Source organism: Dactylosporangium sp. NPDC049742, assembly GCF_040674675.1.
GTDB lineage: Bacteria > Actinomycetota > Actinomycetes > Mycobacteriales > Micromonosporaceae > Dactylosporangium > Dactylosporangium maewongense.
In genome coordinates this window covers 1-57,671 of the sequence record NZ_JBFANF010000025.1, presented here as the reverse complement: position 1 = coordinate 57,671, position 57,671 = coordinate 1, and the positions used below count along the sequence as shown (strand labels likewise).

At 72.9% G+C, this 57,671-nt stretch carries 44 protein-coding genes (1 of these 44 running past the window's edge); 23 read left to right on the top strand and 21 right to left on the bottom strand.

What is annotated here, in order from left to right:
- From AB0J72_RS28125 to AB0J72_RS28115, 3 genes are all read right to left on the bottom strand, one after another.
- On the bottom strand, positions 1-958 hold the 5' portion of the coding sequence (locus AB0J72_RS28125) for a CoA transferase (RefSeq protein ID WP_363403665.1). The gene continues 254 nt to the left of window position 1, outside the view; only the first 958 of its 1,212 coding nucleotides appear in the window; the start codon lies at positions 956-958; its stop codon lies beyond the left edge, outside the window.
- Positions 955-1,962: an LLM class flavin-dependent oxidoreductase gene (locus AB0J72_RS28120; RefSeq protein WP_363403663.1), complete on the bottom strand. Its 1,008-nt coding sequence runs from the start codon at positions 1,960-1,962 to the stop codon at positions 955-957. Before AB0J72_RS28120 ends, AB0J72_RS28125 begins: the two co-directional genes overlap by 4 nt.
- 73 nt (positions 1,963-2,035) lie before the next feature.
- Complete coding sequence (locus AB0J72_RS28115) at positions 2,036-2,539, bottom strand: MaoC family dehydratase (RefSeq protein ID WP_344498614.1); 504 nt, start codon at positions 2,537-2,539, stop codon at positions 2,036-2,038.
- 77 nt (positions 2,540-2,616) lie between these two features.
- Here AB0J72_RS28115 and AB0J72_RS28110 point away from each other — a divergent pair, with 77 nt between their 5' ends.
- Positions 2,617-3,306 carry a hypothetical protein gene (locus tag AB0J72_RS28110; protein WP_363403661.1) on the top strand — a complete coding sequence of 230 codons (690 nt, stop codon included), beginning with the start codon at positions 2,617-2,619 and terminating at the stop codon, positions 3,304-3,306.
- Between the two features lie 23 nt (positions 3,307-3,329).
- Here the strand turns inward: AB0J72_RS28110 and AB0J72_RS28105 are convergent, their stop codons facing one another.
- Positions 3,330-4,142 (bottom strand): IclR family transcriptional regulator, encoded by an 813-nt coding sequence (locus tag AB0J72_RS28105; RefSeq protein ID WP_363403659.1) that lies wholly within the window; start codon positions 4,140-4,142, stop codon positions 3,330-3,332.
- 136 nt (positions 4,143-4,278) lie between these two features.
- Here AB0J72_RS28105 and AB0J72_RS28100 point away from each other — a divergent pair, with 136 nt between their 5' ends.
- From AB0J72_RS28100 to AB0J72_RS28070, 7 genes are all read left to right on the top strand, one after another.
- On the top strand, positions 4,279-5,523 hold the full coding sequence (locus AB0J72_RS28100; protein ID WP_363403657.1) for a flavin reductase: 1,245 nt from the start codon (positions 4,279-4,281) through the stop codon (positions 5,521-5,523).
- A gap of 16 nt (positions 5,524-5,539) precedes the next feature.
- Positions 5,540-6,838: an acyl-CoA dehydrogenase family protein gene (locus AB0J72_RS28095; RefSeq protein ID WP_363403655.1), complete on the top strand. Its 1,299-nt coding sequence runs from the start codon at positions 5,540-5,542 to the stop codon at positions 6,836-6,838.
- 1 nt (position 6,839) lies between these two features.
- Positions 6,840-8,258: an aldehyde dehydrogenase gene (locus AB0J72_RS28090; RefSeq protein ID WP_363403653.1), complete on the top strand. Its 1,419-nt coding sequence runs from the start codon at positions 6,840-6,842 to the stop codon at positions 8,256-8,258.
- A complete protein-coding gene (locus AB0J72_RS28085; RefSeq protein ID WP_363403651.1) occupies positions 8,255-9,109 on the top strand; it encodes an isocitrate lyase/PEP mutase family protein in 855 nt (284 codons plus the stop codon). Before AB0J72_RS28090 ends, AB0J72_RS28085 begins: the two co-directional genes overlap by 4 nt.
- Complete coding sequence (locus AB0J72_RS28080; protein ID WP_363403649.1) at positions 9,106-10,230, top strand: NAD(P)/FAD-dependent oxidoreductase; 1,125 nt, start codon at positions 9,106-9,108, stop codon at positions 10,228-10,230. Before AB0J72_RS28085 ends, AB0J72_RS28080 begins: the two co-directional genes overlap by 4 nt.
- A complete protein-coding gene (locus AB0J72_RS28075; protein ID WP_363403647.1) occupies positions 10,227-11,678 on the top strand; it encodes an aldehyde dehydrogenase family protein in 1,452 nt (483 codons plus the stop codon). Before AB0J72_RS28080 ends, AB0J72_RS28075 begins: the two co-directional genes overlap by 4 nt.
- A 69-nt stretch (positions 11,679-11,747) precedes the next feature.
- Positions 11,748-13,457 carry a cellulose binding domain-containing protein gene (locus AB0J72_RS28070; protein WP_363403645.1) on the top strand — a complete coding sequence of 570 codons (1,710 nt, stop codon included), beginning with the start codon at positions 11,748-11,750 and terminating at the stop codon, positions 13,455-13,457.
- Between the two features lie 105 nt (positions 13,458-13,562).
- Here the strand turns inward: AB0J72_RS28070 and AB0J72_RS28065 are convergent, their stop codons facing one another.
- Positions 13,563-14,921, bottom strand: coding sequence for an MFS transporter (locus AB0J72_RS28065; protein WP_363403644.1), 1,359 nt, complete (start codon positions 14,919-14,921; stop codon positions 13,563-13,565).
- A 74-nt stretch (positions 14,922-14,995) separates the two neighbouring features.
- Positions 14,996-15,271 (bottom strand): Dabb family protein, encoded by a 276-nt coding sequence (locus tag AB0J72_RS28060; protein WP_363403642.1) that lies wholly within the window; start codon positions 15,269-15,271, stop codon positions 14,996-14,998.
- Between the two features lie 83 nt (positions 15,272-15,354).
- On the opposite strand from AB0J72_RS28060, the gene AB0J72_RS28055 reads away from it, so the two are divergent.
- From AB0J72_RS28055 to AB0J72_RS28010, 10 genes are all read left to right on the top strand, one after another.
- A complete protein-coding gene (locus AB0J72_RS28055) occupies positions 15,355-16,962 on the top strand; it encodes a nitrilase-related carbon-nitrogen hydrolase (RefSeq protein ID WP_363403641.1) in 1,608 nt (535 codons plus the stop codon).
- 60 nt (positions 16,963-17,022) lie between these two features.
- Complete coding sequence (locus AB0J72_RS28050) at positions 17,023-17,823, top strand: oxidoreductase (RefSeq protein ID WP_363403639.1); 801 nt, start codon at positions 17,023-17,025, stop codon at positions 17,821-17,823.
- Positions 17,820-18,785, top strand: a complete 966-nt coding sequence (locus AB0J72_RS28045) for a dienelactone hydrolase family protein (protein WP_363403637.1) — start codon at positions 17,820-17,822, stop codon at positions 18,783-18,785. Before AB0J72_RS28050 ends, AB0J72_RS28045 begins: the two co-directional genes overlap by 4 nt.
- A 9-nt stretch (positions 18,786-18,794) precedes the next feature.
- Positions 18,795-19,985, top strand: coding sequence for an aromatic ring-hydroxylating dioxygenase subunit alpha (locus AB0J72_RS28040; RefSeq protein ID WP_363403636.1), 1,191 nt, complete (start codon positions 18,795-18,797; stop codon positions 19,983-19,985).
- Positions 19,985-20,710 carry a hypothetical protein gene (locus AB0J72_RS28035; protein ID WP_363403634.1) on the top strand — a complete coding sequence of 242 codons (726 nt, stop codon included), beginning with the start codon at positions 19,985-19,987 and terminating at the stop codon, positions 20,708-20,710. Before AB0J72_RS28040 ends, AB0J72_RS28035 begins: the two co-directional genes overlap by 1 nt.
- Positions 20,707-21,639 carry a hypothetical protein gene (locus AB0J72_RS28030; protein WP_363403632.1) on the top strand — a complete coding sequence of 311 codons (933 nt, stop codon included), beginning with the start codon at positions 20,707-20,709 and terminating at the stop codon, positions 21,637-21,639. Before AB0J72_RS28035 ends, AB0J72_RS28030 begins: the two co-directional genes overlap by 4 nt.
- A complete protein-coding gene (locus AB0J72_RS28025) occupies positions 21,636-22,397 on the top strand; it encodes an SDR family oxidoreductase (protein WP_363403630.1) in 762 nt (253 codons plus the stop codon). The genes AB0J72_RS28030 and AB0J72_RS28025 overlap by 4 nt, the downstream gene beginning before the upstream one ends.
- Before the next feature lie 85 nt (positions 22,398-22,482).
- Positions 22,483-23,100, top strand: coding sequence for a hypothetical protein (locus AB0J72_RS28020; RefSeq protein ID WP_363403628.1), 618 nt, complete (start codon positions 22,483-22,485; stop codon positions 23,098-23,100).
- Positions 23,097-23,840 (top strand): arylmalonate decarboxylase, encoded by a 744-nt coding sequence (locus AB0J72_RS28015; protein WP_363403626.1) that lies wholly within the window; start codon positions 23,097-23,099, stop codon positions 23,838-23,840. Before AB0J72_RS28020 ends, AB0J72_RS28015 begins: the two co-directional genes overlap by 4 nt.
- A 57-nt stretch (positions 23,841-23,897) precedes the next feature.
- Positions 23,898-25,157 (top strand): MFS transporter, encoded by a 1,260-nt coding sequence (locus tag AB0J72_RS28010; RefSeq protein WP_363403842.1) that lies wholly within the window; start codon positions 23,898-23,900, stop codon positions 25,155-25,157.
- A 304-nt stretch (positions 25,158-25,461) separates the two neighbouring features.
- On the opposite strand, the gene AB0J72_RS28005 is transcribed toward AB0J72_RS28010, so the two are convergent.
- The gene (locus AB0J72_RS28005) at positions 25,462-25,665 is read right to left on the bottom strand and encodes a ferredoxin (protein ID WP_363403624.1); all 204 of its coding nucleotides are present in this window, start codon (positions 25,663-25,665) and stop codon (positions 25,462-25,464) included.
- Positions 25,662-26,918, bottom strand: a complete 1,257-nt coding sequence (locus AB0J72_RS28000; RefSeq protein WP_363403622.1) for a cytochrome P450 — start codon at positions 26,916-26,918, stop codon at positions 25,662-25,664. Before AB0J72_RS28000 ends, AB0J72_RS28005 begins: the two co-directional genes overlap by 4 nt.
- A gap of 135 nt (positions 26,919-27,053) precedes the next feature.
- Here AB0J72_RS28000 and AB0J72_RS27995 point away from each other — a divergent pair, with 135 nt between their 5' ends.
- Together AB0J72_RS27995 and AB0J72_RS27990 are read left to right on the top strand one after the other, a co-directional pair.
- Positions 27,054-27,353 (top strand): hypothetical protein, encoded by a 300-nt coding sequence (locus AB0J72_RS27995; protein ID WP_363403620.1) that lies wholly within the window; start codon positions 27,054-27,056, stop codon positions 27,351-27,353.
- Complete coding sequence (locus AB0J72_RS27990) at positions 27,343-27,936, top strand: hypothetical protein (RefSeq protein WP_363403618.1); 594 nt, start codon at positions 27,343-27,345, stop codon at positions 27,934-27,936. The genes AB0J72_RS27995 and AB0J72_RS27990 overlap by 11 nt, the downstream gene beginning before the upstream one ends.
- Here AB0J72_RS27990 and AB0J72_RS27985 read toward each other — a convergent pair.
- The gene (locus AB0J72_RS27985; protein WP_363403616.1) at positions 27,926-29,104 is read right to left on the bottom strand and encodes a glycosyltransferase; all 1,179 of its coding nucleotides are present in this window, start codon (positions 29,102-29,104) and stop codon (positions 27,926-27,928) included. The genes AB0J72_RS27990 and AB0J72_RS27985 overlap by 11 nt on opposite strands.
- Before the next feature lie 179 nt (positions 29,105-29,283).
- Here AB0J72_RS27985 and AB0J72_RS27980 point away from each other — a divergent pair, with 179 nt between their 5' ends.
- Both AB0J72_RS27980 and AB0J72_RS27975 read left to right on the top strand, forming a co-directional pair.
- A complete protein-coding gene (locus AB0J72_RS27980; protein ID WP_363403614.1) occupies positions 29,284-30,312 on the top strand; it encodes an AI-2E family transporter in 1,029 nt (342 codons plus the stop codon).
- Between the two features lie 89 nt (positions 30,313-30,401).
- Positions 30,402-30,920, top strand: a complete 519-nt coding sequence (locus AB0J72_RS27975; protein WP_363403612.1) for a hypothetical protein — start codon at positions 30,402-30,404, stop codon at positions 30,918-30,920.
- Between the two features lie 3 nt (positions 30,921-30,923).
- On the opposite strand, the gene AB0J72_RS27970 is transcribed toward AB0J72_RS27975, so the two are convergent.
- The 12 genes from AB0J72_RS27970 to AB0J72_RS27915 form a co-directional block, all read right to left on the bottom strand.
- Positions 30,924-33,524: an AAA family ATPase gene (locus AB0J72_RS27970; RefSeq protein ID WP_363403610.1), complete on the bottom strand. Its 2,601-nt coding sequence runs from the start codon at positions 33,522-33,524 to the stop codon at positions 30,924-30,926.
- 61 nt (positions 33,525-33,585) lie between these two features.
- The gene (locus tag AB0J72_RS27965; protein ID WP_360561880.1) at positions 33,586-33,864 is read right to left on the bottom strand and encodes a DUF4242 domain-containing protein; all 279 of its coding nucleotides are present in this window, start codon (positions 33,862-33,864) and stop codon (positions 33,586-33,588) included.
- Between the two features lie 91 nt (positions 33,865-33,955).
- The gene (locus tag AB0J72_RS27960) at positions 33,956-35,272 is read right to left on the bottom strand and encodes a hypothetical protein (protein WP_363403608.1); all 1,317 of its coding nucleotides are present in this window, start codon (positions 35,270-35,272) and stop codon (positions 33,956-33,958) included.
- A 5-nt stretch (positions 35,273-35,277) separates the two neighbouring features.
- On the bottom strand, positions 35,278-35,895 hold the full coding sequence (locus tag AB0J72_RS27955; protein ID WP_363403606.1) for a neocarzinostatin apoprotein domain-containing protein: 618 nt from the start codon (positions 35,893-35,895) through the stop codon (positions 35,278-35,280).
- Between the two features lie 11 nt (positions 35,896-35,906).
- Entirely contained in the window at positions 35,907-38,666 is a 2,760-nt protein-coding gene (locus tag AB0J72_RS27950; RefSeq protein ID WP_363403604.1) for an ATP-binding cassette domain-containing protein, read from the bottom strand.
- Complete coding sequence (locus AB0J72_RS27945) at positions 38,663-39,394, bottom strand: ABC transporter ATP-binding protein (protein ID WP_363403602.1); 732 nt, start codon at positions 39,392-39,394, stop codon at positions 38,663-38,665. The genes AB0J72_RS27950 and AB0J72_RS27945 overlap by 4 nt, the downstream gene beginning before the upstream one ends.
- Positions 39,381-40,748 (bottom strand): hypothetical protein, encoded by a 1,368-nt coding sequence (locus AB0J72_RS27940; protein ID WP_363403600.1) that lies wholly within the window; start codon positions 40,746-40,748, stop codon positions 39,381-39,383. The genes AB0J72_RS27945 and AB0J72_RS27940 overlap by 14 nt, the downstream gene beginning before the upstream one ends.
- Entirely contained in the window at positions 40,735-42,108 is a 1,374-nt protein-coding gene (locus AB0J72_RS27935; protein ID WP_363403598.1) for a hypothetical protein, read from the bottom strand. The genes AB0J72_RS27940 and AB0J72_RS27935 overlap by 14 nt, the downstream gene beginning before the upstream one ends.
- Complete coding sequence (locus AB0J72_RS27930; RefSeq protein WP_363403840.1) at positions 42,105-43,070, bottom strand: DUF916 domain-containing protein; 966 nt, start codon at positions 43,068-43,070, stop codon at positions 42,105-42,107. Before AB0J72_RS27930 ends, AB0J72_RS27935 begins: the two co-directional genes overlap by 4 nt.
- 71 nt (positions 43,071-43,141) lie before the next feature.
- Positions 43,142-44,791, bottom strand: coding sequence for a hypothetical protein (locus tag AB0J72_RS27925; protein ID WP_363403596.1), 1,650 nt, complete (start codon positions 44,789-44,791; stop codon positions 43,142-43,144).
- A gap of 364 nt (positions 44,792-45,155) precedes the next feature.
- Positions 45,156-45,647 (bottom strand): hypothetical protein, encoded by a 492-nt coding sequence (locus AB0J72_RS27920; RefSeq protein ID WP_363403594.1) that lies wholly within the window; start codon positions 45,645-45,647, stop codon positions 45,156-45,158.
- 59 nt (positions 45,648-45,706) lie between these two features.
- Positions 45,707-52,771 carry a polymorphic toxin-type HINT domain-containing protein gene (locus AB0J72_RS27915; protein WP_363403592.1) on the bottom strand — a complete coding sequence of 2,355 codons (7,065 nt, stop codon included), beginning with the start codon at positions 52,769-52,771 and terminating at the stop codon, positions 45,707-45,709.
- A gap of 571 nt (positions 52,772-53,342) precedes the next feature.
- On the opposite strand from AB0J72_RS27915, the gene AB0J72_RS27910 reads away from it, so the two are divergent.
- Complete coding sequence (locus AB0J72_RS27910) at positions 53,343-57,449, top strand: ricin-type beta-trefoil lectin domain protein (protein ID WP_363403590.1); 4,107 nt, start codon at positions 53,343-53,345, stop codon at positions 57,447-57,449.
- Positions 57,450-57,671: the final 222 nt, after the last annotated feature.

Below are 57,671 nucleotides of genomic sequence, written 5' to 3'. Positions count from 1 at the left end.
CGGGGCCGCACGGGATGCCGGCGGGCTGGAGATCGGCGAGCCACGCCGCCACCGTCCGCGTCGCGAACGCGTCCTCGAGCAGCGCGAGCAGGATCGTCGCGTGGCGGTGCCGGTCGCCGAACGTCGCGAACCGCGGGTCGGCGGCGAGCGCGGTGCCGGCGACCTCGTCGAGCAGGGCGGCGAGCCGCCGCCAGAACTTCTCCTTCGCGCAGCCGACGACCAGCCAGCCGTCCTGGGCCTCGAACACCTGGAACGGCACCAGCGACGGGTGCGCCGAGTGGTGCGTCCGGGTGGGCTGGAAGCCGCCGTTGAGGTGCCACACGGCGGGGTACGTGAGCATGCCGACGGCCGTGTCGTACAGGCTGAGGTCGCAGTCCATGCCGACGCCGTCGCGGCGGGCCGCGTGCACCCCGGCGAGGAGCGCGATCGCGGCGACCAGACCGCCGCTGTAGTCCACCAGGGACAGTCCGCTCTTCGTCGGCGGGCCGCCGGGCTCGCCGGTCAGCTCCATCCAGCCGGCGAGCCCCTGCAGGACGTAGTCGTAGCCGGGCTGGGTGGCGCGCGGGCCGGTCATGCCGAAGCCGGTCAGGGAGCAGCAGACGATCGCGGGGTTGATCCCGGCGAGGTCCTCGTAGCGGATGCCGAGCTTCGCCGGCACGTCGCCGCGCAGGTTGGAGTAGACGGCGTGGCTGGCCCGCACCAGGTCCTCGAACACGGCCCGCCCGGCCGGCGCGGTGACGTCGAGGGAGATGGAGCGCTTGTTGCGGTTGAACGTCTCGAAGAACAGCGAGTCCTCGCCGTCGGCGAACGGCGGCACGTACCGGCCGACGTCGCCGCCGGTCCGCGGGTCCTCGACCTTGATGATCTCGGCGCCGAGGTCGGCGAGGTGCACGGACCCGAACGGTCCCGCGCCGTACTGCTCCAGCGAGACGATCCGGACGTCTTCGAGCGGTCTCACCGGTACACCTCCTCAATGAGACGCAGGATCCGCTCCTGCAGCTCGCGCGTCCTTTCGGCGGGCAGCCCGTGCGTGGGAGGGCTCAGCTTCACGGCTCCGGCCGGCCCCGAGTAGGCGGCGATCCGCGACGCGACCTCGTCCGGGGTGCCGGTGAGGGTGAGCCGGTCGACCATCGCGGGTGCGACGGCGCCGGCGAGCCCGTCGGCGGGCAGCCCGCCGCGGAACGCGTCGATGACCCGCTGCTGCTCGTCGGCGAGGCCGTGGAAGGCGAACAGGTCGCCGTAGGTGCGCACCGAGGCGTAGAACCCGACGACCCCCGCGGCGTCGGCGCGGGCCCGCACCGGGTCGTCGTCGATGGCGCAGCAGGCGGACACGACGACCTCGAACCCGGGCCGGGGTCGCAGGCGGGGCAGGACGTGCGACGACAGGTAGGACGGCGAGCACAGCTCGTGCGAGATCCACCCGTCGCCGATCTCGCCGGCGAGGGCGGTCATGGCGGGACCGACGCCCGCGAGATAGACCGGGATCTGTTCCCGTACCGGTGGGTACGGGCGGCGGTAGCCACGCACGCGCAGCTGGACGACGTCGCCCTCAAACTCGATCGGGTCACCGGTGTGCGCGCCCGCGACGACCGCCCGGACGGCGAGCACGGTCTCGCGGAGGCGCTGGACCGGGCGGGACCAGGTGACGCCGTGCCAGTCCTCGTTGAGCCGCTGCACGCCGGTGCCGAGGCCGAGGCGCAGCCGCCCGCCGGACAGCTCGTCGAGGTCGAGCGCGGACAGCGCGGTGAGGAACGGGCTACGTGCGAAGGCCAGGGCGATCCCCGTACCGACGCCCACGGACGAGGTGCGGGCGGCGAGGGCGGCGGCGGTGACGGGCGCGCTGCGGTGCAGCTCCGGCGCCCAGACGACGGCCGCCCCGGCCGCCTCCGCCCGGCGGGCCGCGTCGAGCTGCTCCTGGAGCGTCTCGCCCCAGGGCTGAAAGTGCAGCGCCGGCATCGTCATACCGCCGCCTTCGGCGTCGGCATGACTGAATCCTGCCATCCTGATGAGCGGGCCGAGTCGCTCCGCTGCCCGCTCATACGGTCAGCGGCCCGGTCTTCGCGACGGGGAAGTGCGACTTGTCGTGGGGAGCGTCGCGGCGGTACACCATGACGCTGCGCCGCCAGGACATCACCTCGTCGCCGTCCTGGTTGAGTCCGCGGGTGCGGCAGGTGACGATGCCGGCGTAGGGCCGGGACGCCGACGGGCGGGTCTCCAGGACGATCGACTCGGCGTAGAGGGTGTCGCCGACGAACACCGGCGCGGTGAGGCGGATCTCCTCCCAGCCGAGGTTCATGATCGCGTGCTGGCTCATGTCGGAGACGGACAGCCCGAGGACGACCGCGACGCTCAGCCCGGAGTTGACGATGAGCCGCCCGTACGGCGCGGAGGCGGCGAAGTGGGCGTTGAAGTGGTTCTGGTTGGTGTTCATGGTGAGCAACGTGAACCACGTGTTGTCGGCCTCGCTGATCGTGCGCCCCAGCGGATGCTGATAGACCGCGCCGACGGTGAAGTCCTCGAGGTAGTTGCCCAGCGTCATGCTCGTGACGCTAGGCAGCGCGCCACGCCAGAGTCAAGCACTTGTTTCCCACAGCGGATCAGTGTTTCCATTGTGCGATGGGCTGGTGGATCCTGCTGCACATCGTGCTGTTCGTGTTCTGGCTGGGCGGGGACCTCGGCGTCTTCTACTCCAGCCGCTTCGTCCTGCGGCCCGACCTGCCGCCCGTCGCGCGCAACACCGCGCTGAAGATCATGGGCGGGCTCGACCTGGGGCCGAAGATCTGCCTGGTGCTCTTCCTGCCCAGCGGCGTCACCCTGATGGCCCTGGACTCGCACGGCGCGCGCCTGGGCGGCTTCGAGCTGTTCCAGTGGTGGACGGTGCTGCCGGTGTGGCTCTTCGCCTTCGGCTGGCTGTTCCTGACGGTCAAGGACCACCACGCGCCGGGGAAGCACCCCGTGGTGCGACGGGCGGACTGGGGCATCCGGATCGGTCTGATCGGGGTGTTGTACGCCCTGGCGGGGTACACGGTCATCGCCGCCGAGCCGTTCGGCGTGACGACGAACCCGAAGTGGCTCGGCGCGAAGGTCGCGCTCTACGCCACGGCGATCGCGTGCGGCCTCGGCATCCGGCTCACGCTGCGCGGCTTCGCCGCCCCCTACGGCGCGCTCATGACGACCGGCTCGACCCCGGAGGTGGAGCGCGGCCTGCGGCGGGCGGTGGACGGCTGCCTGCCGTACGTGTGGGGCATCTGGCTGTCCGTCCTCGCCGCCGCCGCCTTCGGTGTCCTGAAGCCCTGGATGCACTGAGGCGCCCGGAAGCCCTCGTCGAACTACGGCGCGTGGTAGCCGAAGTGGCCGGAGACCCGGGCGGCCGCGACGAGAAGCCGCTCGGCGCACTCCGACATCCGCGGCTTGAAGCGCGACAGCGGCCCGGCCACCGACAGCACCGCGATGACGTGCCCGTCGTGGTCGAAGACCGGCGCGGCCACCGACGCCGCGCCGACCTGCCGCTCCCCCAGCGAGGTCGCGTAGCCGCGGCGCTGGATGGCGGCCAGCTCGAGGCGCAGCGCAGCGTCGTCGATGATGGTCTTCTCCGTCAGCGCGCCGAGGGTGTGCTTGGCCAGGTACACCTCGATCTCGTCCTCGCCCAGGAACGCCAGGAACGCCTTCGACGAGGCGCCCGCGTGCAGCGGGTAGGGCGTGCCGAGCTGCACCTCCAGGCGCAGCTCCTGCTCCGGCACCACCTGGTCGGCGTAGAGGCGCATGTCGCCGCGGCGGATGGACAGGGTGGAGGTCTCGCCGGTCTCCTCCGACAGCCGGCGCAGCTCCGGCGCCGCGATCGCGCGCAGGTCGGTGCGGGCCAGGTAGGCGCGGCCGAGCGCGACCGCCGCGTGGCCGAGCGCATACCGGCGGGTCGTCGGGTCGACCGTGACCAGGTCGCGGTTGCGCAGCGCGGTGAGGATGCGGTGCACCGCCGCCTTGGTCAGGCCGAGCTCGGCGGCGATCTCGGTCACGCCCAGGTCGGGGCGCCCGACCCGGCCGAAGAGGAGCAGGACGTCCATGGCCCGCTCGACCGCCGCGATGGAGCGGCTCGCGGAGCCGTCGGTGTTGTCGGCGGAAGCCGCCGTGGTGGTGGTCGACACCCCAGAAGTCTAAGCACAGATTTCCCTAGGGGAAACGGCGTCGCACATCGTTGACATCGCTTGACCACCGTCGTTACCTTGACGGTGACAGCGTTTCGCCAAGTGGAACAGTTCGGCAGACAGAAGGTGAGCGCGGGTGACGATCGACCCCGACACGTTCCGCTCGGTGCTCGCACAGTGGCCGAGCGGCGTCAGCGTCGTGACCACGGTCGCGGGCGACGGCTGGCACGGCATGACCGCGAGCTCGTTCTCCAGCGTGAGCATGGACCCGCCGCTGATCCTCGTCTGCCTCAACCGGCGGATCACCACGCACGCGCTCATCGAGGCCAGCAGCGTCTTCGCCGTGAGCGTCCTGGCGAAGGACCAGACGATGGTCGGCCGCCGCTTCGCCGGCCAGGAAGGCGTCGCGGACCGGTTCGCCGGCGGCGCCTGGGAGACCCGGGTCACCGGCGCGCCGGTGCTCACCGACGCCGTCGGCTGGCTCGACTGCCGGGTCGTGCACGCGTACGCCGGCGGCGACCACACCATCTTCGTCGGCGCGGTCCTCGGCGCGTCGACCGAGCGGGTCGTCGCGCCGCTGCTGTTCCACTCCCGGGCCTGGGGCCAGCTCGCCGACGTGCTGCCCGACCGGGTCAGCGTCGCCGACACCGGGCTGCTGTCCGCGCTGCGCACCCACGCCGTGCCCGCCACCGCCGCCGGCGCCCTCGCCACCGCGCTGCGCGCCGCCGGGGTCCGGGTGCGCGTGCGGGACCCGTACGGCTGCCTCGTCTCGACCGGTGACCGGCGCACCGCGACCGCGCTCGTCGCGACCGCCGACGAGGTCGCCGACGCGGCCCTGTCCGGCGCCGGGGTGATCGAGCTGCCCGCCGGGGACCCCGTCGTCACGAAACACATCCTCGACGAGGCCGACCGCTACGACATGACGGCGGCCTGCTGGCTGCCGGACGCGTTCGCGCCCGCCCGCGCCGCCGACGTGCTCGCCGCCGTCGACACGCTCGCCGCGCTCGGCTGCGCCGAGATCGGCCTCGACGAGGGTGCCGAGGCCGCCTCGCCCCGCCAGGTCCGGGAGCTGCTGCAGGACGCGACCGTCCGGGCTGCCATGAGGCCCATGCCCGTGTCCTTACGGGTCCGCCTGCGCGACCGGCACGGCCTCGGCCTCGTCAACGCGCTGACCGCGATGAAGAGCGGCGTCCGGCACTTCGACACCACCCTCGGCGGCATCGACGGGGTCCTGGCCTGCGAGGACGTGCAGTTCCTCGCCGACCGGCTCGGCGTCGCCTGCGACAGCCCCCGCGCCGCCCTGGTCGCCGCCGCCGCCGACCTCGAACGACACCTCGGCGGGGCGCTGCCCGGCCGCACGTACCGCGTTTCCACCTCCTGAAGGGACCCCGACCGTCATGGCACAGCTCACCGCCGACCGTCTGCTGGACGGCCTGTCCGACGCCGAGCGTGGCCGGGCCGCACGGGTCGAGGCCGTCCTGCCCGCGCTGCGGGACGCCGCGGCGGGCGCCGACGCCGGAGGCCGCTTCCCAGTCGAGCACGTCGCCCGGATGCGCGACGCGGGGCTCCTCGGGCTCGTCGTGCCGGAGGAGTACGGCGGGCTCGGCGGCACCCTGCGCGACCTCGCCGCCGCCACGTTCGCGATGGGCACCGCGTGCGGGTCGACGGCGCTGGCGTACTTCTTCCACAACACCAGCGCGTCGCGCGGCCTGCTGCCGCTGGAGGCGATCAGGGCCGGCCTGTTCGAGGCCGACGAGGTCCCGGTCGTGCGGGCGTTCGCCGAGAAGGTCCTGACCCGCATGGCCGGCGGCGTGTGGCTGGCCAACTTCGCGTCCGAGTCGGTGAAGAGCGCCGGCGCGAACATCTCCATCAGCACCACGGCGACGAAGGTCGACGGCGGCTGGCTGCTCAACGGCGAGAAGTCCTTCGGCTGCGCCACCGGCGTCGCCGACTACTACCTGACCACCGCCCGGCTGGACGGCACCGACACCGCCGCCGGGCTCGCCACGTTCTTCGTCCCGCGCGACGCCGCCGGCGTCGGTGAGCGCCCCACCTGGGACGCGCTCGGCATGCGCGCCACCGCCAACCAGGGCATCACCCTCAAGGACGTGTTCATCGCCGACGACGAGGCGCTGACCCTGCCGGGCGCGTTCGTGCGGATGCTGCAGGTCAGCCGCGGCTCGTTCGTCGGCAACCAGCTCGCCATCTCCGCCGTCTACCTCGGCTCGGCGCAGTCGGCGTACGACGCGGCCCTCGCCGCGACGACCGGCAAGACGTTCGCCGACACCGGGCGGCCCGTCGCCAGCAGCCCCATGCACCAGGTCCTGTTCGGCGACATGACCGAGCGCCTGGAGACCGCGTACCTGTGGATCCGCCGCCAGCTGGAGCTGGAGACCTCCGAGCCGCCGCTGCGCGGCAAGGACGACGTGTTCCGCCAGTGGCGGATGGCGAAGGGCTCCATCACCGAGGCGTGCTTCGACGTGGCCGTCGGCGCGCTCAAGTGCACCGGCACGTCCGGCACCGCCAACTCCGGCGTCATCGCCCGCGCCGTCCGCGACACCGCGATGTCCCTGGTGATGACGTTCCCCGCCGAGCGCGGCCGCCTGGAGGCCGCGAACCTGGTCACCACCGGCGCGGAGAACGCCCTGTTCGCCAACGTCGCGTCGACCACGACGACGACAGGGAAGGATCACTGACATGACGGCCCGCTCTCTCGTCGACGGTGGCTGGAAGCCCGCCACCCGGACGCTGCCCGGCACCCTGGAGGACCCGGCGACCGGCGCGGTGCTCGGCCCGCAGCTCGGCAGCTCCCGCGAGGACGTCGAGACCGCCCTCGCCGCCGCCGACCGGGCCGCCGGGCCGTGGGCGGCCGTCCCGCCGGCCGAGCGCGCCGACCTGCTCGACGCCTGCGCCGACGCCCTCGAGGCGGCCGTCGCCGGGATCGTCGCCGTGGAGAGCGCGAGCACGGGCGTGCCGATCCGGCAGGCGACCCCGCTCGGGTTCATCGTCACCGGCTCGTTCCGGCTCGCCGCCGCGCAGCTGCGCGAGGGCTGGCTGACCCGGACCGTCACCCGCGACGACGGCCGGCCCGTCACCGTCGAGCTGCTGCCATGGGGTCCGGCGCTGTGCCTCGTGCCGTGGAACGCGCCCGCGCCGATGGCCGCGCACAAGGCCGCCAACGCCCTCGCCGCCGGCTGCCCCACGATCCTGAAGCCCAGCGAGTACGCCCCCGCCGGCACCCAGCTGCTCGTCGAGACGATCGCGGACGTCCTGCCGCCCGGCGTGCTGCAGCTGCTGCACGGCGGCGCCGAGGTCGGCGGGGCGCTCGCCGGCGACCCGCGGGTGCGGGCCGTGTCGTTCACCGGCGGCGTCCCCGGCGGCCGCGCCGTCGCCGGGCTGTGCGCGGCCGGGCTGAAACCGGCGCAGCTGGAGCTCGGCGGCAACAACCCGCTGCTCGTCATGCCCGACGCCGACGTCGGCGCCGCCGCCCGCGCCGCCGTCGACCTGCTCACCACCCTCAACGGCCAGTGGTGCCGGGCGCTGGGCCGGCTCATCGCCCCGCACGACCTGCTCCCGTCGCTGCTCGCCGCGATCGGTGAGCGCCTGGCCGCGCTGCGCGCCGGCGACCCCGCCGACCCCGCCACCGAGCTCGGCCCGCTCATCCACAGCGGGCACCGGGCGCTCGTCGCGGCCCGGCTCCTGGACCTCGGCGGCAAGGCGCACATGTTCACCGATGTGCCCGCCGGCGGGAACTTCTTCGCGCCCGCGCTCGTCACCGGCGCCGCCGAGGAGCCCGCCCGGCACGAGATCTTCGGGCCGGTGGCCACCGTCCACGGCTACGGCACCGTCGACGAGGCCGTCGCGCTCGCCAACGACACCGCGTACGGCCTGGAAGGCTACGTGTTCGGCACCGACGAGGAGGCCGCGCTCGCCGCCGCCCGCCGCATCCGGGCCGGCGAGGTGAAGGTCAACGGCTCGTCGGTGATGAGCCTGCACCTGTTCACGCCGCGCCCCGCGTGGGGCGTCTCCGGCCTCGGCGAGGAAGGCACCGCGGAGACCCTGCGGTTCTTCACCAACCCGCGGGTCACCGGCGTCGAGAACGGCTTCGCGCTGTGAGGTCGCTGCTGCACGCCCCGGGCGTGACCCACCTGCCCGGCGTGTACGACCCGCTGACCGCCGCGCTCGCGGCCCGGGCCGGGTTCTCGGCCGTGCACCTGTCTGGGGCGGCGGTCGCGGCGCTCGCGCTCGGCCTGCCCGACCTGGGCTACGTGCACGGCACCCACATCGCCGACCGCGCCGCCGCGCTCACGCCCGCGCTCGGCGGAGTGCCGCTGCTCGCCGACGCCGACACCGGCTACGGCAACGCGCTGCACGCGGTGTGGACGGCCCGCCGGTACGCCGCCGCCGGCGTCGCCGGGCTGCACCTGGAGGACCAGGTCAGCCCGAAGCGCTGCGGGCACCTCGCCGGCAAGGACCTCGTCGACGTGCGGGTGGCCGCCGCGAAGATCCGGGCGGTCGCCGAGGCCGCGACCGGTCTGGTGCTCGTCGCCCGCACCGACGCCTACACCGTCACCGGTCTCGACGACGCGATCGGCCGGTGCCTGGCCTACGTCGACGCCGGCGCCGACGCGGTCTTCGTCGAGGGGGTCACCGGCGCGGCGGAGCTGGCCGCCGTGCACGCCGCGCTGCCCGGCGTCCCCCTGGTCGTCAACCGCTCCGAGGCGGCCGGCGCCGACGTCTTCCTGAAGGACGCGGACCTCACGGCGGTGGGCGTCCGGCTCGTGCTGCACCCGGTCGCGCCGCTGCTCGCCGCGCTGCAGGCGGCCCGGGCCGCGTACGCCGCGATCGCCGCGCACGGCACCGCCGCCGGCGTCACCCGGCTGCCGTGGGACGCGTTCACCGGCCTCGTCGGCCAGGGCTCGGCCCTCGCCCTCGACGCCCAGTACGCAGTGGAGGTGCCCGCATGAAGGTCATCGTCGCCGGCGCCGGGCCGGTCGGGCTCACCGCCGCGCTCACCCTGCACCGGCTCGGCGCCGACGTCACCGTCCTGGAAGCGGGCGACGCCCTCGCCACGGAGTCCCGGGCGTCGACGTTCCACCCGCCGTCCCTGGAGATGCTCGCCGGGCTCGGCGTCCTGCCCACGCTCCTGGAGCAGGGCCTGGTGTCGCCGCGGTTCCAGTACCGCGAACGCGGCGGCGGCATCATCGCCGAGCTCGACATGGGGCTGCTCGCCGGCGACACCCCCTACCCGTTCCGGGTGCAGTGCGAGCAGAGCAAGCTGACCCGGCTGCTGCTGCCGCTGCTGCCGCCCGGCACCGTCCACTTCGGACAGCGCGTCGAGCGCGTCGCGCAGGACCGCACCGGGGTGACGGTCAACGACCGTTTCCGCGGCGACTGGCTCATCGGCGCCGACGGGGCCAACTCGGCGGTGCGCCGGTCCCTGTTCGGCGACGCGTTCGAAGGCATCACCTACCCGGACCGGTTCCTGGTCGGCTCCACCGACGAGGACCTCGCCGCGCTGCTGCCCGGCATCGCCGACGTCAACTACCTGTTCGACCCGGTCGAGTGGCTGGTCCTGCTGCGGACCCCGGACCACTGGCGGGTGCTGCTGCCGACCCCGCCGGACACCCCCGACGACCTGGAGAAGGCGAGGCTGCCGGAGCGGCTCCTCGGCGTCGCCGACCCCGGGCGGCCGTGGCGGGTCGCGCACACCACGCTGTACCGGGTCCATCAGCGGGTCGCGGAGTCCTTCCGGGTGGGCAGGGTGCTCCTCGCGGGGGACGCCGCGCACATCAACAACCCGCTGGGCGGGATGGGCATGAACTCCGGCATCCACGACGCGGTCCTCCTCGCCAAGGCCGTCATGACCGGCGACGACGACGTCATCACCGGCACCGCGGACGCCAGGCGCGCCGTCGCCCGCGACTACGTGCAGAAGACCACCCACGGCAACTGGGAGAAGCTGCGCTCCGGCGGCGCCTCCGCCTACGCCGACGAGCTGCGCGCCCTCGCCGCCGACCCGGTCGCCGCCCGCGCCTACCTGCTCCGGTCCTCGATGATCGCGTCACTGCGGGAGGTATCGGCATGAGCGCACGGGCGGTCATCCGGCGGGAGAACCCGGCGCGGCGCACCGAGATCGTCGGGCGGGTCTTCCCGGTCGGCCACAATGCCCCCGACCGGGTCGACGACGCCGTCCGCGCCGCGCACGCCGCGTTCCGCGGCTGGTCGGCGACCCCGATCGACCGGCGGCTCGCCGCGCTGAGCGAGGTCGCCGAGGCGATCGACGGCGAGCGGGAGGAGCTGGCCGTCCTGCTCGCCCGGGAGATCGGCAAGCCCCTGCCCGACTGCCGCGGCGAGATTGGGTTCGCCGTCCAGCACCTGCGGTGGGTGATCGAGCACGCGCCGGCCGCGTACGCCGACCGGGAGCTCGACGACGCGCAGGGCCGGCTGCTGACCGTCCGGAAGCCCTACGGGGTCGTCGTCGCGATCACCCCGTGGAACGCGCCGGTCATCCTCGCGATGCTCAAGCTCGCCGCGGCCCTCGCCGCCGGCAACACCGTCATCGTCAAGCCCTCCCCGCTCGGCCCGCTCACCGTCGACCGCCTGGTCCGGCTGTTCCAGGCGCACCTGCCCGACGCCGCCGTCCAGGTCATGCACGGTTACGCGCATCTCGTCACGGCGCTCGTCACGCACCGCCTGGTCCGCAAGGTCGCGTTCACCGGCGGCGAGGACGCGGGCCGGGCGATCGCCGCGGCCGCCGCGGACCGGATCATCCCGACGGTGCTGGAGCTCGGCGGCAACGACCCGGCGGTGTTCCTGTCCGACGCGCCGTTCGACGACGCGAGCATGGAGCGCCTGGTGATGGCGAGCTTCGCGACCGCCGGGCAGGTGTGCATGGCGGCGAAGCGGCTGTACGTGCCCCGGGACCGCACCGGCGAGTTCGTGGACGCGTACGTGGCCGCCGCGGCCCGGGTCCTCGTCGTCGGCGACCCGCTCACCGAGGGCGTCACGATGGGGCCGCTGATCAGCGCCGAGGCCCTGACTCGCGCGTTCGACCTGGCCATGGCCGCCAACGGCGAGATCGTCGAGCTGGGCCGCGAGGCCGACGGCCACGACGAGCAGGCGGGCTACTTCCTGCACCCGATGCTCCTCGTCGACCCGAGGCCGGACTCCGCCCTGATCCGCGAGGAGCAGTTCGCGCCGGTCGTGCCGCTGGTCCCGTACGACTCCGAGGACCAGGTCCTGGCCATGGCCAACGACGACGACCTCGGCCTCGGCGCGTCGGTGTGGAGCGCCGACGAGGAGCGGGCGTTCGCCTTCGCCCGGCGCCTGGAGGCGGGGTTCGCGTTCGTCAACACCCACAACCGCACCGGCATGTCGCTGCGGGCGCCGTTCGGCGGGGTGAAGCGCTCCGGCTGGGGCCGCGAGTACGCCGAGGAGGGCCTCGCCGAGTACGCGCAGACGTGCGTGGTCCACGCGCCGGCCGCGTTCCGCGCGGGCGGGGCCGGCCTGTCCCCCACCGCCTACCCGTCGTAGAAAAGTGTTATCCGGATCGTCCGGCATGCATCTCTCAAGGGACGCACACCCCCGTCAGAGAGGTCCGACATGTCAACGGCACGAACAACACTGCTGCTCGCCGCGGCGGGCGGGCTCGTCGTGGCCGCGCTGGTCGCCACCGGTCCCGCGGCGAACGCGGCCGCGGTGCCCGCGTTCCCGGGCGCGGCCGGCCCGGCCGCGTACGCCACCGGCGGCCGGGGCGGGGACGTCTACCACGTCACCAACCTCAGCGACAGCGCCACCACCCCGCAGCCCGGGTCCCTGCGGTACGGCATCGCCAACGCGCCCGGCACCGGCCGGACGATCGTGTTCGACGTCGCCGGCACCATCAAGCTGTCCCCGGCGGGTCGGCAGGGCTGGCTCGCGATCGGCAAGAGCAACCTGACGATCGCCGGGCAGACCGCGCCCGCGCCCGGCATCACGATCATGGGGCAGGCGACCAAGGTCACCGGCGACAACGTCGTCCTCCGGCACCTCAAGTTCCGGCCCGGGCAGGACCAGGCCAACCCCGGCACGGCGACGAACGACGGGATCTGGATCACCGGCGACCGGGTGATCGTCGACCACGTGTCGGTCAGCTGGGCCGACGACGAGGGCATCAGCGCCAGCGACGGGGCCGGGCAGGTGTCGGTCCAGTACGCGATCGTGTCCGAGGGGCTGAACTACAACGGGCACAGCTACGGCGCGCTCGTCGGCAGCGACGTGACCGGCTCGAACATCGCCTACCACCACAACCTGTTCGCCCACAACCTCAGCCGGCTGCCCCGGCTGGGCAACGAGACCGGCGCGGTGAACGCGGTCGACTGGAGCAACAACGTCGTCTTCGAGGGCAAGGGCTACAGCGGCGACAACCAGAACGCGAACGCCAACTTCGTGGGCAACACGTACCTGCGCCACAACTCGAGCAGTCCCGCGGTCTTCACCGGGGCCACCGGCACCAGCCTCTACCAGTCGGGCAACCGGGTCGACTACGACGGGGACCCGAACCTGACCAACGGGCGCGACGCCACGTGGACCGAGTACGCCTCGGTCCCGACGCACCGGTCGGCCCGCCTCGATGTGCCGAACATGACCTACGAGACGGCCGCCGCGGCGCTGCCCAAGGTCCTCGACCGCGCCGGCGCGTTCTGGTGGGCCCGCGACGCCGTCGACACCAGGATCGTCGCCGAGACCCGCACGACCAGCGGCGGCCTGATCAACGCCCCGAACGCGGGCGAGTGGAGCGCCCTGTGGAACGCCGCCCAGGTGGGCCGGCCCGGCGGCTGGGACACCGACCGCGACGGCATGCCCGACGCCTGGGAGTCCGCCAGCGGCCTCGACCCGAAGGTGGACGACCACAACGGCGACGCGGACGGCGACGGCTACCGCGACATCGAGGAGTACCTGGAGCACGCCGCCCAGGGCGGCCAGGTGAACCCGACCCCGCCGGTCACCACCCCGCCGGTCACGACCCCGCCGGCTGCGGGTGGGTGCACGGCGGCCTACCGGACCACCAACGGCTGGTCCGGCGGCTTCCAGGGCGAGGTGACGGTGACCGCCGGCGGCACGCCGATCACCGGCTGGTCGGTGCGCTGGACGCTCGGCAGCGGCCAGAGCATCGGCCAGATCTGGAGCGGCCGCCTCGCCACGAGCGGCGCGGCCGTCACCGTGACCAACGAGTCCTACAACGGCGCCCTCGCCGCCGGCGCCTCGACCACCTTCGGCTTCATCGCGACGGGCACGGCGACGACGCCGGCCCTGACCTGCGCCCGAAGCTGACCCACGCCCCGGCGCCGGCTTCCTGCCGGGCCCTGTTCAGGGCCCGGCGGGTGCGGCTGATGCAGGAGGAAGCCGGCGCCGGCCCCCACCGGACCCCTGAGGGGTTCAGTGGGGGCGGTGGGCGAGGAGCACGTCGGTCACCGCGGCGGCGAGGGCCAGGGCGATGAAGCCGATCGCGACCGCGAGGGCCATCTCGATCGCCGCGGTCCAGTCGCCGTGCGTGCCGGCGAGGCGGGCGAAGAACACCGCACCGATCGCCGCGATGCCGAACGCCGCGCTGACGCGCTGGGCGGTCTGCACGACGCCGGCGGCGCTGCCGGCGCGGTCGACCGGCACGTCGGCGAGGGTGAGGGTCTGGTTGGGCGTGATGACCAGGCCGCTGCCGAGGCCGGCGACCAGCAGCGGCACGGTCAGGGCCCACGGCGAGGCCACGAGGTGCAGCACCACGGCCGTGCCCACGAGGCCGGTGAGGACCGTGACCAGCCCGGCCACGACCAGCGACCGGCCGAACTGGTTGACGACCCGGCCGCCCGCGAACGCCGCCAGGGCCGAGCCGAGCGCGAACGGGGTGATCGCCAGCCCCGCCTGCAGCGCCGTGAAGTGCTGGCCGCGCTGGAGGTACAGGGTGAGGATGAAGAAGTTCGCGGTGAACCCGGCGAAGTAGAGCAGCATGACGACCGTGCCGAGCGCGTAGGAGCGGCGCCGGAACAGGTGCAGGTCCGCCAGCGGCACCCGCGCGTAGCGCAGCTCCCACCACACGAACCCGCCGAGCGTGAGCACACCCGTGCCCAGCAGGTACCACTGCCGCTGCTCGATCAGGGGCAGCAGGATCTGCACGACGGCGCCGCCGAGCAGCAGCACGCCGACCGGGTCCAGGCTCTCCCGGCGTCTGCGGTCCTGGGGGCGCCGCGGAATCATCCGCCAGCCGAGCGCCGCGGCGGCGAGCCCGACGGGCACGTTGATGTAGAACACCCAGCGCCAGCCGTCGGCCGTCCCGGCGAACTGGATGATCACCCCGCCGAGCAGCGGCCCCACCGCGGTGGCGATGCCGATCGTGGCGCCGAGCAGGCCGAACGGCCGGGCCCGCTCGGGCGGCGGGTACAGGCGCTGGATGAGGCCGGTCACCTGCGGGTTCACCACGCCGGCGAAGGCGCCCTGGATGAGCCGGGCGACGACCAGCCACGCCTCGCTCTGGGCCGCCCCGGCCGCGGCGCTTGCCGCCGTGAACCCGAGGATCCCGGCAACGAACACCGGCCGGATCCCGCGCGCGTCGCCGACCCGCCCGGCGGGCACCAGCAGCAGCCCGAACGTCAGCGCGTAACCGGACAGGACCCACTGCAGCCCGCTGGCGCTCATGTGCAGGCTGGCCTGCATGGAGGGGATGGCGACGTTGACGATGCTGACGTCGAGCAGCGTCATGAACGCCGCCACGAGGGCGATCGCGAGCGCCCGTCCCCTCCACATCGCCGCCGGACCTACCCGCCCGGCGGCCTTTCATGCCGCCGGGTGGCCGGCACGGGGGGGGGTGCGCGGCAGGCTCAGAAGTCCACCACGGTGCGCGACGCCAGGCGGGGGCGCAGCCAGGCGCCGACCTCCTGGTGCGCCTCGTGCGACTGGTAGCCGCGCAGGCCGTCGACGTCGTCGTGGGTGGTGATCAGGCACAGGTCGGCGGAGACGTCGCTGCGCACGGTGTCCAGGCCGACGACCATCGAGCGGATCTGCGGCACCACGCCCACGAGGCCCTGCAGGAGCTCCTTGGCCCTCGGCGCGTCGGCGGGATCCAGGAACTTCATGACGACGACATGGGTCAGCACCAGAATCGACCTCTCTTTCAGTGGACGCGCGGCGAGTGTATGTTCGGGAAACACTGTTCCGCTAGAGGAACCAGGAGGCCCTCGTGAGGGTTGCCGCTGTCCAGTTCGCCGTCGGTCAGGACGTGTCCGCGAACCTCGCGAACTGCCTGCGGATGATCGACCAGGCCGTCGCCGAGGGCGCGGATCTGGTGGTCCTGCCGGAATTCTGCAACCACCTGTCGTGGTACGACGACCGCGACCACGCCCGCCGCATGGCCTGCCGCCTCGGCGACCCGTTCCTGACCGCCGTCGCGGACAGGGCCGCGCGCCACCGCGTCCACGTGAAGATCAACGTTACGCTCGCCCGCGACGACGGCCGGACCACGGGCACGAACCTGCTCTTCGGTCCCGGCGGCGAGCTGCTCGGGCAGAGCGACAAGCAGACCCTGATGGGCAGCGAGAACGACCACCTGCACCGGGGCAGCGAGAACGGCCCGATCGTCGCCACCGCCTTCGGTACCGTCGGAATGTATGCCTGCATGGAGGGCGTCGCACCCGAGGTGGCCCGCGGTCTCGCGCTGCGCGGGGCGGAGGTGCTGCTCAACAGCCTCAACTCGTTCGCCACCGACGAGGCGAGCCTGCACATCCCGGTGCGGGCGGCGGAGAACCGGGTCTGGGTCGTGGCGGCCAACAAGGTCGGCCCGCTGCTGCCGGCCGACAAGCTGGGCGCCATCAGCGCCGGGCTCAAGGTGCCGCCGGAGTGGCTGCACGGCGCCGGCGAGAGCCAGATCGTGGCTCCGGACGGCACCGTCGTGGCCAAGGGCCCGCGGACCGGCGAGGCGGTCGTGGTCGCCGCCATCGACCCAACCCTTGCCAGGGACAAGCGCCGCCCCGACGGCACCGACCGCTTCACCGCGCGCCGCGGCCCGGTCTACGCCCCGATCGGCCGCCCGCCGCACGACCCCGCCGCGCCGCGGGCCGCCGAGTCGCTGCACGCGGCGGTGGTGCGGTCGGCGGACCCCGCCTGCACCGAGGGCCGTGAAGCCCTGTCCGCCGGCGCCCGGTTCCTGGTGCTGCCCGAGCTGCAGGACCCCTCGGTCGTGCCGGCGCTGCGGGAGCTCCTCCAGGGCACGGAGGCGGTCGCGGTGACCAGCGTCCTGGAGGACGGCGCCCACGTCGGCGTCGTGGTCTCCGGCGAGGGGGTCATCGGCCGGCAGCCGCAGCTGCACCCGGTCGCGAGGCTGGCCGGGCAGGTCAGCCGGCACGGCGACGGCGTGGCCACCTTCGACCTGCCGTGGGGGCGCCTCGCCGTCGTCGTCGGCGACGACGCCATCTACCCCGAGGTGTTCCGCCTGGCCGCGATCGCCGGCGCGGACGTGGTGGCAGTGCCGTTCACCCCGGCCGAGGACTGGGAGCTGGCGCTCGGCCTGCCGGAGCGGGCGGCGGAGAACCGGCTCAACATCGTCGCCGCGGCACCCCTGGGCTCGCCGTCTGCGTTCTTCGCGCTCAGCCCCGACTTCACGCTGTGGACCGCGTGGGAGGGGCCGTTCACGGGGAGGATCAGCCACCCGCTCGTCACCCACGTGGAGGCCGGCACGCCGGTCGCCACGGCGGTCCTCGCGCCCGCGCAGAGCCGCAACAAGCTCGTCTCGCGCGGCACCAACCTCCTCGACGGGCGGCCCTGGCAGCTCGTCGACGCACTGACCCGTTGACATCCGTTACCCGTAGCGAAACACTGTTTCCATTACGGACCAACGTTGGAGAGTGAGCGCGTGGAGGAAACCGTCCAGCACGTCGAAGAGATGCTCGACGCGTCGCCCGTGATCGACGTCCACGACACCTTCGCACAGTTCCAGCAGCTCCTGGCGGATCTCAAGGCCAAGATCGACGCAAGGTTCGCGACGACGCGCGACCCGTCGACGGACATTCTTGAGCAGTACGGGACGTATCCGGAGGGTCCGGGCGGCCGGGTGGCCGCCTACAGCGGGCCGGAGGTCGACTGGATGGTGCACTCGTGGCTGGGCGACCCGTCGCGCAGCTTCGTGAACCTGCACCTCACCTGCTGGCTCGGCCCGCAGGTCCGGGTGCCGCACCTCGGCATCGCGCTGCTGTGCTGGCCCGGCGGCTGGTTCTACACCGACTACATCCCGCGGACCGACATCGTCGTCGACGGCGACTACTTCGACCGCTACTACGCGGGCCCCAACGACGCGTGGCTGGAGCACCGGGCGGACGACCAGTTCGCCTGGTTCACCAGCCGGGCCGGCTTCATCCGCGCCTCGCTGTCACCGAACGCGTACGTGTACTCCTTCGAGCGCACCGCACGGAACCTGCAGGTGGTCAGCGACGTGCTGCACGCCCGGGTCGACCAGTGGCTCACCTGGGTCGACGAGGCTCCCCCGGTGCCGGAGGAGGAGCGCGCCGCGCTGCGCGAGCGGGACCTCGCGACCCGGCGCAACATCGCCGACCGCGACCCGGCCAACGTGATGGGCGTGCGGTACTTCGGCGAGGAGACCACCCAGCGCCTCGTGCGTGCCCTGTGGGGCGGCGACCGCGAACTGCCACGCCCGTGACGACCATCCGCTCCCTGTGGTCCGCGGCGACGATCCCCGGCGCGCCCGAACCCTTCGCGACCGCGCACCTGAAGGTGTACTACCCGGCGCTGGTCACCGGGTCGGACGCCGAGCGGCTCAGCGGCGTCTTCCAGGCCGACCCGGCCGGCGGGCCCTACCCGGTGGTGCTCGTGCTCAGCGGCGTCAACGTCGGCCAGGACGCCTACCGCTGGCTGGCCGCCGAGCTCGCCGCGCAGGGCTTCGCCGCCGTCACCTACGACTGGGTCGGCCCGCTGTTCGCCGGCCAGGTCGGCATCACGCCCGGCGTCGACCTCGCCCTGGCCCGGCCCGGCACCTACGGCGACGGCCCCACCTGCCAGGCGATCGCGCCGCTGCTGGAGCGGCTGGCCGCGCTCAACGCCGAGGAGGGTCCGTTGCACGGCGCCCTCGACCTGGACCGGGTCGCGCTGTTCGGGCACTCCGCCGGCGGCACCGTCGCGCTGCAGTCCGGGCGCTTCTTCCCGCAGGTGCGGGCGGTCGCCACGTACGGCGCGCACACCATGGTCTCCACGATGCTCGGCTGGCCCGCCGGCACGATCGCCGAGGCGCTCGTCGAATCGCCGGTCATGCTGCTCGCCGGCACCGAGGACGGCGTCATCGCCGCCTCCTCCGACCGGTACGGCGCCGCCGCGGACAAGCCGCACGACCCGGTGAGCCGCACGTTCGACGAGGCGCTCAAGGACCGCGAGGGCGCCCACGTCCTCGCGACCGTGCACGGCGCCAACCACTTCAGCGTCGTCGAGCCGGCCGACCCCACCTCGGCCCGGTCGTTCCTCGACCGTCCGTCCACCGTCGGCGGCGCCACCGCCCGCGGCGCGATCGCGGGGCTGCTCGCGGCGTTCCTCCGCACCCACCTGCGCGACGGCGACCCGGCCGCGCTCGACACGTTCCCCCAGGACCTGGTGTCCGTCCGGCGCCGCTAGGAGCCCCGCATGTTGAAGAACTTCTGGTATGCGGTCGAGTTCGCCGACCGCGTCACCACCAAACCGATGCGCGCCACCTGCCTCGGGCAGGAGCTGGTGCTGTACCGCACGCCGAAGGGCCGCCCGGTCGCGCTGTCGGACCTGTGCGTGCACCGCGGCGCCGCGCTGTCCGGCGGCTGGGTGAAGAACGACTCGATCGTCTGCCCGTACCACGGCTGGGAGTACGAGCCCAGCGGCGCGTGCGTGAAGATCCCGGCGAACCAGCCGGGCCGCGGCATCCCGAAGAAGGCCCGGGTCGACTCGTACCCGGTGGAGGAGCGCTACGGCTTCGTCTGGGTGTTCCTCGGCGACCTCCCCGCCGAGGAGCGGCCGCCGATCCCGGTCTGGCCCGAGTTCGACGACCTGGTCACCAACGGCGGGCGCTACAAGGCGGTCACCGGCGAGTACCTGTGGAAGTCCAACTACGAGCGGATCCTGGAGAACGGCTGCGACATCGCGCACACGCCGTTCGTGCACGCCGGCGCCTTCGGCAACCCGGAGCGGCCCGACGTCGAGGAGTACGAGCTGGAGATCCCCGACCAGTGGTCGGCGTTCGCCACCGTGCGGCTGCACCCGCCCGCACCGAAGGGCATCTGGGCGATGATCGGGCGGCGCGGCAGGAACCTCAAGGAGCGCCCGCCGGTCGCCACCACCGCCGGCTGGATGCTGCCCAACATGATCAAGCTGCACGTCCGGCTCCCGCTGGGCAACCTCATCATCTACGACACCAACATCCCCATCGACGAGACCACGACGCTCGTGAAGTGGGTCGCGCTGCGCGACTTCTTCACCGGCAACTGGGCCGACAAGAACGCCGTCCAGCGTGTCGAGAAGATCTTCGGCCAGGACGCCCCGGTCGTCGACAAGGTCCGCCCCGAGCTGCTGCCGTTCGACCTCGGCGCCGAGCTGCACGTGAAGAGCGACCTGATCGCCGTGCACTACCGGCGGCGCCGGCAGGAGCTCGCCGAGCAGGGCTGGCTGCTGGGCGACGAGGACCGCATCATGGGCGACGTCCCGCGCCGCGAGGCGACGGTCATCGCCTCCCCCGCCCGCCGGGAGAACCCGGAGCTCGCCCGCGCCTGGGTGCACAAGGCGAAGGGCGAACACCCCACGGTCGCCGAGGCGGAGCGTCTCGGGCAGGCCCACCTGGAGGAACAGTGATGTCACTTCCGTTCGCGCTCGCCACCCGGGTCGTCGACGCGCTGCGGGCCCTGCCCGTCGTCGAGGTCGGCTCGCCCTACCGGGAGCTGCGCTCACCCATGTCGCCGGCGCCCGTGGGCACGATGCGGGTGTGGGAGGGTGACGGCGAGGTCAGCCGGGTGGTGTACGTCGGGCTCGTCGTCCCCCCGATCAACCTCGACAGTCACATGGTGTTCGCGTTCACCGCGCCGAAGTCCGGGATCCCGCACTTCACGCTCGACTCCGTCCACGGCGGCGCCTACTACGCCTACCACCTCGACCTCATCCCCCGGGCCGAGCTGTCCTCCCACCTGTCCTACATGGACACCGCGTACCACCCGCTGACCGGCCGGTACGAGGAGGCGTCGCAGCGCGAAGGGCTCAGCCGGGCGCACATCGGCCCGCGCCAGCACGCGCTGATGTCGCCGTGGATGCTGGTGCACCGCGCCGACGAGGCCGCCTTCCGGGGCATGGACGCGATCGTCGACGAGTACGTGTCGCACTGGCTCGGCCTGGTCGAGGCGGGCCTGCCCGCCGACGTGGTCGCGTCGCTGGGCGACACCGACCTCGCCGCCCGCGACGCCGCCGTGCGCGCCAACCTGTTCAGCCCCGCCGTCGACCCGGTCTGGGCGCAGGTCTCCCGCCTGCTCGGCGAGCCCGCCTCCGACGAGATCCGCGAGGTGCTGATGGGCGGGCCGCTCGCATGACCGCCCCCGCTGAGCCTTCGGAATGGCAGCAGCGCATCGCCGGTGAGTGGCACGGGCGGCCCAGCCTCTTCGACGCCGACGGCACCTGGCGCGGCTACGAGGACATCCGCCGCTCGTCGGTCTACGAAGACGGCGTCACCACGTACTACATGGACGGCGGCCTCGAGGGCGGCGGCCCGCTCGCGGGGCGGTTCCGGCTCGGCGCGCCGTTCGCGTTCGGCGTCGTCGACTCCGACGCCGACCGGATCTACACCGGGCCCGACTTCTACGGCACCGGCCAGCCGTACGGCACGTTCGTCGACGCCCACTACTACGGCCCCGGCTGGCAGGTCGACCTGAACACGTGGAACCAGGTGCTCGGCGACGACACCCAGGTGTACTCGTCCATGCTGTACCAGGGCCCGGCGGTCGTCGGCTGCTTCAACGGCGTCTACAAGCGCGGCGTCTCCCCGGCCGCGCTGCGGGAGCATCTCGCCGCCGAGACCCGCAACGGCCCCGTGCCGTTCATCCTCCCCACCAAGCAGGCGGGCGTCTACAGTGGACGCTGCGAGCTGTGGGGCGCCGACCAGAAGCTCGCCGGCCCGGTCGACGTGTCGATCGCGCTCGACCCGGTCGACCTGCTCCGCACCCGCCTCACCGTCACCTGGTCCGGCGCCTACGAGCGCTCGTTCACCGTGCAGTGGCGCCGGGACGGGTTCCGCTCCTTCTACGAGGGGCCGGGCGCGTGGGGCAACGCGATCGCCTTCGGCCGCGCCAACTACTGCACCGTCCACTGCACCGACGTGGTGAAGGTGACGGGCCGCGAGTTCATGCTCGACGCCACCCCCGGCATGGGCGCCGGCACCTCGCTCGCGGTCGCCTATCGCGTGTACGAGGGCGCCACGCTCGCCGGCGTCGTGCACGGCTCGCTGCAGTGGAGCGCGTCGTGAGCGGCAAGGTCGTCGTGGTCACCGGCGGCACCCGGGGCATCGGCCAGGGGCTCGTCCGCGAGTTCCTGGCCCGCGACTGCTCCGTCGTCTACTGTGGACGCTCCATCGCCGAGCCGCTGGCGGACCCGCGCGCGCTCGGCGTGGTCGCCGACGTGACGGACCGGGCCGCGGTGCGGCACCTGTGGGACGAGGCCGTCGCCAGGTTCGGCAAGGTCGACATCTGGATCAACAACGCCGGTGTGTCCACGTCGCGGAAACCGTTGTGGGAGCTGCCACCGGAGGAGCTCGACACGGTGATCGACGTCAACCTGCGCGGCCTCGCCCATGCCAGTGCCGTCGTCCTGGCCGCGATGCGCGCGCAGGGACACGGCACGCTCTGGAACATGGAGGGCTTCGGCTCCGGCAACCAGAAGGCGCCCGGTCTGGCCGCCTACGGCGCCACGAAACGGGCCGTCACGTACCTCACCGACGCGCTGGCAAAAGACCTCGGCAAGGACTCCCCGGTCAAGGTCGCGCACCTGTCCCCCGGCATGGTCGTCACCGACCTGCTGTCCCGCGACTACACCCCCGAAGAGTTCGCCAAGGCGAAGAAGATCTTCAACATCCTCGCGGACAAGGTCGAGACGGTCACCCTCTGGCTCGCCGACCGCGTCCTGGCGGGCGTCCCCAACGGCGGCCGGGTCGCCTGGCTCACCACCCCCAAGGCGTTCGCCCGCTTCGCCACCGCCGCCTTCCGCAAGCGGGACCTGTTCGCATGAGCGGGCCGGAGCGCAGCGGAGGGCCGCGAATCAGCGTGACAGGTTTTAGTTCAGGCCGGCGCCGGAGCGCAGCGGAGGTGACGGCATGAACGACTACCCTGTCATCCTCGCCGTCGAGGACTTCGTGCCGACGCTGCTCGCCATGTACGGGTTCTGGCTGCTGGCCTCGCTGGGCAAGGCCGTCCCGTGGGGGCGGCTCGGCGCGCTGCTCATCGGCGCTGGCGGCATCGCCAAGTCGGTCTGGAAGCTGCTCGTCGCCGCCTTCGGGGTCGACCTGCCCTGGTTGGAGGCCGCGCTCTTCCCCCTCATGTCCGCGGGTGCCGTCCTGCTGATCTGGGCGCTGCTGCCCACCGCGCCGTGGTGGCCCTTCGCCGCGGTGTATGCCGCGGTCACGCTCGGCGCCGCGCTCGCCGGCACGATGAAGCCCGTGTTCATCCTCGCCACGGCCGGCGTGACCACGATCAGCGTCATCGGCGCGGTGTACGCGGGGCGGCGGCGGGCCCGGCTCGCCATCGCGCTGTACACCCTCGGCATCGTGCTCGTCACGGCGCTCGTGCCGCTGCGCAACCACCCCGACCACGAGACGCTGCGCCTGCAGTGGATCGAGCAGGGCACGAACACGGCCGCACAGCTGGCCTTCCTCACCGCGGCGTGGCTCACCGTCCGCGCCTACCGACGCTCCCCCTCCGAGGTGCCCGCATGACCGACGCCCTGGGCTGGCGCCGCAAGTTCGGCGTCATCGCCCCCTCCACCAACACGATCGTCGAACCCGACTTCTACGCCATGGGCGTGCCCGGCGTGACCGCCCACTTCTCCCGCATCCACATCCGCAACCAGGACCTGTCCAGCGACGAGGGCTTCGAGAACCTCCTGGTCCAGATCCGCGCCGAGATCGGCCACGCCTGCGAGCGCGTCCTCACCTGCGAGCCGGACTTCATGGTCATGGGCATGTCCGCGGAGACCTTCTGGGGCGGCGTCGAAGGCAACCGCGAGTTCGTCGCCCAGATCAACGGCATCACCGGGCTGAAGGTCGCCACCGGCGCCGAGGCCTGCGAACGCGCCCTGCACCTCTACGGCGCCCGCCGCATCGGGGTCGTCACCCCGTACCAGCCGATCGGCGACGAGAACGTGGTCCGCTTCTTCTCCGAGCTCGGCTTCGACGTCGTGCGCATCAAGGGCCTGCGCTGCCCGACGGCGGTGTCGATCGCCCACGTCACCGAGGACGAGCTGCGCGCCGCGATCCTGGAGGTCGACGGCCCCGACGTCGACGCCGTCGTCCAGTGCGGCACCAACCTCTCCATGGTCCGCCTCGCCGACGAGGCCGAGCGCTGGCTGGGCAAACCGGTCATCGCCATCAACGCCGCCACCTGGTGGATGGCGCTGCGCGACAACGACATCCCGGACAAAATTCACAACGCCGGATCGCTCCTCCGCAACCACTGAAAATCGCGTGCGGGGCCGCGCCCGGCGCCGTAAGGTGCTCTCCTCGTGGCCCCTGTCATCAGCACCGTCGTCGACAAGGTCCTACCGGCGCGGCTGGGCACGGGGTTCCGGTGGCTGGTGGCGTCGTCGTGGACCAGCAACCTCGGCGACGGGATCGCGGTCGCGGCCGGGCCGCTGCTCGTCGCGTCGCTGACGGACAACGCGTTCCTGGTGTCGCTGGCGGCGCTGCTGCGGTGGGCGCCGCCGCTCGTGTTCGGGCTCTACGCCGGGGTACTGTCCGACCGGCTCGACCGGCGCAGGATCGTCATGGCCGCCGACGGGCTGCGGGCCGTCGTGCTGTGCGTGCTGATCGCGCTGCTCGCCGCCGACCGGCTGCCGGTCGCGGCCGCGCTCGCCGCACTGGGGCTGCTGACGATCGCCGAGGTGTTCGCCGACAACGCGGCCTCGACCCTCTCCCCGATGCTGGTCGGGCGGGACGACCTGGTCGTCGCCAACGCCCGGCTGCAGGCGGGGTACCTGACGCTCAACCAGCTCGTCGGGCCGCCGCTCGGCGCGGTGCTCTTCGCCGCGGGGCTGGTGTGGCCGTTCGCCGCGGAGGCCGTGCTGGTCACCGCCGGGGTGCTGCTGGTGTACCGGCTCGCGCTGCCCGGCACCAGCAGGCCGGCCACGGAGGCGCCCGGCAACGTGCGGCACGCCGTCATGGAGGGGCTGCGCTGGACGGTCCGGCACCCGGCCGTGCGGACCCTGTCGCTGACGATCCTGATCTTCAACGTCACGTTCGGCGCCGCCTGGTCCGTCCTGGTGCTGTACGCGCAGCAGCGCCTCGGCCTCGACGCCGTCGGGTTCGGGCTGTTCACCACGGTCGGCGCCGCCGGCGGGCTGCTCGGCACGGGCCTCTACGGCCGGCTGACCCGCCACGTGAGCCTCGGCAACGTGATGCGCGCCGGGCTCATCATCGAGACGCTCACGCACCTCGCGCTCGCCGTGACGACGTCCGCGTGGGTCGCGTCGGCCATCATGTTCGTGTTCGGCGCGCACGCGTTCATCTGGGGCACCACGTCGATCACCGTCCGGCAGCGGGCGGTGCCGGAGCACCTGCAGGGCCGCGTCGGCAGCGTCAACACGATCAGCGTCTTCGGCGGTCTCGTCGCCGGGTCGGTGATCGGCGGCCTCCTGGCGACCCACGTCGGCGTGACGGCGCCGTTCTGGTTCGCCTTCGCCGGCTCGGCGCTGTTCGTGGTGCTGCTGTGGCGCGAGCTGACCCGCATCGCCCACGCCGACGAGCAGCAGGCGCCGGCCGCACCGACGCCCGCCTGAGACGCCGCCCCCGGCGCGGTCGGCATCTGGGCCGCCGCGCCGCAGGACGAGCCCGCCAACGACGACGCGAACTGCCCCGCGCCCGCCGGCTCCTCCACCGGCGGCACGATCCGCAACGTCGTCCATTCCGCCCGCGCCGGCGACACGATCCGGGTCCGGATCAGCAACCAGTGGGGCACCGGCCCGCTGACGGTCGGCGCGGCCACCGTCGGGCTCCAGTCCACCGGGGCCGCGGTCGCCGCCGGCAGCCTGCGGCAGGTCCCTGGCCGGCACGGACAGCGCGCTGCCGTAGGCGTGCAAGGCGCTAGGCGCGGTCGTGGACCTCGATGACGGCCGCCGGGCAGCGGTTCGCGGCCTCGTACACCGACTCCTGGTGCTCCTCCGCGGGGTGCTCGGCGAGCAGGACCACGACCCCGTCGTCGTCGCGCTGGTCGAACACCTCGCCGGCCACCAGGACGCACACCCCCGACCCGATGCACTTGTCCGCGTCCACCGACACCCGCATCACAGGCCCTCCTCGGCCGGCTCGACCTTGTCCCACGTCACGGGCAGCGTCTCCGGCCCGTACACCGACGTCTCCACCTTGAAGCGGATGTCCTCCAGCGGCACCGCGAGCCGCAGTGTCGGGATCCGCCGCGGCAGCGTCGCCAGGACCGTGGTCAGCTCCAGGCGGGCGAGCTGCTGGCCGACGCACTGGTGCGGGCCGTGCCCGAAGCCGAGGTGCGGGCCGGTGGTGCGGCCGATGTCGAGCCGGTCGCCGTCGGGGTGCAGCTCCGCGTCCCGGTTCGCCGACTGGATGGCGACGACGACGTAGTCACCGGCCTTCACCGGCTGCCCGGCGATCGACGTGTCCTCGGTGACCTCGCGCAGCAGCCCCGAGCCGACCCCGAGATACCTGACGAGCTCCTCCGCGGCGGCGCCGGCGAGCGACGGATCCTCCCGCAGCCGCTCCAGCTCCGCGGGGTGCTCCAGCAGCGCGAGGACGCCGTGGCTGATCATGCTGGCCGTCGTGTCGTAGCCGGCGATCAGCATCGCCGCGCTCATCATGACCAGCTCCATGTCGGTGAACGGCCGGTCGGTCTGGTCGCTGCGCACGATCATCCGGCTCAGCACGTCCTCGCCCGGGTCGGCCCGGCGGGTCACGACCGTCATGTACAGGTACTCGAACAGCGGCTGCATGGCAGCGGCGACGTCGCCGGCGCTGGACTTGCCGTCGGACAGCGCCTCCGCGGCGGTCTTGAACAGGTGCTGGTCCTCCTTGGGGACGCTGAGCAGCGCGGCGATCACGGCGGTCGTGACCGGCCGGGCGAAGTCCGCGTACAGGTCGACCGGCGACGGCGCCGAGGCCAGCGCGTCGAGGCGCTCGTCGACGATCTGCCGGACCAGCGGGCGCAGCTGGTTGATCCGCTTCATGTTGGAGACCTCGGGCGCCATGTGCCGGCGGAAGCGCAGGTGCTCCGCGCCGTCCATGCGCGGGAACTCGCCCTCGCCGACCGGGGTGTCGCCGCCGTAGCCCAGCAGGATGTGCGCGGCGACGCCGGACCGGTTGCTGAAGCGCTGCGGGTCGCCGAGGACCTCCCGCACGTCGGCGTAGCGGCTCACCAGCCACGCCTGCACGCCCGTGGGGCACGCGACGCGGACGACCGGGGTGCCTTCGCGCAGGCTCTCGTACTGCGCGGGCGGGTCGAACGGGCAGCCGCTCGCCGGCGGTAACGGCAGCGGCGGCAGCGCCGCGGACGGATCGTGCTGGACAGCTGTCATCGTGACCCCCGAACGGTGCGGCGCCGGCAACGGCATCCATCTTGGTCGAAGCATCGAGGAAACACCACCCTGTGATCCGGCGGCGGGCGGGCTTGGTACCCTCGGCCGCATTCCGACGGGGACTGCGGGGACCGGATGGCGGGACAGGACAGCTACGTCGACCCGGCCGAGATGACCGCGTTCGTGGGCAGGACGCACGGCGTCGCGGACCGGTTCGAGACGATGCGCGCCGGCGGCGCCGGCACCGACGTCACCGACGTGCAGCTCGACCCGCGGGCCATGCGCTTCGGCTCGCGGGACCTCGCGGCCGACATCCTGCAGGCCGTCAAGCGCGCCCAGGACGACGCCGCCGAGCTGTCGAAGGAAGCGGTGAAGGCGCTGCTCGACCCGGTCTTCCGCGCGGGTGAGCAGCGGCGGTACCAGGATGAACACTGACCCGTCGCCCGCCGAGGCCTACGCCGGGGCGCTCGCCGAGCTGGCGCCCGGGGAGCGGGTCCTCGCCGCGGTCGTGGCGAAGGCGCCGCTGGGGCTCGGCCCGCCGCTGCCACCGGACGGCGACGACAGCCCGGTGACGGCGGGGAGCGCCGCGGGCGCCGTCGCCGGCGCGATCCTGTCCCCGCCGAAGCCGGGCCAGGGGTTCTTCTGGTGGCTGGTGTTCGGCCGGTCCGCGGCCGGGGCGGCGACGTCCACCGCCGCCGCCTGCCACGCGGCGACCCTGGGCGTCGGCGGCCCGCTGCTGCTGGTGGTCACCGACGCCCGCCTGCGCCTGTACGAGCCGCTCGACCAGGCCCACTTCATCGACGAGCCGAAGTACCACACCAGGCCGGCCACCGAGCGGCTGCGCCCGCTGTGGGACGTGCCGCGCTCCGGCGTGCGGTCCGCCCGGGTCGGCTGGCACCGCCTGAACCCGTCCCGGCTGACGGTCGAGTTCACCGACGGCTCGTGGGCGTCGTTCGCCGGCCTGCTCACCATGGGCCGCCGCAAGGCCGCCCCTGTTGTGACCTCCCTCAACCGCTGACGGCCGCCACCAGCAGCCGGGCCGCGGCGGCGGCGCCATCGGTGGTGACGTCCCAGGCGGTCGCGCCCGCCGTGGCCTCGACGCCGGGCAGGAGCGCCTCGTGCAGCGCCGCGTTCAGGGTGCCCGCGTACAGGCCGGCGAGCGACGCCGAGGTCCCGACGCCGAGCGCCACCACCCGGGAGGCCCAGTAGAACTGGTCGCTGAACATCGGCACCACCACCTGCGGCACCCCCGCGCGGGCGGCGGCGACGGTGGTGCCCGCCCCGCCGTGGTGCACGGCCACCGCCACCCGCGCGAACAGCGCCTGCTGGTTGACATCGCCGACGCTGACGCAGTCCGGCCCGTCGTCGACGGGGGCGAGGTCCGCCCAGCCCCGCGAGAGCACGACCCGCCGGCCGTTGGCCCGCGCCGCCTCGACCACGGCGCCGCTGGTGTCGGGCGGCAGCGGCATGCTGCCGAAGCCCACGTACACCGGCGGGTCGCCGGCGTCGAGGAACGCCGCGAGCTCCGCCGGCAGCGGCGCCGGGTCCCGCAGCAGCCACGCCCCCGTCTGCACGACGTCCACGCCGGTGGGCGCCGGGCCGAGGGTGGCGTCGGCGGCGAGCCACGGCCGGTCGGTCACGTTGTGCCGCAGCACGTCGCCGATCTCCGCGAGCCCGAGCCGGGCCCGGTTGTGGTTGACCCGCTCCAGGGCCCGGTCGTTCCAGGCGGCCGCGGTGGCGGCCCACCGGCGCTCGTTGTCCCCGGGCCGCCCCGGCTCCCACGTCTCACCCGGCGAGGGTGGCGGCGCGAGCTCCGGCGAGGGCAGCGCCACCGGCGCGTAGACGGCGGTCACGTACGGCAGTCCGGCGCGTTCGGCAACGGAGCGGGCCGCGTACTGGTGCGCGTTGGCACCGAGGACGGCGTCGCAGCCCTTGACGGCGGCGGCGAGCGTGTCGAACTGGTCGGTGATCAGGTCCGGCACCGGCGCGGGCGGCTGCCCCGGCGCGGGCCGGCGCATCTCCACGCCCATCGGCACCGCGTCGAACCCGTGACCCGCGACCCACTCCACGAAGTTGGGCGGCACGCACAGGCGGGCGTGGTGCCCGAGCCGGCGGACCTCGAGGGCCAGGGCCAGCACCGGTTGCACATCGCCGCGCGTCCCCGCCGAGGACACCAGCACACGCATGGTCTTCTCCTTCTCCCGTGGCCGCGCGCCGACCGGCGCCGCGGTCACGAATTCTGCGGCAGCACCCGGGTCTTGCCGCAAGACCCCATGCGTGTTATACGTTCCAATGGGGAGGAGACACCCGTGGTGTCATCCTCCGGCAATGGCGTTTCTTCGGCCCGCTCGGGCAGTAGAGCCGCATGCCGCCCATATGGCTGACACGGCTGGGACGGTCCGGCTGGCTGGTCGCCGGCGCCGTCGTGGGCGCCGCCGCCCTGATCGTCGGCGTCGGCGTCATCCTCGCGGTCCTCGCACCGGTCCTCATCACCGTGACCATCGCCGCGGCCCTGCAACCGCTCATCGCCCGGCTCCGCAGCCGCGGGGTCCCGGCGACCGCCGCCGCGCTCACCGGTGCGCTGCTGGTGCCGGCGCTGCTCGTGCTGTTCGGTGCCCTCATGTGGCGCACGATCGCCAACGCCGGCGCGGGCTGGGCCGAGGTCGCCGACAGCGCCGGCGACCACCTGCGCTCGGCGCTCGGCAGCGATCCCCTCGACGCGCTGCTGCGCTCCAAGCAGTGGCGCGAGGCGCTGCTCGGCGCGGGTTCGGCGCTGCTCAACACGGCCGCGCTGCTCGCCCAGGCCGCGGTCGGCGTGCTGCTGGGCGCGTTCCTGCTGTACTACACGTTCAAGGACGGTCCGGCGCTCGTCGACCACCTCGACCGCACGCTGCCGCTGCGGTCCGGCCTGACCCGCAAGATGCTGGACAGCGCCGCGCTGCGGCTGCGCCAGTACGTCCTCGGCACCACCATCGTCGCGGCCATGGACGCGGCCGTCATCACCCTCGGCGCGGTCGCGCTCGGCCTGCCCCTCATCGGGATGATCGCGCTGGTCACGTTCGTCGCCGCGTACGTGCCCTATCTCGGCGCGTGGGTGTCGGCCGTGTTCGCGGTCGTCGTCGCCCTCGGCGCCGGCGGCGTGCAGGCGGCCGCGTGGATGCTGGTGATCGTGCTGGTGACGCAGAACATCCTGGAGGGGGTGCTGCGCCCGTACGTCTTCGGCCGCGCCCTCGACCTGCACCCGGTCGTGATCCTGGCGGTCACGGTCCTCGGCGGCGCGCTCGCCGGGCTCGTCGGCGTGCTGCTCGCCCCGCCCGTGGCCGCCATCGCCGTCTCCTGGCGGGCGATGCTGCGCCCGCCCCCGGACGCCCCCGTGGAGGCCGGACCACCGTGACCACCGCCCGCCGGGCCCGCGCACGGTCGCCGGAGGCACTACGCTCGCCGGCAACGGCTGAGTGCTGAGTGCCACGGCGGGGAGGCGCGTTGCGACGAGGGTCGGTCTCCGCGGCGCTCCTGATGGCGCTGGTGGTCGGTGCCGCCTGCAGCATCGGCGAGGCGCTGCAGGATCCGGGGGATCCGGTCGACATGACCACCGAGACCATCGCCGGCACCTGGCACGCGGGCACCGACCGGTTCATCACGTTCGGCGCGGACGGCACGTTCACCGCGCTGAACCTGCCGCCGGGCCTGTTCCACCGGTCCCCGTCCGGCGCGGCCGCCGAGCCGATCGACGCGTCCGGCCGGTACGTCCTCGCCTATCAGCCGGCGGCGACGGCGGGGCCGCACGCCTCCGTCAGGCTGATCATCGAGAAGCGCACCGGGGCGGACCTCGGCGTCGGCGGTGCCGAGCTGAGCGCGCTGCGCCCCGGCGACGGCCAGGTCTACCTGGTCTTCTTCTACGTCGGCGACCAGGGCAACATGACGACCGGCTACCTGCGCTGCGCCGACGCCTGCCCGCCACCCGCGAGCGCGGGCCTCGGCCCCGCTCCGCGGCCCAGCTGACCCTCAGGACAGCTTCAGCGCCTCCGCCTGGGCCATGACGGCGCGGCGGCTGGTGAGGCCGAGCTTCGTCAGCACCGCGGACACGTGGTGGTCGGCGGTCTTCACCGAGATGAAGAGCTTGCCGGCGATCTCGGCGTTGGTGAGGCCGCGGGCGACGAGCTTCGCCACGTCGAGCTGCCGGTTGGTGAGGCCGGCGGGGTTCGCGCGGGTGCCGGCGCGCGGGCGCTGCGGCAGCTGCGCGACGCCCTGCCGGCGCAGGCCGAGGCGCAGCCGGTCGGCGACGGCGGTCGCGCCGAGCAGGTCGAGCCGCTCGATCGCCTGCACCTGGTCGTCGACGCCGGGCGCGTCGGCGAGGGCCAGGGCCTCGTCGTAGACGGCGCCGGCCCGCCGCCACCAGGCGGCCGCGTCGTGGTGGCGCCCGGCGAGCATGAGCCGGTGCGGCTCGGCGACGTGGGCCAGGACCCGCGCCGCGTCGACGGGGGCGGCGACGCCGAGCCGGCACAGCCACACGGCGAGGTCGCCGGCGACCCACGCGGTCGCGGGTGACCCGAGCGCGCCGGCGAGCGCGGCCGGGGCCGACGCGAGCCGCGGGTCCGCCGAACCGGTGAGCCAGGCGCGCTCGGCGAGCGCGGCGAGGACCGGCAGGCGGCGCAGCGGCTCGTCGAGGCGTTCGGCGACGGCCCAGGCGGCGTCGAGGTGGTCCGTGACGACGTCGGCGGCGCCGGCCGCACCGACCGCACCTGGCGGGCCGGCGGCGCCGTCGCGGCGCAGCGGCAGCAGCGCGCTGATCAGGTGCGGCCACAGCGTGGCCAGGGGCATGCCGTCGCGGGCGAGGACGTCGGCGGCGTCCTCCGTGGCGGCGTCCCACCGCCCGCCGACGAACCGCAGCCGCGCCCGGACGGCGGTCTGCCAGTGGTTGCAGATCGGGATGTCCCGGGCGATCGTGAAGGCGAGGGACCGCTCCAGCACGCGCTCGGCGTCGCTGAGGCGGCGCTGCTCGACGTCGAGGTAGCTGAGGTTCGAGTAGCCGGTGGAGGCGAGCTCGTCGAGGCCGTGCGCCTTCGCGTCCTCGATGAGGGTGAGCAGCCGGTCGCGGGCGCCGGTGGCGCCGTGCGCGAGCGCGGCGGCCGCTTCGACGACGGCGGTGCGCAGGGCGAGGGCGGTGTCGCCGGCGGCCTCGGCGATGCGGCTCGCGTCGGCGCAGTGCCGGGCGGCGAGGTCCTGGTCGCTGCGCAGGTAGGCGAGGTACCCCTTGATGAACTGGGCGCCGCCGGCGTGCGACGGGGCGGCCGCCGCGGCCCGCTCGGCGTGGTATTCGGCCTGCTGGCGGCGCGCGCTGTAGTACTCGAACAGCGCGCACGACTCGTGCGCGGACGCCAGTCCGGCGCGGTCGCCGGCCGCGTGCCACAGCGGGAAGGTCGCGGTGACGCTGCCGATGGCCTCCTCCAGGCTGCTCGTCATGTACTGCTCGTAGCCGAGCCGGGTGAGGACGCGGGCCCGCTCGCCGGGCGGGGCGCCGTGCAGGCTGGCCGCCGCGATCCCCAGGAACGCGACCGCGTCGGTGTGGTCGCCGGCGCGGGCGGCCTCCTCGGCGGCGTCCTGCGCGTAGCGGGCGGCGCGGGCCGGGTCGGCGGCGGAGACCGCGTGGTGGGTCAGCACGGCCGGGTCGCGCGGCTCCAGCCGCTCCAGGACCGCCAGCAGCCGCGCGTGCAGGCGCGCCGCGCCGCCGGCCGGGATGGTGCTCTCCACCGCGAGCCGGGCGAGCTCGTGCCGGAACACCAGGCCCTGCCGGTCGCGCAGCAGCAGTCCCGTGTCGTGCAGGCGGCGCAGCGTCGGCAGGTCCACGCCGAGCGTGGGCAGCACCCGGTCGGCGAGGCGGTCCGGGGCGGTCGCGGCGAGCTGGAGCACCTCGAGGTCTTCGGCGGCGATCCCGGCGGTCCGGGCGAGCACCGCGTCCCGCACCGTCGCCGGCAGCGGCCGCCCGGGCTCCTTCGCGACCTCCGCGACGAAGAACGGGTTGCCCCCGGTCAGCGGGTGCACCTGGGCGGCGTCGAGGGGCCCGCCGCGCAGCAGCATCGCGACGCCGTCGACGGTGAGCGGGTCCAGGCGCAGCGTGGTGACGCCGCCGAGCTTGGCGAAGTCGCCGAGCAGCGGCCGCAGCTGGTGCTGCGCGCCGATCTCGTCGTCGCGGTAGGTGACGACGAGCGCGCACGGCAGCACCTCGAGCCGGCGGACGAGGAAGCGCAGCACCTCGACCGACGCGCCGTCGATCCAGTGCGCGTCCTCGACCACCAGCACGGTCGGCTCGGTGCGCAGCGCCTCGTAGGCGACCTCGCACGCGGCGGCCGGGTCGGTCAGGTCGGCCGGGCGCAGCCCCGCGATCAGGTCGCGGAACGGGCCGAGCGGCCGCGGGGTGACGAGCGGGTCGCAGCCGCCGCGCAGCACGCGCAGCCCGGTCGCCCGCGCGCAGGCGACCTCGACCAGCGCCGACTTGCCGGCGCCGGCCTCGCCGACCAGGGCGACCCCAGCACCGGTGCCGCGGGCCGCGCCGGCGGTCGCGGCCGCCAGGGCGGCGAGCTCGCGATCCCGTTCGTACAGCTCCATGAGGTGACTGTAGGAGCGGCGCCGCCGGGCATCCAGTCCCGGCGGCCGCCACCACGTCGGGTCAGGCCGCCGCGGCGGTCTGCGGGCCGAACTCGTTGGCCACGATCGTGACCAGGTCGGCCGGGAAGCCGCCGCGCCGGGCGTGCTCGCGGATCGTCTCGGCGTCGTCGGTCTCGTGCAGGCAGTAGATCTTGTCGCCGGCGACGTAGCTGGTGACCCACGTGTAGGGCACGCCGAGCGAGTCGACAGCCGCGTTGGAGGTCCTGGCGATCTCGGCCAGCTGCTCCTGGGTGAGGTTCGCGGCGCCCTCGATCTGGCGTTCGATGAGAAAGCGTTGCACTGTGTGCTCCTTGGCTGGTGCTCCGGCGGGGCGCCGGGGCGATGCGTCAAGCCTCGCCGCCGGCGGCCGCCCGGACATCGGGAGCACCTCCCTATTCGAGAGCGATCCTGCGGCGGGCCCGCCTGGGGAGGACGACGAGCGCGCCCACCCCGGTGAGCAGCAGCGCCGTGCCCCACAGCAGGATCACCGGCAGGATCCCGCCGTCGCCGGTCTTCGGCAGCGCCTCCCCGGTGACCTCCGACGGGGTCGCCGGCGTCGACTTCACGGTGAACCTCGCGACGATCGTGGTGTCCGCCGGCGACGTCACCGGGTCGCTGCCCTTGTTGCACTCCGTGTCGACCTGCGGGTGGTCGAACAGGATGTCCGCGACGGTGAGGGTGACGACGCCGGGCGTACTGGCGACGAACTGCCCCGTGAGGGTGGCGCCGGGCACGGTCGCCTGCGCCGCGATCGCGCCGTAGGCCGGGCCGGTGAGCTTCACCGTGCCGGACTGTGCGCCGCTGAGCTTCACGGTGGCGGTCGGTTTGAGGTCGCCGGCGGCGATCGGCGCCGGGCCGTTCTTGCCGCCGTTGTCGAAGGTGTACGTGACGGTGACGTTGGCGCCGTAGCCCGGGTTCGCCGGCGACATGGTGAGCGTGTGGGTGGCGGTCCAGTCGCGGATCGTGCTGAGCGTCTTGCACTTCATCGTCACCGACGCGGGCCCGAACGTCTCCGCGGGGGTGGCCGCCTCCGTGCTCGACGCCGACGCGCTCGGGCTCACGGAGGCCGAAGTGGACGCCGAGGCAGAGGCGGAGGGTGAGGCGGACGCCGACGCCGAGGCCGACGGCGACGCCGAGCCGGACGGGCCGGGGGTGACGACGGCGGACGCGGTGACCGGCGTGTCGACCGGCGCCGCCTTGTGGTCTCGGTCGCCGCTCGCCGAGCAGTACGTGGTCGCGGTCGAGTTGGCGAACGCGACCTGCCGCACCACCAGCGTCACCGTGCCGGCCGCCGTCGCCGTGTACGTGCCGGTGGCGCTGATCGGCCCGAGCGGCACCCCGGCCGCCTTCGCCGCCGCCGGGTACGCGGCCTGGTCGAGGGTGACGGTCCCGGTCTGCGCGCCGCCGAGGGCGACGGTGACCCGCACGGGCACGTCGCCGGCGTTGAGCGGCACCGGGCCGTTGGTCACGCCGGCGACCGCGGCGAGGGTCACCGTCACGGTCTGACCGGCCGCCGGGCTCGCCGGGGACTGGCTGAGCGTGAACGTGTCCGCCCACGTGGTCGGCGACGTGCCGGTCCCGGCGTCGCTGAAGTACAGCCGGCAACCCAGCGACGCGTCCACCGGCGCCGCGGCGGCCGTCCCGGTGACGACGGCGAGGCCGGTGCCCGCCACGGCGAGTATCGCGGCGGCCAGCGCGATGCGGCGCATGTCGCTCACACCCCTTCCGCGGTGTGCGCGCGGCGCCGGCGGGCCGGGAGCACGACGAGGAGCCCGACGCCGAGCGTGAGCAGCGCCGACCCGGCCAGGACGACGACGAACGGCTCGTCGCCGGGGCCGGTCTTCGGCAGCGCCGTCGCCTCGGTCGTGGCCGCCGCGGCGGCCTGGGTGGTCGGCTGGGCGGCGGCGCCGAACGTCAGCTTCACCGAGGCCTTGTTGGCGGCGATCTCGCCCGCGTTGCCGCCGGACGGCAGGATCTGCGCGGCGATCACGCAGGTGCGCTTGGTGCAGTCGAACGTGCCGAACTTCTGCGCCAGCTTCAGCGTGACCGTGGGGATCTTGCCGGAGGCGTCGGCGTTGACGAACTGGGAGCCGCCGGCGAGGTTGCAGTCGCTGGGGCCCTTCACCTCCTCGATGCACTGCCCGACGGCGATCTGCTTGAGGTTGGCGGTGAAGCCGCTGCCGCCGACGGTCACCGACACCCCGTCGGTCAGGCCGGTGGTCTTGCTGACGGTGAGCGCCGGAGCGGCCCACGCGGGCGCCGCGCCGAGCGGGACGACACCGGCGAGCGCCGCGGTGACCAGCACCGCCAGGGATGCGATCCGTCGTTGCATCGAAGGTCTCCTCAGTGGGTTGCGCCGGACCGGTTGACGGCCGCGAGGTCGGTGCCGAGGTAGGAGCGCACGACGGCGGGGTGCGCGCGGACGTCGTCCGGGGTGCCGTCGGCGATGATCCGGCCGCCCTCCATGGCGACCATCCGGGTGGCGAGGCGGGACAGCAGGGGCAGGTCGTGCTCGATGACGAGCAGCGTGGTGCCGAGCTCGCGGTGGACGCGCAGCAGCAGTTCGCCGAGCGCCGCGCCGTCGGCCTGGGAGACGCCCGAGGACGGCTCGTCGAGCAGCAGCAGCGCCGGTTCGAGCGCGAGCAGGCAGGTGATCTCGACCATCCGGCGGGTGCCGGTCGACAGGTTCCCGACCAGCGAACCGGCCACCGTGGACAGTCCCATGAGGTCGACCAGCTCGGCGGCCCGCGCGGCCTTGCGCCGCTCGGCGACCGGGCCGCCGAGCGCGGAGGTGAGCAGGTGACTCGGCGCGGTCCGCTCCCCCGCCGTCATCACGGTCTCCAGGACGGTCATCGTGCCGAAGAGCCGGGCGTCCTGGAACGACCGGACGAGGCCGAGCTTCGCGCGGTGCTCGGGGGTGGCGCGGGTGACGTCGCCGCCCGCGAAGGTCACGCTGCCGGCGTCGGGCCGGACGAACCCGGCGAGGATCTCGAACAGCGTGGTCTTGCCGGCGCCGTTGGGCCCGATGATGCCGAGGACCTCCCCGTCGGCGACGTCCAGGTGTACGCCGTTGACCGCCGTCACCCCGCCGAACGCCTTCGTGACGCCCCGCACCACGAGCAGCCGTTCCCCGTCCACCGGCGTCCGCAACGGCACGGTACGCGCGGGCAGCGCCGGGCCGGCGCCCTGCTCCGGCTTCCCCACTTCCGGCTGCTCGGCGGGTTTCGCGGGCTCGGACCACCGGGCGGCGAGCCGGTCGCGGGCCCGTACCAGCAGACCTCCGAGACCCTGTGGCAGCAGCACGACGACGAGCAGCCACGCGAGGGTGAGCGCCGCCTGCCCGGGGATGCCGAGGTCCACGAAGGACGGGATGCCGACGATGAACAGCGCCCCGAGCAGCGGCCCGCCCAGCAGGCCGATGCCGCCGACGACCGTGACGGCGACGACGTCCACGCTCGCGCTCGCCGGGAAGCTGTTGACGGTGAGCTGTGTCTGGCCGTGGCCGATGACGGCGCCGCCGAGCCCGGCGAGCGCGCCGGCGACCGCGTAGGCCTGGAGCTTGCGCAGCGGCGCGGAGACGGTCAGCGCCCGCGCGGCCTCCTCGTTGTCGCGCAGCGCGGTGAGCAGCCGACCGAACGCGCCGCGGCGCAGGTTCGCCGTCAGCCAGATCCCGAGGCCGAGCATGAGCAGCGCGAAGAGGTAGTAGTCCTTGGCGACCTCGAGGGTGTAGCCGGCCCAGCGCGGCTTCGGGGTGCTGACGCCGGAGCCGAGCAGCCAGTCGCGGCGCAGCAGGTAGGCGCTGGTGGCGAGGGCGAACGCGAGGGTGGTGACGGCGAGCGCGAGCCCCCGCAGGCGCAGCGCGGGCACCCCGACGGCGGCCGCGGCGAGGGCGGCCGCGGCGCAGCCGGCGACGACGCCGACGAAGAAGTTGCCGGTGTCGGCGCCGACCCGCACGGACACGGCGCCGCCGATGCCGGCGAACGCGAACTGGCCGAGGGACAGCTCGCCCGCGACGCCGGTGACGACGAGGACCGACAGCGCCACGAGCGTGAACCCGGCGACGGTCGTCAGCGCCGACGCGGTCTGGTTGTCCACGACGTACGCCAGCGCCGCGGCGACCAGGAACCCGGCGGCGGCGACGAGCCGGCCGAGGTGCCGCACCGGCCACGGTCCGGTCAGGACCGCGGCGCCGGAGCGGGCCCAGCCGCCGTCGTCGGTGTCGCGGCGGCCGAGCCTCGGCTGGCGCAGCAGCGCGATCAGGACGGTCGCGCCGAGCACCACCTGGACGATGCCGGTGCCGGCGGACCCGGACAGCAGGACCTGTTCGAGGACGCCGATGCCCAGCGACGCCGCGAACGCGACCGGGATCGACGACAGCCGGGCGATGACGGCGCCGGCGAGGCCCTTCAGCAGCAGGTCGGGGCCGAGCGTGTCGATGGACTGGGCGCCCTGGGTGGGTGTGACGAGGATGGCGGAGAACGCCGCGATCCCGCCGGCGATCGCCCACGCGACGGTGGCCATCCGCGGCGCGGCGACGCCGTCGAGCAGCGCCGCGGACGGCTGGTCGGCGGCGGCGCGGATGGCGAGGCCGTGCCGGGACCGTTTCAGGAACAGGGCGAGGGCGGCGAGCAGGATCGGGGTCAGCACGAGCATCGCGGTGAACGCGGGCCCGACCGGGGTCCGCCCGACCGTGAACGACGGCAGCCCCGGCGGCCGGGGGAAGGTCGCGCCGCTGACGCCCTGCCGGTTCACCAGCAGCGACACGACCAGGATGAACTGCGACAGCCCGAGGGTGGCGATCATGCCGATGACCCGGGACCGGTGCCGCAGCCGCCGGACCACGCCCGCCTCGACCCCGGCGGCGACGCCCGCGGCGACCACCATCGCGGCCGGGAACGCGACCCAGTACGGCACGCCCTCGCCCGCGACGAGCCGGCCGAGCACTGCGGCGCCGAAGACGCCGATGGACCCGTGCGCGAAGTTGACGAACCTGCTCGACCGGTAGGTCAGCACCAGGCCGACGGCGAGCAGCGCGTACGTGAGACCGGTGAACAGCCCCAGCAGGATCCGGTCGGGCCCGAAGTCGTACCCCCAGAGGCTCATGCGTGCCCGCCGAGCATCAGCGACTGGACCAGGTCCGGCTGCCGCGCGAGGTCGGCGGAGGTGTGCTCGGCGACGATCGTGCCCTTCTCCATGAAGTACGCGCGGTCCACGAGGGACAGCGCGACGTTGACGGACTGCTCCACCACGAGCAGCGCGGTGCCGAGCCGGTTCAGCCGGCGCACCATCTCCAGGAGGCCGCCGACGACGACCGGGGCGAGGCCGAGGGAGAACTCGTCGATGAGCAGCACCCGGGGCCGCTGGATGAGCGTCTTGGCGAGCACGAGCATCTGCCGCTCGCCACCGGACAATGTGGACGCCGGTTGGTCGCGCCGCTCGTACAGGCGCGGGAAGACGGCGAAGGCACCGTCGACCGCCTTGCGCAGGCGGCCGTCGCGGCGGCTGACCGTGTAGCCGTACATGCGGAGGTTCTCCTCCACCGTCAGCGACCCGAACGCCTGCTGACCGACCACCGTGGACAGTCCCAGCCGGACCCGGCGGGCGGCCGGCACGCCGGTGATGTCGCGCCCTTCCAGCAGCACCCGGCCGCCGGCGCCGGGGCGTTGCAGGCCGGCGAGGACCCGCACGAGCGTGGTCTTGCCGACGCCGTTCGGGCCGCAGACGCCGACCATCTCGCCGGCGGCGACGCGGACGTTCACGCCGTACAGCACCTGCACGGGCCCGTAGGAGGCGTCGACGGCGGCGCAGGACAGCGCGTCAGCGGGCCGCAAAGGGCACCTCCTCGCCCTGGTAGGCGAAGCAGCCGCAGCCGCCGTCGTAGGCGAGGGGGCGGTAGCCGTTCGCGGCCGAGAACCGGCCGGGGCCGAGCAGCCCGGCGAACCCGGTCGCGGGGCTGAACCCGGTGCCGAGCGCGCGGGCGGCCTTCGACCACGCGGCCGCGTTGAGGTCGGCGCCGAGGTCGCGGGCGCCCGCCTGCAGCAGCAGCGCCGCGTCGCAGTAGGGGAACGCGACGCGGGCGTTCTCGCGGGTCGCGAACTTCTGCCCGTCGGCCTCGTACACCTTCAGGCAGGCGCGTTCGGCGTCGGTGCCGGGGAACGGGTACGCGCTGTCGGGGACGTCCTGGCTGGGGTTGAAGCCGATGCCGACGGCGCCCTCGAGGCCCTCCTTCGGGATCGTCGCCGGGTTGTTCACCAGGAAGCTCGGGTTGTCGAAGCTGGACAGCGCGTAGCGGGCGGTGAAGCTCTGCGCGGCGGCGACCGTGAGGAAGAACGACGCCATCCGCGCGCCGCCGAGGAAGAACACCCGGTCGACCCCCTTGGCGCGGAAGTCGACGGCGGCCTGGTTGAGCCCGGCATTCAGGGTGCCGAGGTCGGTGGTGTCGATCCACGCGACCGCCGGTGCGACGTTGAGCCGTTTCAGCTCCGGTACGGCGAGGCGCTCGTACGCGCTGCGGTTGGTGGGCGTGTCGGCGGCGACGACGCCGGCCTTGGTCTTGCCGGCGAAGTACTGCTGCTGTTCGAGGCTGCCGAGGAACGCCCGCACGAACTCGTCGTAGTCCGGGTAGCTGGCCGACCACAGGTACGGCGCGAGCTTCGTGAACGTGGTCTGGTCGTTGGCGACGAGGGTGGCGTCGAGCACGAGCGTGCGGCGAGACGCGTAGCAGGGGCGGGCGTTGCTCTGGAACTGGCCGGTGAGCACGACCGCGAACGCCTTGTCGTCCTGGGTGACCTGGTTGCACAGCCGCTCCTCGGCGGCCGGCGAGTCGTCGGCGGCCTCGTAGTTGCGGTAGACGGCGACCATCTTGCGCCCGGCGACGCCGCCGTTGGCGTTGACCCACGTCTCGAGGGCCTTGACCTGGCGGGCCGGGTCGCCGGCGTCCGCGGTCTTGAAGCCGGTGACGCTCGCGGTGGCCTTGAGGTCGACGCCGACGAACACGACCTTGACGCTGTCCGCGGTCACGCCCGGCCCGGCCCCGGTCACCGGCTGGTCGCCGGTGGCGCCACCGCCGTCCAGGGCCCCCGGCATCACCGAGGAGCAGCCGGCGAACGCCACCACGGCGGCGACCGCGGTGGCGCCGGCGCGCAGCGCGAGGGACCAGTCGTGCACCCGCTCACGCACCCACATCAGGGCTCCTCTTCCGCCGGCCGGGCCGGCCCTTCCGGGATGGACGCTGCAGTGCGGCCCGCCAGTCGTCGGCGTCCGCGTGGCCGGCGAGGTAGGCGTCCAGCTCGCCGAGGTCGACGACGGCCGCGCTCCCGCCGGCCTCCGGCGCGTCGGATGCCGGGCGGCCGCCCGCGAGGACGGTGTCGAGAGCCGCCAGGTCGACGATCGCGGTGCCGCCGTCGCCGTCCGGCTCGCCGATCAGCTCGCGCAGGGTCGCGGCGCTGATCTGGGCCCGGGCTCTGCGGCGGAGCCGGTTCGCGCCGGGGGCGTCGTCGAACACGAGCACCGCGCCGAGCGCGGGGACCCGTACCAGCGGCGGCAACAGCAACGGGTCGGCGCTCTGCGGCACGAGGGTGTCGCGGTGCCGCCGGGCCTTCAGGCGGCGGTGGACGCCGAGGACGATGAGCGCGACGCCGAACGCGTTGAGCGCCAGCAGGCCCCACGGGTACGCGTCGTAGCCGACCGACGCGGCGCCAAGCCCGGCGATGTCGGCGCGGACCTGGTACCGGCCGAACGCCGCGAACGGGATCGTCACCGGCACCCGGTACTCGCGGGTCTCGCCGGGACGGATCTCGCCGGAGCGCGGCGCCTCCGCCGGGTCGCCGCCGCCCTTGCCGACGCGGACGTTGAGCGGCAACTCCCGCAGGCTCTGGGCGCCCGGGTTGCGGACCTCGTAGACGAGGGTGCGCTCCGCGCGGGCGCCGAACCACTCCGTCCACGACGGCCGGCCGGTGAGCCGGATCCGCACCACGTCGAGGCGGGCGATGGTGCTCGCCGCGGTCGGCGCCGGGCCGGTCGCGTGGCCGGGGATGTCGAGGGGCACGTCGACGTGCCCGCTGGCGCCGGTGCCGACGAGCGCGACGTGCACGACGCACGGGCACGGGCGGGGCGGGTCGCCGACGCGGATGTCGACGCCGAACGTGCCGTCGGCGCGGGCCGGGGTCGCGACCGCCGCGCGCATGTCGCAGGCGCCGGAGCCGGTCATGGCGAGCTCGCCGCAGGTGACGAGCTGCAGCAGCTGCCCGGCGGGCCAGCCGGCGCCGGTGATCCGCAGCGTCGCGCCCGGTTTCGCCGACGGCGCGGCGGCGCTCGCGGTCATGCCATCGGCGCGCGCCGGCGCGGCCGGCAGCACCGCCAGCAGCAGTCCACAGAGGACGGCGACGGCCCGCGCCGCCGCCGGCACCGTCCGCGGCAGTCCACGGAGTACGGCGACGGTCCGCGCCGCCGCTGGCAGCACCGTCCGCGGCAGTCCGCGGAGGACGGCGACGGCCCGAGGTGCCGCCGGCCGCGGTCCACGGAGGACGGTGAGGGTCCGCCTCATCGCACCGTCACCGGTTCGGGCAGTCGCCTGCGGGGCTTGGCGGTCACCGCGGCGGCGTGGCGCCGGCGGTACCAGACGAGCAGCAACAGCCCGGCAACGACGACGGCGAGGGTCGGCCACGACACGACCACCGTCGTGTCCTGCGACCGCGCGGAGACGCCGCCGTCGGCGGTCACGGTCACCGAGGTGGTGACGACGTCGAACGGCCACACGCCGCTGAACGTGCCGCCGAGCCGGGTCCGCGCGCCGGGCAGCAGGTCGATCTGCGGCGCGCTGCCGTGCTGGGCGACGCGGTGGCCGAACAGTCCGGTGACCCGCACCTCCAGCTTCGGCGGCAGGTGCAGGTTGCCGGTGTTGACCACGTCGTACGTGTAGGAACCGTCGACGGTGGACGGCAGCCACGGGGTCCCGGGCTTCGTCGTCACGTGGTCGACCCGCAGGCCGGGGACGGTCGGCCCGCTGACCCGCAGGTACACGCGGGCGGCCACGGCGCGGCGGACGGTGACGTCGACGCCGTTCTGCTTCGTGGTCGCGCCCGGCTGCTCCTCCATGGCGACGACCCCGCCGACGTGGTCGCCGGGGGTCGCGTTGGCGGGCACGGTGATGACGAACGGGACGTCCGCCTGCGACTTCGCCGGCACCGTCACGGTCGCGGCGCCGACCTGGGTCCAGGCGCCGATGTCGACGTGGGTGGCGTCCTGGGTACGCAGGCCGAACCCGCCGTCGCGGGGGGTGTTGTACGCGTCGGCGCCGTACAGGCGGAACGTGCGCGGCTGGTCGGCGAGGTTCGTCACCCGGACCGAGTCCTGCACGGAGGTGCCGGGCGGCGACTCGAGGAAGAAGTACAGGCGCGGCGCCGGGCCCGGCTGCGCGGGCGGCGTCGGGTTCACCGACCACTCACCGTTGTCCGCGGCGTGCGCGGGCGCGCCGACGAGGGCGAACGCGAGCACGACCGCGAGCACGCTTGTCAAGGAACGCAACGTCTGTCCTCCCGCTCGGAGGTGGGGGCCCGGCAGGACCCCCACCTCGGCTGCTAGCTCAGCGTGATCGTGAGCGTCGCGGTGTAGCTGCCGGCCAGCTGGTTGGCCGGGATCTGCAGGTCGAGCGCGGCGCCCGCGTCGAAGCCGCCACCCGTGCCGGCCGCATTGGCCGGGGCCGAGCACAGGGTCGAGCCGTCGACCGCACCCGCGGAGCCCGCCGTCGCCGTCACCGCGTTGGTACTGCCGGCGGCGGCCACACACGTCGGGATCCAGGTGAGGTTCGCCTTCGCGATGCTGCCGCCCGGCGTACCGGTGAAGTCGGTGACCGCACCGACCAGGCTCCAGCCGAAGGTGCTGCCCCGGTAGTCCGTCACGGTGATCGGCGCGAGCGCGCCGGTGCCGTGCTGGACGGTGCCGTTGAGCGTGACGCCGCTCAACGTGACGTTGCCCGAGCCGGTGGTGCGGGACATCGCGAGGTTGCCCGCCGTGACCGTCTGGGACAGGTTGTAGGTGAGGTTGCAGGAGCCCGTGGTGGCCAGGCCGGCCTTCGCCACGCAGGAGTCGGCCGAGGCCGTCCAGGTGGCGACCGCGAACAGGGTGCCCGGCCCGGTGCCCGACGACGCGCCGATGTAGGCGGTGGTCGGGTCGTTCACCGTGAACGAGCCCGTGATCGCGCCGGTCGCGCTCGCCGTCGCCGTGACCGCCGCGTCGGCGGTGGGCGGCGGCGGGGGCGCCCCGGCCTTGTAGCCCCGGATGGAGACGGTGCTGCCCGGGTTCCAGTTGGTGCCGGTCACCGCGACCGCCGTGCCCGCGCCGCCACCACCGGGGGTGATGGAGATGGCCGGTGCGCCGAGGATCGTGATCGGCGTGGTGACGGTGTTGGTGCCGTCGGACACCGACAGCGTCCGCGCCCCGGTCGTGGCGCCGGCGGGGACGACGAGCGTCCCTGTGCCCGCACCCGTGGCGTCGGTGGTGCCGGCGCCGCTGCCTTCAGCGGTGCCACCGCCGCCCGCGTTCTTCAGCGACGCGCTCAGGGTCGCGCTTGGAGCCAGCCCGGTCACGGAGAAGTTGATGGTGTTTCCCGCCCGCGCAGCGCTCGTGACGCTCTGCCCGGTGACCGAGGTGATGCTGGTGCCGCCGCCGAACACGCTGTAGTTCTCGACGATCGTGCTCGCCGCCGGGGCGGCCTTGTGGTCCCGGTCGCCCGGGCCCGAGCAGTACGTCTTGGCGGTCGCGTTGTTGAACACGGCCTGCGTGACGGTGAGCGAGGCGGCCCCGGCCGTGCCGGCCACGTACGTGCCGGTCGCGGTGATGGAGCCGAGCGGCGCACCCGCGGCCGCCGGGGCGGTCGGGTAGGTGGCCATGTTGAGCGTGACGGTCCCCGACTGGGAGCCGCCGAGCGCCAACTTGATGACGACCGGCACGTCACCCGGGTTCAGCGGGACCGGACCGTTGTTCGGCCCGGCGACCGCCGTGAAGGTGACGGTGACGGTCTGCCCGGGCGACGGCGTGGCCGGCGTCTGGGTGAGCCCGAACGTGTCGTTCCACGTCGTCGGCGAGCTGCCCGTGCCGGCGTCGCTGAAGTACAGCCGACAGCCGAGCGAGTTCGCCGCGGGCCCGTACGCCTCGGCGGCGGTGCCGCCGACGGCGATGGTGGCGACGAGGCCCAGGGCCCCGGCCGCCAACCTGGAGGGATTCTTCATCGAATCGCCGCTTCCTCTCTGGTGTTTGCTCCGACTGGCCGCTCCACCGCATCGGCAGTCGTTTCGCAGAGTGGAACGATGTTTCTTCGGTGGTAACGTCTATAAACGCAGCCCGAACCCCCGTTGTCAACCGTCCGGACAGCCGCTGTTCGCGTCCCACCATCCGGGAGAGCAGCCCGGGGACCGGCGATTTTGGGACGGCGGCGCACACGAAAACGGCGGGTGACCCAGCCGAAGCTGGACCACCCGCCGTCACGACGGTGCTTGCTGACGTCAGGGCCGCTGTTCGGCCCTGGTGTACGACCTCGTCACGCCGGCGGCGCCATGCGCCGGGCCGCCGACCCGGCTCCCCGAAGGAACGGCCTCAGTCCGGCCCGCTCCGCCAGACCTCAGCGAACCGGACACCCTGCTCCGAGGCCAGCGCCTCGACCAGCTGCCGCACGCAGAACATGGGTCCGTTCGGCACCTGAGGAATCCGGAATGCAGTGGCCTCTGCGATCTCGGCCCCCTTGAACGCATACCGCTCCACGTACATCACGTTTCCCTCGGCGAAGCGAACGATGTGGGAGCGCGCCTCGTCCAGCACATCCCGCACCTGCGGGACGAACATCCAGAACTCCCCGTCGTCGCAGGCCAGCTCGACGAACCGCCCGTCGGCGCGGACGACCGGCTCGATCCGGCTCTTGAGCGCGGGGGTCATGGCCAGCGCCAGCGACCCCAGCCAGAGCAGGGCGGCCGGCTGCAGCCGGCGACCCTGCTCATCGACGTCGATCAGCCGGACCTGGATTCGCGGCAACGGTTCGTCGTCCGGCCGCCGCCCGAGCGCCGTCAGCGCTCGCAGGTCGTCGGAGGTCACACCCTGCAACCACTGGTGGACCTCCGACCCGACCGGCTTGTACACGTGGCGTTCGGCCACTACGGCAGACCTCCGTTTATGGACAACAGGCTGTGCCGAATCCGGTCGAGCACGGCAACCGCCTGGGCCCGTGTCGTCGCCTGACTGAGCAGATCCGTCACGCGGTCGATTCCCGCATAACTGTGCAGACCATTCCCACGGTGCACCGAGTGGCCGAACGGGTTCGGCGCGCCACTCCAACCGGGCAGGAAGACACCGTTTGCTGCGTCATTGATGTCGATATCGAAATTGTCCAGGATCTGCCGCGCCGTCGCCGCACGCGGGTGGCCGCTCGGCACAATGTGGTGAGCCTCCGCGCCGATCTGACCGTACCACCCCTGGGCCCGGAGGTTGTCCCGCAGGATCTCCGCGTTCTCGCTGTTCGTCTTACCGTTCGGGCAGAGGCTCTTGTTGTTGTTGTGGACGAGGACCGGCACGCCGCCGATGACCACGTAATAGGTGTGGACGGTGCTGACCGTGAGGTCCCGCATCAGCTTCGCCTGGCTGTGCCGGTACACCGCCGACACGACCATCGCGCTGTTGTCCGCGGTGTGCAGCCGGTCGCCCGCGGTCAGCTCGGCGGCGTCGAGCCAGTCATGGTGCGTGTCCGACCAGAACGGGTGATGGTCGGTGGTCTCGATGACATGCGTCCTGCCGCCGCCATCTACGACGGTGATGTCCGTCAGATCCGTGTCGAGATTGGCATGCAGCGTCGTGACGGTCTGCGCCGTGGTCTCCGACGTGACGGCGTCGGTTGCCACAACCGCGTCGCCCAGGACCACGTCCTTGATCGCCTTCTGGCTGCCGTCCGCCATCTGGACCTTGGTGTCAGGGTCGAAGCTGTGGCAGCCGGACGAACCGCCGTCGCCGTCGCCGTCGTGTGAGCCGTCCCCTGAGTCACCGGAGTCACCCGCGTCCCCGGAGTCACCGGAGTCCCCGGAGTCACCGGAATCGGTGCCGTCTCCGTCACCGTCACCGTTCTTGTCGGTGTTCTTGTCGGATCCTGGACCGCCGGATTCGCTGTCTCCGGGCGAGCCGTTGTCGCCGCCGTTTCCGTTGTTGCCGTCGTGGTGTGAGGGACCGGTGTCGATGCCGGGGATCTTGACGTTGAACTTCTCGGCGAGCTTCCGGGCGAGCTTGGCGGCACGGGCGCTGAGTCCCGCTCCGCCGGACAGCGCGCTGATGAGCATCTCGCCGGCGAGTTCGCCGATGGTGACGCCGCAGTCGTACATGGTGGCCGAGTCGCCGATGCAGGACGCTATCTGGTCGCAGATGCCGCTGACCGCGCAGGCCCAGCCCATGAACTTGCTGCCGGTCTTCTCCTCCCACTTCTTCGCGTCGCCCTCGAGGCCGTGCCAGGCGCTCTTCGGATCACTGAGCATCTTGAAGATGCCCTTGAGCGCCTTCCACGCCTCCCAAGGACTGAAGACGTTCCACAGCCCCCGGAAGAAGCCCTTGAAGAAGTCACCGATCTTCGAGAGACCGCTCGGGTCCGACCACGTGATCGGGTTGTTGTTCGAGTACGAGTACCCGTGCATCTGTTGCGGGTCGCCGAAGTCGACGATCGGGTCGACGGAGATGAACCGGCCGATGTTCGGGTCGTACTCGCGGGCACCGAGGTGCACCAGACCGGTCGGGTCGATGTCGCCGCCGACGAAGCCCTTGCTGTTCGGCCACGTCACCACCGCGCCGCGGTTCTCGCCGTACGGGGTCTGCCGCCGGCGGGTCACCGTCTGCGACGCGTTGGCGGTGATCGAGATGTTGCCGGTCCCCTGCTGGTCGCCGCACAGCCACGCGACGCCGGAGCCGGTGCGTTGCCCGACGACCTGGCCGTTGAACGTGTAGTAGCGGGTGGCCTGCTGGGAGCCGCCGGCGAGCCGGATCTCCATGCCGCTGAGGTACAGGGTGGCGCCGCCGGTGCTGTCCTTGGCGAGCAGCCGGTTGCCGGAGGCGTCGTAGATGTACGACCTGGTGCCGGTCGGGTCGGTCACCGAGGTGAGGCGCCCCTCGGCGTCCCACTGCAGCGACTGCTGCCCGTTCGGCCCGGGCCGCGACGTCGTGTTACCGGTCTTGTCGTACTCGTACGTCGAGGTCTTGAGGACCTGCCCGGTGGAGTCCTTCAGCTTGCTCTCGGTCAGCAGGTGCGGCTGCGTGCCGGCCACGCCCTGGTTCGGGTAGGTGTAGTCGGTGGTCTGCAGCCCGGTCGGCGTGAGGTGGTCGATCTCCTTCAGCCGCGAACCGGTGCGCCCCTTCGGGTCCGTCGCGGTGCCGAAGTCCCACTCCTGCCAGTACGGTGCGGGCCCGCCCATCGTCGTCGAGGCGGGTGCGGTCGAGCAGTCACCGCTCTGCGGCGTCCAGGCCTGCTTCAGCCGCTGCGCGTAGTCGTACTGGAAGCACTGGGTGTCGCGCTGGCCGTTGAGCGGGTTGTCGTCGATCTTCTTCAGGTTGCCGGCCGGGTCGTACTCGTAGGACGCGTCCGCGACATACGCCGACCCGACCGACTTGATGACGGCGAGCCGCTTCAGCCGGTGGGTGACGTCGTCGTACTCGGTCTTGCTCTGCACGAACGGCGCGCCGGTCAGCGCAGTGGACCGGATGATGCTGCTCGACTCGCCGAACTCCGTGTAGGTGGCGTCGGTGACGTAGTGGGTCACGTCGCCGTAGTTCGTGGTCAACGCCTTCGGCAGGCCGTACGTCGGGTCGTACTCGTACGTCAGGGTCTCGCCGGCCAGGTTGCCCGTGGTCGGCAACGTCACCGTGTTGAGGCTGCCGTCGACCTTGTACGTGCTGCGCACCGAGTACGAGGTACCGAACCCTTCGGTCGCCGGGAGCGTCACCCTGGTCTGGGTCGGCCGGTACAACGTGTCGGCGGTGATCAGTTCGGTCTTGTACTCGTTGCTGCCCACGAACCGCGACATGGACTTCGTCAGGCCCCTGGCGGGCAGGTCGTAGACCGCCTGCGTGCGGACCGTTCCGGTGATGCCGCCGTCGCGGGTGGTCAACAGCCGTCCGAGGTCGTCGTACGTGTACGCCAGGATCCGGTTCTCGGCGTCCTTGGTCGTCTCGACCTGGTCGTACGCGTTGTACGTCAGCTCGACCGCGCCCTTGTCCGGGTCCACGGTCTTCTTGAGCCGGCCGAGGTCGTCGTACTCGTAGGACCACACGTTGCCGGAGGCGTCGGTGACCTTCTCCAGCTGATTGGTCTTGTTGTACACGTAGCCGATCTCGTCGTACGTGCCGGTCGGGGTGCCGCCGTGGAACTGCCGCAGCTTGGTGGTCTGCCCGTGGTTGTCGGTGAACTTGGCGCTGGCGGTCCCGCCCAGCGGCGGGGTGATCGTGGTGTAGTCGCCGTAGTAGTTCGTGGCCGTGCCCCACTTGCGCACGTTGTTCGAGTACAACGCGGTGTCGATCACCCGCCCCGCGGTGTCGAACTCGAGCCGGGTCTGCGTCGGCACGTCCAGGTCCGCCGGCTGGTGCAGGCTTAGCCCGGCGGTGCCGGTCGTGTCATACGCCTGGTTGCTCTTCCAGACGCGGCCCGCCGTGTCGTAGAAGTTGGTTTCCGCGACGATCCTGCCGCCGCCGACCGCCCTCGCCTGGATCTGCCGTGGCCGCAGCAACCCGTCGAACAGCTCGAACAGCGACTGGTAGTTGCCGTTGGCGTCCAGGGAGAGGGTCTCGATGCCGTTCACCGAGGTCTTGCTGATCGTGTACCGGTATTCGACGCTGGGCGTGTTCAGGTTGCCGGCCTGCGGCCGGTCGGCGTACCAGACCTTCGTCCGGCGGCCGAGCGCGTCGTACGCCGCGGACGTGATCCGGCTGTTGATGTCGGACTCGGTGAGCACCTCGCCATGGGCCGGGTCGATGGTGACCGTCGTGTCCCACAGCTTCGGGTTCGTGGTCGTCACCCCGACGAGCGGGCCGCCCGTCGCCGGCGAGTATGCGCTCTTCGACACCCGACCGGCGATGTCGGTCGACTCGGTCGTGCGGCCGTGCACGTCGTGCTTGTAGGTGCCGACGGTCTGGAACTGGACGTTGCCGCCGTTCCAGGCGCTCATCCGCTCGATCTTCGTGACCAGACCCGTGGTCGGCGTCGCACCGTAGGCCAGGTTGTCGTACGTGAACCGCGTGTCGGAGATGACCTGATCCGCGGCGGACGGCCCGTTGGCGGCGCAGTCGCCGACCCAGGTCCGGACCCGCTTCGCGGAGTGCAGCACCCACACGTTCGGGTCGGTGTTCGGCAGGTACTCCTGCAGCGTGCACTTGTTGTCGTTCGGGTCGCTCGGGTCGCCGAGGTCCTTCACCTTCAGCGGGACGCCCTGCTGGTCGTTCTCCACGACCGTCTCGAACCGGCGCCACTGCCCGCCACTGATCAGCGCCCGGGTCGCCGTCTTCTCGCTGCCCGCATACCGCGATTCGGTCGTGACCCCGTTGATCGTCCGGCTCGCCGCGGGGGTCGTCGACCGCCACGGCGTCGTCACCGTCCCGGCATTGACCACACCGTCGAGGTACACGAGCTGCTCGCGGACCGCCCCGGCGTACTGCTCGTAGTCCGGGACCGGGCCACCCTCCAGGCCCTCCACGTTGACCGTGCGGGTGCCGGAGGCGGTCTTGTCGCCGTGCATGCCGCGGAAGAACAGCGCCTTCATCACCTGCTGCTTGGCGCCCTCACCGACCTTGGTGACGACGTACGGGTAACCCCGCCACTGACCCCACGACTTGTACTTCGCCTGGACGAGACCGTCCTCGCCGTCCCAGTGCCACAGCGGCAGGTTCTGCGGGTTCTGGTACTCGTAGAACGTCTTCGTCGCGCTGCCACCGGCGGTCAGGTCGATGTGCTGGACGGAATCCACGACGTACTTGTGGAAGTAGTCGACCCGTGGCTGCGTGTACCCCTCCGGCACCCACTTCACCGGATAGCAGCGCAGCGTGTTGCTGTCCAGCGCGGCCGAGTTCGGCAGCCGGCCCGGGTTGACGCAGTCCGGGTCGCTGTAGTCGACGGCGATCTCCGCCCCGGCCTCGGTCCGGATGGACGTGATCCGCCACCAGTTCATCGCGGGCGCGAAGTCCGACCACACGGCATCGACCCGGTTGGGCAGCTGGATGCCCTCGAACGTCACCTCCGGCAGCGTGATCGCGGCGCCGTTGAGGCCCTTGTGCGTGATGCCTTCCAGCCACAGCCCGGCGCGGGTGCCGTCACCCGGGTCCGGGAACGACTGCCGCAGGATCCACTGGTCGACGTCCTGGTAGCCGCCGCCCTTCCACACCTTCGTCGTCACCGACGTGAGCCGCTTGCTGCTCCAGAACGTCGGCGCCGACTGCCAGCAGGTGCCGGTCGAGGCGCAGTTCTGGTCCCAGGGCGTGTCCGGCCAGTTGGTCTTGTCCTTGGTACCGCAGTTCGCCGTCACACAGCGGTCGGAGACACCGAAGTGCACCTGCGCCGGTGCGCTCACACCCGTGTAGGCCGAGTCCGTCCGGACCCCGTTGACGACGGCCCGGTTGTCCGTGCCGTAGTCGATGCGAGCCGGGTAGGCGTCGCGGTGGTAGACGACCGGCGAGTTCTCCTGCTTGTTCTTCGCGTAGTAGTTCGTGTCCCGCGTGTACCACAGCGAGGCGGTGTTGCCGTAGATGTCCTCGATGTAGTCGAGGTTCCACCGGTACGCCTGGGTGCAGAACGACGCCGCGAACGTGGCTGCCTTGCACGGCTCCGTCGCGTGGTTGCCCGCGACCGGGGCGGACTGCACCGAGTTCGTCTCCGGCTTGTTCGCCGTCCAGCCCGGCAGCCGGTTCCGGCCGAACCAGTACTTCGTGCCGTCGGCCGCGGTGACCTTCCAGTACTCACCGTCGTTGTCACCGTTGGACGCGCCGGTGATCTTCTCGATCCGGGAGCCGTCGTCCTGCACGGGATGCCACAAACCGCTGGCGTCCTTGAGCAGCTCGCCACCGCCGCCGTTGAGCGACATCGTGGCGTTGTCGGTGGCCCAGCACTGATCGCCGGTGTCCTCGGTGTTGTTCGCCTTGCTGCCCTTGTCGTCGGCCTTGTCGTCCGCGCAGCCGACGTACCGGCGCTCGATGAACCCGGTGTCGTAGGAGAACCCCTCACCGACCCAGCCGGGCTGGTTGTTCGACGCCGCATGCCGCCCGTCGACCGACTGCGACGAATAGCTCAACCCCACCGTGGGGGCCGGTCCGCCGACCGCCGGCGGCACGCGCATCGGATAGTTCCACGAGAACCCGCCCGCCGAACCACCCGACGACCACGTCGACGACGGCGCGAGGGTCGTGGCGCCGAAGTCGCCGGCACCGCCCGACGGACCTGCCGCCAGGGCCACCATGACACTGCCCGACGTCAGCTTCGACGCGGCCGCGGTCGTGACCGAGGCGGGCAGCGTCACCTCACCGGTCACCGTCTTGGACTTGATGTTGTTGTCGGACTGCACCGGGATCGGCCGGCACGCCGCGTCATCCGGCGTCGTCTGGTGGCACTCCGGGACGACGAGCAGCCGCAGCCGGCTCCCCCAGTCCGCACCGAACGCCGACTCGAACGCGCCGTAGCTCGTCTCCAGCTTCACCGCACCCGTGGTCGCCGCGTTGTCCGTGCGGGCGACCCGGAACATCACACCCTGCACACCAGCCGCGCGCACCTCGTCCTGCGACAACGTCTGCACCCGGACCCGCTCGGGCCCCTTCGCCCCCGCGATCACCCGCAGCGGGGAACCCGGCACCGACACCGCCGCGTCGCCCGCGGAGGCACTGCCGGAGGCCCGCAGCTGCGTCCGCGCCGCGGCGATGTTCACCTCCGCGGTCGCGGCGGCCGGCCACTGCACCGAGCCGACCGACGCGCGGCGCGCCGCCGCCGACGCCGTGCCCGGCTGCGGCTCCTTCACCGCCACCGTGCCACCAGGCACGTCCTTGTAGCGCTGGGCCGCCTCGGGCTTCGTCACCTTCGGGGCTGCCTGGGCGGGTGGAACGACGAGGTTGGTGGCGGCCAGCGACAGGATCGCCGTGGCGGCGATCGCGCGCGTCACCCGCCCGAACAGCCGGCGGGACCGGCGTGGCAGCAGTGGCAGACCAGGGCTGAAGGACACAGTTCCTCCGCAGCAATGCCTAAGCGGCCGCCGTCGAGACACGACGGCAGCCGAACATCGTCAAGAAACAGAAGATGAAGAAGAAGGATCCAGCCGGCCTACGCCGGTACGCCGACCATCTGCGGAATCATGTCGGCCATTGCCTTCTGCGCAGAGCGCAGCCACCACTGAACATGTGAAGCCTCCCCGTCAGGCCCATGCAGTCGCACCGGGATCGATACCCGGGCAGCCTGCAATTTAGGGGTCGCATTCACCGAAGTCAAGGTGTAGTCAGGCGTTCATGATGGCGTTCACCGCCAATCCGGACATACCTCCAACGGCGTGCCGACATCGCGCGCATCGATTGACACGGCCACTGGCCTACCCCTAGGTTTCGGGCACTTCACTCACGCGGGGGCTAACAGTGATCAGACCTCATCGTGCCGTGCGCAGACACGGCTCCTCCAAGCTCGCCATGGTGGCATCGCTCGCGGTCGCCTCGGTCGGCACCGCCATCGCGCTCACAGCCGGCTCACCGGCCGGCGCGGAACCCGTGCCCACTCCGACAGGACAGCCGGCCACGAACCCACGGGTGGCCGAGAACGCCGCGATCAAGCAGGCGATCGAGAGCGGCCGCACCATCGAGGTGGCCGACTCGCGGTCCGAGATGGCCCGCACGATGGCCACGCCGCGCGGCACGCTGGTGCGGGAGAGCTACTCCGTGCCGCACTGGACCAAGAAGGACGGCGCCTGGCGGGAGATCGACCTGTCGCTGCGCAAGGACGGCGCCACGCTCGCACCGGTCGCGTCGGTGGCCGACGTGCGGTTCTCCGCCGGTGGCACCGAGCCGCTCGTCACCCTCAACGGTGCCGGCGGCGCGCTCAAGCTGAGCTGGCCGTCGAAGCTGCCGGCGCCCCGCATCGAGGGCGACACGGCGGTGTACGAGTCGGTGCTGCCCGACATCGACCTCCAGGTCCAGTCCACAGTGGAGGGTTTCGGCTACTCCCTCATCGTCAAGACCCGCCAGGCGGCCGCGAACCCGGCCCTGGCGAAGCTCAAGTTCGGGCTGAACGCGACGGGCTGGACGCTCAAGCAGCGGCCCGGCGGCGGCTACGAGACCCGCGACAGCACCGGCAAGACGACCGCGTCGGCCGGGCCGGCGCTCATGTGGGACTCCGCGGGCGTGCCCAGCGCGCAGCGGTCCCTCGCCGCGGCGCGGTCCGCGGGGAAGAACTCGCTGCTGCGGCACGTGCCCGACGACTCCCGCAAGGCCAACCTCCCCACCACGGTGGAGGACGGCTCGCTCGTCATCGTCCCGGACGCCGCGATGCTCGCCGACCCCAACGTCGCGTTCCCGGTCGTCATCGACCCGTGGACGGGTGTCGGCAAGGCCCGCTGGGGCTACGCCGACTCCACCAACGCCAACCGGGACGACGGCATCGTCCGGGTCGGGCAGAACACCGACGGGTCCGGCACGTTCCGGTCGTTCTTCGCGTTCGACCTGACCTGGCTGCCCGGCAAGCAGATCCGGGGCGCGAAGTTCATCACGACGATGACGCACTCGTGGGCGTGCACCGCGACGCCGGTCAGCCTGTACCGCACCGGCGACCTCACCGGATCCGGTAGGCAGGGCTGGTCGGGCCCGGCCCTGAACCTGTTCGTCGAGACGAAGTCGGGCAACGCCCACAAGCCCTCGACCGGCGCCGGCTGCTCCAACGACCCGCAGCCCAACCTGTACATGGAGTTCTCCAACCAGACCCTGGTCAACGACGTCATCAACTTCGGTCAGGGCCGGGGCAGCTACACCCTGGGCCTGTCCGCCCGCGACAGCGACGGCACCGACGAGACGGCCAGCAACCGCTGGAAGAAGTTCGACCAGGCCTCGACCGCCATGTCGATCGAATACAACAGCCTGCCGAACACCCCGGCCGCGACCGCGCTGACGACGCACACCGACTTCACCGCGGCCGGGCAGGCCTGCGTCACCGGCACGGGCCGGCCGATCGTGCGGTCCACCGCGCCGTGGCTCAAGGCCAACATCTCCGACCCCGACGGCGACCAGAGCGGCCAGCTCTCCGCGTCGTTCGCCCTCGAGCAGTGGAACGGCACCGCCTGGACCGCCATCAGCGGCTGGCCCAAGACCGACACCGGGGTCCCGTCGGGCACCCTCGCCGACATGTCCGTGCCGGCCGGCACGCTGACCGGGTCGATGGCCCGCTGGCAGGTGCGGGTCGGCGACGGCCTCGGCGGCAACTCCAACTGGTCGCCGTGGTGCGAGTTCTCGATCGACATCACCCCACCGGGCGTCAAGCCGACCGTGGCGGCGTTCGACGGCCTGTACGTGGAGACGCCGCCCAACGACACCATGCGCGGCTCCGTCGGCCGCAGCGGCCAGTTCACGTTCGGCGCCAACGGCGAGACCGACATCGCCGACTACGAGTACCAGCTCGACGGCGGCGTCAAGACCTACGTCGCCGCCTCCGCCACCGACGGCACGGCGACCGTCTGGGTCACCCCGACCCACGTCGGCGAGCACGTGCTGACCGTCCGCTCCCGCGACGCGGCCCAGAACCCGTCGCCGCCGAAGGACTACCGGTTCCTCGTCAACACCCACTCCGACCCCAAGACCTGGAAGCTCGACGAGGGCACCGGCACCACGCTCGCCACCAGCCCGGCCGGCGGCCCGACGGCCACCGTCACCGGCGGCGCGACCTGGACCGACGGGCGGATCCTCGGTACCCACGCCGTCAACGGCAAGGACGGCGCCCTGCACTTCGACGGCGTCGACGACATCGCCGTCGCACCCGGCCCGATCATCAACACGACGAGGAGCTTCGGCGCGGCCGCCTGGGTCAAGCTCACCGGCGGCACCTCGAACGCGCGCACCGTGCTGTGCGTGGAGGGCGGGATGACCTGCGGCATCGCCATCCAGTACCTGCCGGCGCCGACGAACCGGTGGGCGCTGACCGTGTACTCCACCGACCTCGTCGACGCGGCCCCCCGCTACGCCACCGCACCCACCGCACCGGTCTTCGGCCAGTGGACGCATGTCGCGGTGTCGTGGGACGTGGGCATGAAGATGATGAAGCTCTACGTCAACGGCGTCGTCGCCGGCCAGCTCAGCCGCCCGTCCAACTGGAACGCCGTCGGCGTGCTGGACATCGGCGGCGGCAAGTACGCCGGCGTGCGCCAGCCGAGCTTCGAGGGTGACATCGGCGACGTCCGGGTCTGGGACCGGGCGATCGACCCGTTCGTCGACATCAAGCCGGCGGTCACCCCCGTCGTCACCGGCGAGTGGGCCATGGAGGACTACGACGAGGACGCGCCCCGGCAGGTCACCGACGACTCCAACTACCAGCGCCCGCTGACCCTCACCGAGCCTCCCGGCACCGTCACCTGGTGCGACAGCCACGCCAGCACCGGCCTCTGCTTCGACGGCCTCTCCGGCGCCGCCACCGCACCCGCGGCCGTGCGCACCGACCAGTCCTACACGGTCTCCGGCTGGGCCCGGCTCACCGACGCCGGCGTGTCCCGCACGGTCTTCTCCCAGCAGGGCACCCGCGGTGCCGCGTTCACCGTCCGGTACGACAAGGCCGTCAACCGCTGGTCGTTCGCGGCGGCGGGCAGCGACGCCGACGCACCCGCGATCTACAAGGTGAACTCGACCGCCGCGCCGGTGCTCAACACCTTCACGTTCCTGGAGGCCGTCTACGACGCACCGGCCGGGAAGATCCGGTTCTACGTCAACGACCAACTGCAGGGCGAGACGTACTACACCGCGAACTGGAACGCCGCCGGCACGTTCAACGTCGGCCGGACCCTCCAGGCCGGCGCGGCCGCCGAGTTCTTCGCCGGCGACGTCGACGAGGTCCGGGTGCACACCGGCGCCATGCACTCCACCAACGGCGCCGTGCCCAACAACGCGCTGATGATGTTCCGCTCGGGCGTCACCGGCAAGTGCATGGACAACCCGTACGGCGCCAGCACCGACGGCAACCGCATCCAGTCGTTCGGCTGCAACGGTGGCTCCGACTCGCAGCTGTGGACGATGCCCGGCGACGGCACCATCCGCATCGCGGGCAAGTGCCTCGACGTCAACAACGCCGGCACGACACCGGGCACGTACGTGCACCTGTGGACGTGCCACGGCCTGGCCGCGCAGCAGTGGGAGGTCGGCCCGTTCAACTCGCTGCGCAACCCCAACTCGGGTCTGTGCCTGGACATCCCGAACGCCAGCACCGCCAACGAGACCAAGCTCCAGGTGTGGACCTGCTCCGGCAACGCCGCCCAGAGCTGGACGCCGCAGTGGACCGGCATCGGCGTGATCCGCTCCGGGGTGCCCGGCAAGTGCATCGACAACTACCAGGGCACGGGCGCCAACGGCAACCTGATCAGCTCCTGGGACTGCAACGGTGGCGCGCACTCGCAGATCTGGGCCGTCATGGGAGACGGCACCATCCGGATCAGGGGCATGTGCCTGGACATCATCGGCTACGGCACCGCCGCCGGCTCGAAGATCCACCTCTACACCTGCAACATGACGGCCAACCAGATCTGGGAGCTCGGCCCCAACAACTCCATCCGTAACCCGGTCTCGGGCCGCTGCCTGGACCTGCCGAACCAGAACACGGCCAACGGCACCCAGCTGTGGATCTGGGACTGCAACGGAGGCCGCGCCCAGGAGTGGCTGGTGTCGTGACCTCCTGACACCTGCCCTGCAGGGACCCGCGACCGCCCCGGTGGTGGTCGCGGGTCCCTTCCGTTTCCGGGGCCACGGTGGCGGAGGCGAGGTTGTGGAGCGGACGAACCGGGCGGTGCGCTCGACACCGGGCCGCCACCGAGCAAGCGGCGTGGGGGGGGGGGGGGTGGGGACCCACCCCCCCAACGGAGCACCCGGGCGGGGGGAGGGGGGGAAGGGGGA

Excerpts from the sequence above, each read along its gene's own strand:
- AB0J72_RS28040 (WP_363403636.1), top strand. The coding sequence starts at position 18,795 with ATGTTGAAGAACTTCTGGTATGCGGTCGAGTTCGCCGACCGCGTCACC.
- AB0J72_RS28000 (WP_363403622.1), bottom strand. The coding sequence starts at position 26,918 with ATGACAGCTGTCCAGCACGATCCGTCCGCGGCGCTGCCGCCGCTGCCG.
- AB0J72_RS28075 (WP_363403647.1), top strand. The coding sequence starts at position 10,227 with ATGAGCGCACGGGCGGTCATCCGGCGGGAGAACCCGGCGCGGCGCACC.
- AB0J72_RS27995 (WP_363403620.1), top strand. The coding sequence starts at position 27,054 with ATGGCGGGACAGGACAGCTACGTCGACCCGGCCGAGATGACCGCGTTC.
- AB0J72_RS28090 (WP_363403653.1), top strand. The coding sequence starts at position 6,840 with ATGACGGCCCGCTCTCTCGTCGACGGTGGCTGGAAGCCCGCCACCCGG.
- AB0J72_RS27985 (WP_363403616.1), bottom strand. The coding sequence starts at position 29,104 with ATGCGTGTGCTGGTGTCCTCGGCGGGGACGCGCGGCGATGTGCAACCG.
- AB0J72_RS28095 (WP_363403655.1), top strand. The coding sequence starts at position 5,540 with ATGGCACAGCTCACCGCCGACCGTCTGCTGGACGGCCTGTCCGACGCC.
- AB0J72_RS28070 (WP_363403645.1), top strand. The coding sequence starts at position 11,748 with ATGTCAACGGCACGAACAACACTGCTGCTCGCCGCGGCGGGCGGGCTC.
- AB0J72_RS27990 (WP_363403618.1), top strand. The coding sequence starts at position 27,343 with ATGAACACTGACCCGTCGCCCGCCGAGGCCTACGCCGGGGCGCTCGCC.
- AB0J72_RS28080 (WP_363403649.1), top strand. The coding sequence starts at position 9,106 with ATGAAGGTCATCGTCGCCGGCGCCGGGCCGGTCGGGCTCACCGCCGCG.
- AB0J72_RS27980 (WP_363403614.1), top strand. The coding sequence starts at position 29,284 with ATGCCGCCCATATGGCTGACACGGCTGGGACGGTCCGGCTGGCTGGTC.
- AB0J72_RS27940 (WP_363403600.1), bottom strand. The coding sequence starts at position 40,748 with ATGTGGGTGCGTGAGCGGGTGCACGACTGGTCCCTCGCGCTGCGCGCC.
- AB0J72_RS28115 (WP_344498614.1), bottom strand. The coding sequence starts at position 2,539 with ATGACGCTGGGCAACTACCTCGAGGACTTCACCGTCGGCGCGGTCTAT.
- AB0J72_RS28030 (WP_363403632.1), top strand. The coding sequence starts at position 20,707 with ATGACCGCCCCCGCTGAGCCTTCGGAATGGCAGCAGCGCATCGCCGGT.
- AB0J72_RS28020 (WP_363403628.1), top strand. The coding sequence starts at position 22,483 with ATGAACGACTACCCTGTCATCCTCGCCGTCGAGGACTTCGTGCCGACG.
- AB0J72_RS27950 (WP_363403604.1), bottom strand. The coding sequence starts at position 38,666 with ATGAGCCTCTGGGGGTACGACTTCGGGCCCGACCGGATCCTGCTGGGG.
- AB0J72_RS27970 (WP_363403610.1), bottom strand. The coding sequence starts at position 33,524 with ATGGAGCTGTACGAACGGGATCGCGAGCTCGCCGCCCTGGCGGCCGCG.
- AB0J72_RS27955 (WP_363403606.1), bottom strand. The coding sequence starts at position 35,895 with ATGCAACGACGGATCGCATCCCTGGCGGTGCTGGTCACCGCGGCGCTC.
- AB0J72_RS28110 (WP_363403661.1), top strand. The coding sequence starts at position 2,617 with ATGGGCTGGTGGATCCTGCTGCACATCGTGCTGTTCGTGTTCTGGCTG.
- AB0J72_RS27935 (WP_363403598.1), bottom strand. The coding sequence starts at position 42,108 with ATGAGGCGGACCCTCACCGTCCTCCGTGGACCGCGGCCGGCGGCACCT.
- AB0J72_RS28120 (WP_363403663.1), bottom strand. The coding sequence starts at position 1,962 with ATGACGATGCCGGCGCTGCACTTTCAGCCCTGGGGCGAGACGCTCCAG.
- AB0J72_RS28065 (WP_363403644.1), bottom strand. The coding sequence starts at position 14,921 with ATGTGGAGGGGACGGGCGCTCGCGATCGCCCTCGTGGCGGCGTTCATG.
- AB0J72_RS28015 (WP_363403626.1), top strand. The coding sequence starts at position 23,097 with ATGACCGACGCCCTGGGCTGGCGCCGCAAGTTCGGCGTCATCGCCCCC.
- AB0J72_RS27925 (WP_363403596.1), bottom strand. The coding sequence starts at position 44,791 with ATGAAGAATCCCTCCAGGTTGGCGGCCGGGGCCCTGGGCCTCGTCGCC.
- AB0J72_RS27960 (WP_363403608.1), bottom strand. The coding sequence starts at position 35,272 with ATGCGCCGCATCGCGCTGGCCGCCGCGATACTCGCCGTGGCGGGCACC.
- AB0J72_RS28035 (WP_363403634.1), top strand. The coding sequence starts at position 19,985 with ATGTCACTTCCGTTCGCGCTCGCCACCCGGGTCGTCGACGCGCTGCGG.